This is a genomic window from Trinickia camelliae, from assembly GCF_053525655.1.
The window spans coordinates 282,520-338,486 of sequence record NZ_JBCHAA010000004.1; the positions used below are offsets into that span (position 1 = coordinate 282,520).

Here is a 55,967-nt window from a genome sequence, read left to right on the forward strand (position 1 = left end):
GCAGGCCACGCAGATGAAGGAAGACGACTGGATCGACACGCTCTTCATCGCGAACACGCACGACCATATCCTGTGCTTCTCGAACCGCGGTCGCGTCTATTGGGTGAAGGTCTACGAAGTGCCGCAGGGCTCGCGCAACGCGCGCGGCCGTCCGATCGTCAATATGTTCCCGCTGCAGGAAGGCGAGAAGATCAACGTCGTGCTGCCGATCAAGGAGTTCTCGGCAGACAAGTTCATCTTTATGGCGACCGCGTTGGGCACGGTCAAGAAGACGCCGCTCGAGGCTTTCAGCAGACCATTGCGCAAGGGTATTATTGCGGTCGGTCTCGACGAGGGCGATTACCTGATTGGCGCCGCGATCACCGACGGCGCGCACGACGTGATGCTGTTCTCGGATTCGGGCAAGGCAGTGCGCTTCGACGAGAACGATGTGCGCCCGATGGGCCGTGAGGCGCGCGGCGTGCGCGGCATGCAGCTTGATGAAGGGCAGCAGGTGATCGCGCTTCTGGTGGCGGGCAGCGAGCAGCAGTCGGTGCTGACGGCAACCGAAAACGGCTACGGCAAGCGCACCCCGATCACCGAGTACACGCGCCATGGGCGCGGCACGAAGGGCATGATCGCGATCCAGACGTCGGAGCGCAACGGCAAGGTCGTGGCGGCCACGCTCGTCGACCCCGAGGACCAGATCATGCTGATCACGACGACCGGCGTGCTGATCCGGACGCGCGTTTCGGAGATTCGCGAAATGGGCCGTGCGACGCAAGGTGTTACACTCATCAGCCTTGATGACGGCACCAAGCTTTCCGGCCTGCAGCAGATCGCCGAGGCGGATGGTGAAGGTGATGCCGAAGGTACGGCGGCGGATGACGAAAACGGCGAAGGTTGATCGGCACGCGAGTCGTGCATGACGGGCGTCGCGAACAAGTAACCGCAAGAAGAACCGCGCGAAGCGAAAGGCCTCGCAACAACGTGTTGCGCTACGCTTCGTGCCTCAAGCAATTCGACTATTTCTTTTAGGGAGTAATGATGCAACAACGATTCAAGCAATGGATGCTGCTGGCTGCTTTCGTGCCGACCTTCGCGATGGCGCAGGCGCTCCAGAATCAAGCGCCGACCGACACGACGGCAGCGGCACCGGCTGCAGCTCCGGTCGATCCCGCCAAGCAAGCCGCGATCAAGGAGTTGCTTGAGGCCATCGACGCGCAGAAGCTCGTCGGCGCAATTGGCAACAGCGCGCAAATGCAAGCGAAGCAGCTGGTCCCGGCGATCCTGTCGGACGCGCTGTCGGAAAACAAGACGCTGACGGACAAGCAAAAGCAAGCCTCCGTGCCGGCTCTGCAAAAGAACGCGGTGCCGAAGCTGGTTGACTCGGCGGGCCAAGTGTTCGCGACGGATTCGTTCCGCCAAGATGCGATGCAAGCTCAGTACGACGCGTACGCGAAGTACTACAGCACGCAGGAAATCAAGGACCTGACGACGTTCTACAAGAGCCCGACCGGCCGCAAGTTCATCCAAGTGCAAGACCAAGTGGGTCGCGATGTCGTGAACGGCTTGATGCAAAAGTACATGCCGCAATCGATCAAGGCGACGCGCGACCAGGCCGACAAGGAAGTCGCTGCGGTCAAGCCGGGCAAGTAATGAGCCGGTCGCAAGATCTGCCGAGGGCTCTTTAGCGGGCCCATCGTGGCGGATCGGCCGGGCCGGCACGGCGCCTTGGTTTGGCGGCTGACCGGTGACGGTGCGATAATGGCCGTTTGCGCGAGAGCGCAGACGGCCATTTTCTATTTAGGCGCGGTTTTTCGGACTTTCCTTTTGCCGCTGCGCCTTCTTTCGGGGTTCCCACGATGCGCGTCTTTAACTTCTCCGCCGGACCTGCGGCGCTGCCTGAAGAGGTGCTGCGCCAAGCTGCCGACGAGATGCTCGATTGGCGCGGCAGCGGCATGAGCGTGATGGAGATGAGCCATCGCGGCAAGGAATTCATCTCGATTCACGAAGAAGCGCTCGCCGACTTGCGCGAACTGCTCGACGTGCCGGCCAGCCACCGCATTCTGTTCCTGCAGGGTGGTGGGCTCGGGGAGAATGCGATCGTACCGATGAACATGCTCGGCGCGAAAAAGACCGCTGATTTTGTCCTGACGGGCTCGTGGTCGCAGAAGACCTTCAAGGAAGCGCACAAGTATTGCGCGCCGCACCTGGCCGCAAGCGGCCAGACCGCCGACGGCTTCACGCGCTCGCCGGCTCGCGCCGAATGGCAGCTGTCCGACGATCCTGCCTACGTGCACCTGTGCACGAACGAGACGATTCACGGCGTCGAAACCTTCGACATTCCCGATCTCGGCGACATCCCGCTCGTGGCGGACGTCTCGTCGCACATCCTGTCGCGCCCGCTCGATGTCGCGAAGTTCGGCGCCATTTACGGCGGCGCGCAGAAGAACATCGGCATGGCGGGTGTCACCGTGGTGATCGTGCGCGAGGACCTGCTCGACCGGGCGCTGCCGATCTGCCCATCGGCTTTCGAGTGGAAGACCGTCGCCGAGAACAACTCGATGTACAACACGCCGCCCACCTACGCGATCTACATCGCGGGCCTGGTGTTCAAGTGGTTGAAAAAGCTGGGCGGCTTGAAGGCGATCGAAGCGCGCAACATCGAGAAATCGAAGCTGCTGTACAACGCGATCGATTCGAGCGCTTTCTATGTCAACAAGGTTGAACGCGCGTCGCGTTCGCGGATGAACGTGCCGTTCTTCCTCGCGGACGAGTCGCGCAACGAAGATTTCCTCGCCGGCGCGAAGGCGCGCGGGCTGTTGCAGCTGAAGGGCCACAAGTCCGTCGGCGGAATGCGGGCGTCGATTTACAACGCGGTGCCGCTCGAAGGCGTCAAGGCGCTGGTCGAGTACATGAAGGAATTCGAACAGCGCCAGGCCTGATCGCTTCGATCTGACCAGCGGCGCGCTTACTTTCATACGGCCGTACTACGCATGGACGACGAACTCAATACCAAGCTCAAACCGCTGCGCGATCGCATTGACGCGATCGACGCACAGCTGATCGCGCTGCTCAATCAGCGCGCGGCGATCGCCCTTGAAGTGGGCGAGGTCAAGAAGCATTACAACGCCCCGGTGTTCCGGCCCGAACGCGAGCAGCAGGTCATCGCGCGCTTGCAGGACATGAGCGACGGGCCGCTCGCGGGCGATCACATCAGCGCGATCTGGCGCGAGATCATGGCCGCGAGCCGGGCGCTCGAGCAGCAGGTGCGGGCCGCTTTTCTGGGGCCGGTCGGCACCTATAGCGAGCAGGCCATGTACGAATACTTCGGTCATGCGATCGAAGGTATCGCGTGCCCGTCGATCGACGAAGTGTTTCGCTCGGTCGAGGCGGGCTCCGCCGAATTCGGCGTCGTGCCGGTCGAGAATTCGAGCGAAGGCGCGGTGTCGCGCACGCTCGATCTGCTGCTGCAGACGCAACTCGTGATCGGCGGCGAGCTCGCGTTGCCGATTCATCACAATCTGCTGACGCAGAGCGGCGGTCTCACGGGCGTGACGCGCGTCTGCGCGCATGCGCAGGCGCTCGCGCAATGTCAGCGCTGGCTCTCGACCAATGCGCCGCATCTGGAGCGCCAGGCGGTGTCGAGCAATGCGGAAGCCGCGCGCCTGGCAGCGGCGGACCCGAGTGTCGCCGCGATCGCCGGCGATCGCGCGGCTGCGCACTACGGCTTGCAGGTGGCGTATGGGCTGATCCAGGACGATCCGCACAACCGCACGCGCTTCGTGATGATCGGCAAGAATCCGGCGGGCGTCAGCGGGCGCGATCAGACTTCGCTGATCGTGTCCGTGAAGAACGAACCCGGCGCGGTGTTCAAGCTGCTCGAGCCGCTCGCGCGGCACGGCGTCTCGATGACGCGCTTCGAGTCGCGTCCGGCGCGCGTTGGCACGTGGGAGTACTACTTCTATATCGATGTCGAAGGGCATCGCGAAGATGCGCCGGTCGCCGCCGCGCTCGCCGAGTTGGAAAAGAAGGCCGCGTTCCTGAAGATTCTGGGCTCGTATCCGCGCGCGCGCTGAAGCGCCGCTTCTGGCTGCTTCCCGCTGCTTCGTGCGGGCCCCATCGCTTACGACCAGCAAGTCCGATCTGGAGACATACATGACGACGCAATACGGCCCTTCCTATGTGCGCGCGATCGCGCCTTACGTCGCCGGCAAGCCGATTTCGGAAGTTGCCCGCGAGTTCGGCCTCGACGAAGCGCACATCGTGAAGCTGGCATCGAACGAAAATCCGCTCGGCATGCCGGAGTCCGCCAAGGCTGCGATGGCGCAGGCCGCCGCCGATCTCGGCCGCTATCCGGATGCGAACGCGTTCGAGCTGAAGGCCGCACTGAGCGAGCACTACGGGGTGCCGGCCGATTGGATCACGCTCGGCAACGGCAGCAACGACATTCTTGAACTGGCCGCGCATGCGCTCGTCGAGAAGAGTCAGTCGATCGTCTACGCGCAATACTCGTTCGCCGTGTATGCACTCGCGACGCAAGGCATCGGTGCGCGTGCGATCGTCGTGCCCGCCGTGAAGCATGGGCACGATCTCGACGCAATGCTGAAGGCGATCGATGCCGACACGCGTCTCATGTTCGTCGCCAATCCGAACAACCCGACCGGCACCTTCATCGAAGGCCCGGCGCTCGAAGCGTTCCTCGAGAAGGTGCCGAAGAACGTGGTCGTGGTGCTCGACGAGGCGTACACCGAGTATCTCGCCGCGGACAAGCGCTACGACTCGATCGCCTGGACGCGCCGCTTTCCGAACCTGCTCGTATCGCGCACGTTCTCGAAGGCGTTCGGTCTCGCGGGATTGCGCGTCGGTTTCGCGATCGCCCAGCCGGAGCTGACCGATTTGCTGAACCGCTTGCGCCAGCCGTTCAACGTGAACACGCTCGCGCAAGCCGCGGCGATCGCGGCGCTGAACGACCGCGCGTTCCTCGAAAAGAGCGCGGCGCTCAACGCGGCGGGCTATCGTCGGCTGACCGAGGCGTTCGATAAGCTCGATCTCGAATTCGTGCCGTCGTACGGCAACTTCGTGCTGGTGCGCGTCGGTAATGACGACGGCGCCGGTGCGCGTGTGAATCTGGCGCTCTTGAAGCAGGGCGTGATCGTGCGGCCGGTCGGCAACTATGGCTTGCCGCAGTGGTTGCGCGTGACGATCGGCTTGCCGGAAGAAAACGAGGTGTTCATCGCCGCGCTCGAAAAGGCGCTCGCGCCTGCCTGACCGGCAGGCCGGGCGGTTGGTTTTCATTCCGCGCGCGCGTGCTTGGGCTCGTCGCGCGCTTTTTTAGTCTGTTCGTCGTGACCGCGTTCTCATTCAACAAACTGGTGATTTTCGGTGTCGGGCTGATCGGCGGATCGCTCGCGCGCGCGTTGCGTGAGCGCCAGCCGGAGCAGGCGGGGCAACGCGGCACGGTGATCGGCGTCGGCCGCTCGGCGTCGTCGGTCGAGCGGGCGCGCGAGCTGGGCGTCATCGACGGTTTTGCCGCGCTCGGCGACGACACGCAATTGCGCGACGCGCTGACCGGCGCCGATATTGTTCTGCTTGCGGCGCCGGTCGCGCAGACGCAGCCGCTGCTGACACGAATCGCGCCGTTTCTCGACGATGCGACCATCGTGACCGACGCGGGCAGCACCAAGTCCGATGTCGTCGCCGCCGCGCGCGCGGCGCTCGGGGCCCGCATCAACCAGTTCGTGCCGGGCCATCCGATCGCCGGACGCGAATCGAGCGGTGTCGAGGCGGCGCTTCCCGATCTGTACGTCGGGCGCAATGTCGTGCTGTGCCCGTTGCCCGAAAATTCGCCTGCCGACGTCGCGCGCGTCGAGGCGATGTGGCTCGCGGCCGGCGCCGTGGTCCGGCAGATGAGCGTGGAGCAGCACGATCGCGTCCTGGCATCGGTGAGCCATTTGCCGCACGTGCTGTCGTTTGCGCTCGTCGAGCAGATTCTCGAAGCGCCGGACGCCGATCTGAAGTTTTCGTTTGCCGCCGGCGGCTTCCGCGATTTCACGCGGATCGCCGCGTCGAGCCCGGAAATGTGGCGCGACATCTGCGTCGCCAACCGCGCAGCGTTGCTTGAAGAACTCGACGCCTACACGGCCGTGCTCGCGCGCTTGCGCGCGGCGATCGAAGCCGGCGACGGCGCGGCGCTCGAAGCCGCATTCGCGCGTTCGCGCAAGGCCCGCACTGAATGGCAGGAGCGCGGCGGCAAGGCCGCTGCCGGCGCCAGCCCCTCGAAATAACAGGACTGACCATGGAATATCTCGACCTCGGACCGTTCTCCCGCGCGTCCGGCACTGTCCGGCTACCCGGCTCGAAGAGCATCTCGAACCGCGTGCTGTTGCTCGCGGCGCTCGCGGAAGGCGAAACGACGATCACGAACCTGCTCGACTCGGACGACACGCGCGTCATGCTCGACGCGCTCGAAAAGCTCGGAGTGCAATTCAAGCGCGATGGCGACGTGTGCGTCGTGACGGGCACGCGCGGCGCGTTCGTCGCGCAAAAGGCCGATCTGTTCCTGGGCAATGCGGGTACGGCGATTCGTCCGCTGACTGCCGCGCTGGCCGTCAACGGCGGCGAATACCGCGTGCACGGCGTGCCGCGCATGCATGAGCGGCCGATCGGCGACCTCGTCGACGGGCTTCGTCAGATCGGCGCGAAGATCGACTACGAGCTGAACGAGGGCTACCCGCCGCTCAAGATCCACGCGGCGCCGGTCTCGGTCGATGCGCCGATCCGCGTGCGCGGCGACGTATCGAGCCAGTTCCTGACCGCGCTCCTGATGACGCTGCCGCTCGTGCGTTCGCAAAGCGGCTCGATCGTGATCGAGGTCGAAGGCGAGCTGATCTCGAAGCCGTACATCCAGATCACGATCAAGCTGATGGAACGCTTCGGCTTGACCGTCGAGCGTGAAGGCTGGCAACGCTTCACCGTGCCGGCCGGCGTGCGCTACCAGTCGCCGGGCACGATCATGGTCGAAGGCGATGCGTCGTCGGCGTCGTATTTCCTCGCGGCGGGCGCATTGGGCGGCGGGCCGATCCGCGTCGAGGGCGTGGGGCGCGCGAGCATCCAGGGCGACGTGGGCTTTGCGACCGCGCTAATGAAGATGGGCGCGAACGTGACAATGGGCGACGACTGGATCGAAGTGCGCGGCGTCGGTCACGACCACGGCAAGCTCGAAGCAATCGACATGGACTTCAATCTGATTCCGGATGCAGCCATGACGATCGCGGTCGCCGCGTTGTTCGCCGACGGCACGACAACGCTGCGCAACATCGCGAGCTGGCGCGTGAAGGAGACCGACCGCATCGCCGCGATGGCGACCGAACTGCGCAAGGTTGGCGCGACGATCGAAGAGGGCGCCGACTACCTGGTCGTGACGCCTCCGGCCCAGCTCACTCCGAACGCCGCCATCGACACCTACGACGACCACCGCATGGCGATGTGCTTCTCGCTCGTCGCGCTGGGTGGCGTGCCTGTGCGGATCAACGATCCGAAGTGCGTCGGCAAGACCTTCCCCGATTATTTCGAGCGCTTCAAAACGCTCGCCGCGACCTGACCGACGTTTTTATCGATGAAATCGACTCGCCCCTTTCACCAGACGCCCGTCATCACGATCGACGGCCCGACCGCCTCCGGCAAGGGCACGGTCGCCACGCTGCTCGCTGCCCATTTGGGCTTTCACCTGCTCGATAGCGGGGCGCTGTACCGGCTGGCGGCGCTGGCGAGCGTGCACTACAACGTGCCACCCGACGCGCCGGACGAGCTGGCGAAATTGGTCGGCGATCTGCATATCACGTTCCGCGAAGGCCTGGCGCAGCTCGACGGCGTCGACGTTTCGACCGAAATTCGCGCTGAGGCGATCGGCAACCGGGCATCGGCCATCGCCGTGCACGCGCCGGTGAGAGCCGCTCTGGTGGCGCGTCAGCGGGCGTTCCGCAAGGAGCCGGGGCTGGTGGCGGACGGCCGCGACATGGGTACCGTGATCTTCCCCGATGCGGGGCTGAAGGTGTTCCTGACGGCCAGCGTCGAGGCCCGTGCCGCGAGACGGCATAAGCAATTGATCCAAAAAGGATTTTCTGCTAACATAGATGACTTGCTTCGGGATTTGCGTGAACGCGACGAGCGCGACAGTCAGCGCGCGGCCGCGCCGCTCAAGCCTGCGGCAGATGCGAAGCTGCTGGATACCTCGGCTCTCTCGATCGACCAGGCGGTCGAACAAGTGGTGCAGTGGTACCAGGCGCTTCAACCGCGCGCGTGATCGGTATAGGTCGCGCGCCGCGGCTTGCAGTAGGTGTTCCGCGATTGGCGCGGGGCGTGTTTTAACCCTTAACCCCGTATGGCTTTCGCTGTAGCGCCGCAGTTCCCGGTCCTAATCGCCGGGCAGGCAATGCGAAAAACCATGCAAACTTCGATTTTTATGTCCGACCTGCAAACTTCCACCCCGAATACCGAATCCTTTGCGGCTCTGTTCGAAGAGTCGCTGACCAAGCAAGACATGCGCGCCGGCGAAGTGATTTCCGCCGAAGTCGTGCGCGTCGACCACAACTTCGTGGTCGTCAACGCTGGTCTCAAGTCCGAAGCCTACATCCCGCTCGAAGAGTTCCTGAATGACGCGGGCGAGGTAGAAGTGCAGGCGGGCGACTTCGTTTCCGTCGCGATCGACGCGCTGGAAAACGGCTACGGCGACACCATCCTGTCGCGCGACAAGGCGAAGCGTCTGGCTTCGTGGCTGTCGCTGGAAAAGGCCCTCGACAACAACGAACTCGTGACCGGCACGATCACGGGCAAGGTCAAGGGCGGCATGACCGTCATGGTCAACGGCATCCGCGCATTCCTGCCGGGTTCGCTCGTCGACACGCGTCCGGTCAAGGATACGACCCCGTACGAAGGCAAGACCCTCGAATTCCGCGTCATCAAGCTCGACCGCAAGCGTAACAACGTCGTGCTGTCGCGCCGCGCCGTGATCGAAGCGACCCAAGGCGAAGAGCGCGCGAAGCTGCTCGAGACGCTCAAGGAAGGCGCGATCGTCGAAGGCGTGGTCAAGAACATCACCGACTACGGCGCGTTCGTTGACCTCGGCGGCATCGACGGCCTGCTGCACATCACCGACATCGCATGGCGCCGCGTGCGTCACCCGAGCGAAGTCCTGTCGGTCGGCCAAGAAGTCACCGCCAAGATCCTCAAGTTCGACCAAGAGAAGAACCGCGTTTCGCTCGGCATCAAGCAACTGGGCGACGATCCGTGGGAAGGCATCTCGCGCCGTTACCCGTCGGGCACGCGCCTGTTCGGTAAGGTCACGAACATCACCGACTACGGCGCGTTCGTCGAAGTCGAATCGGGCATCGAAGGCCTGGTCCACGTGTCGGAAATGGACTGGACTAACAAGAACGTCGCACCGTCGAAGGTTGTCCAGCTGGGCGACGAAGTCGAAGTCATGGTTCTCGAAATCGACGAAGACCGCCGCCGTATCAGCCTCGGCATGAAGCAGTGCAAGCCGAATCCGTGGGATGACTTCAGCCGCAACTTCAAGAAGGGCGACAAGCTGCAAGGCGCGATCAAGTCGATCACCGACTTCGGCGTGTTCATCGGCCTGCCCGGCGGCATCGACGGTCTGGTTCACCTGTCGGACCTGTCGTGGAGCGAAACCGGCGAAGAAGCCGTCCGCAAGTACAAGAAGGGCGACGAAGTGGAAGCGGTCGTGCTCGGCATCGACGTCGAGAAGGAACGCATTTCGCTGGGTATCAAGCAGCTCGAAGGCGACCCGTTCAGCAACTTCGTTGCAATGAACGACAAGGGTTCGATCGTCGACGGCGTGATCAAGACGGTGGACGCGAAGGGCGCTGTGGTTGCGCTGTCCGCTGAAGTCGAAGGCTACCTGCGTGCTTCGGAAATCGCGCAAGACCGCGTGGAAGATGCTCGCAACGTGCTGAAGGAAGGCGACAAGGTCAATGCGATGATCATCAACATCGATCGCAAGTCGCGTGGCATCAACCTGTCGATCAAGGCGAAGGATTCGGCCGAGCAACAAGAAGCCATCCGCGGCCTGCAAGCCGACACGAGCTCTGCCGCCACCGGCACGACGAACCTCGGCGCGCTGCTGAAGGCCAAGCTCGACGGTCAGAACCAGTAAGCCTTAAGAGGTCTGCCGCAGTATGACCAAATCGGAATTGGTCGCCCAGCTGGCAACGCGATTTCCGCAACTTGTCCTCAAGGATGCGGATTTCGCGGTGAAGACGATGCTCGATGCGATGTCGGAGGCACTGGCCAATGGCCATCGCATCGAAATTCGTGGCTTTGGCAGCTTCGGCCTGAACCGGCGTCCGTCCCGTGTCGGGCGCAATCCGAAGTCCGGTGAAAAAGTGCTGGTGCCTGAAAAGCATGTGCCGCACTTCAAGCCTGGCAAGGAATTGCGCGAGCGAGTGGATGGTCGTGCGGGCGAGCCGATGAAAGCCGAAGAGCCCGACGACGATCTGTGATTTCCGCGGATAGCCGTCGATGGCTCTAGCCGGACCGGCAAAGACCAAAAAAAGCGCCTTCGGGCGCTTTTTTTTCACCCGTCGAAGACGCGGCGTGCAGAACGCGGTTTGCGAGCACCCATTTGGCCGATGTCACACCGCGCATTGCCGGTTTCGCCCGCCGCGTAAGGCTTCCTTTACAATACGGGTCACTTTTGCGCGGCAGCAAAGCGGCGTGATGCGCCGCCAAGCCCGTGTGGATAACGCAACCGCAGTCTAGAGAGCCTTTATGAGATTTATCGTCTGGTTGATCCGTGTGCTGGTGTTCGTGCTGCTGCTCGTGCTTGCGCTCGCCAACACGCAATCTGCAACGCTGAATTTCCTGGCCGGCTATGCGTGGCAGGCGCCGCTCATCCTGATTGGACTCGCTTTTTTTGGTGTCGGCTTGCTTGCCGGGCTCATCTCCTCATTTCCGGCGATGATCCGCTTGCGGCTCGAAAACGGGCGCCTGAAGCGCGATCTGCGCGTCGCGCGCGAAACGCCCCCGGTCGTCGAAGAGCCGCCGCTGCCGCCGCTGATCTGAACCGCCTTTGTGCCGCGCGCCACCCGGTGCGCGGATTTTGTGTTTCGCATTTCCGATCATTCGCATGGATCTCGATTTCTGGTGGCTGCTCATCATCCCGGTCGCATTCGCCTTCGGCTGGATCGCGGCTCGCTATGACCTGAAGACGCTGCTTTCCGAAAGCTCCAATCTTCCTCGCTCGTATTTCCGCGGCCTCAACTTCCTGCTGAACGAACAGCCCGATCAGGCGATCGACGCGTTCATCGAAGTCGTCAAGCTTGATCCCGAAACGATCGAATTGCATTTCGCGCTCGGCAATCTGTTCCGGCGTCGCGGCGAGACGGACCGTGCGATCCGCGTGCATCAAAACCTGCTCGGCCGCGCCGATCTGCCGGTCAGCGAGCGGGACCACGCGCTTTTCGAGCTCGGACAGGATTTTCTGAAGGCCGGCTTGCTGGACCGCGCCGAAGAGACGTTCGGCAGGCTCGAGTCCGGCGACTACGCGCTCGGTGCGCAGCGCGCGCTGCTGACCATTTACGAAATCGAGAAGGACTGGAACAAGTCGATCGAGACCGCAGGGCGGCTCGAAACGATGGGTGCGGAGCCGCTCGACAAGGAAATCGCGCATTTCCATTGCGAGCTCGCGCAGGAGGCGCTGCAACAGAAGAAGCCGGCCGAGGCGGCCGAGCAGCTCGAGCTCGCGCTGAAAGCGAATCCGCAGAATGTGCGCGCGACGATCCTCGCCGGCGACGTGAAGGCGGCAGGCGGCGATCACGCCGGGGCGATCGCCGAATGGCAGCGTGTCGAGGAGCAGAATGCGTCTTATCTGCCGCTCGTCGCCGAGAAGTTGATGAAGGCGTACGCCGCGCTGGGCCGCGCCGCGGAAGGGGCGGATCTGCTGACGAGCTACGTCGACCGCTATCCGTCAAACGACTTGCTCGACGTCGCCTATCAACACGTAGCCGACCTGCGGGGCAGCGAAGCCGCGCATACGCTTGCCCGTACGCAGATGCAGAAGTCGCCGAATCTGGCCGGCATGACGCGCTTGCTCGAAGCGCAGATCGCGGCGGCCGATGACCAGCGGCGCAGCGAGCTGGAGCTGATGCGCACACTGATCAAGCAGCGCACCAAAAATCTGCCACGGTACACGTGTCAGAATTGCGGTTTCCGGGCGCGCCTGTTCTATTGGCAGTGCCCGGGATGCAGCGGCTGGGAAACCTATGCGCCGCGCCGCGTCGAGCCGATTGCGGCATCAAATTGAGATCGCCGCCCCGTCGCGCCCCCGTGGTGCGTCACGGCGGGCGATTCGACCGAAGTAGAAGCGGCTGTAGGAACGCTGCCATTGATCGGCGGCACACCGGCAGCCAGTTAACGACCGGGATCAACCACCAGAACGCGTATGAAAATCACCATCATCGGCACAGGTTACGTTGGCCTCGTCACAGGCGCGTGTCTCGCTGAAATCGGCCATGACGTCTTTTGCCTCGACGTCGATCCGCGCAAGATCGAAATCCTCAACAACGGCGGCGTGCCGATCCACGAGCCGGGCTTGCTCGAGATCATTACGCGTACTCGCGCGGCCGGCCGCATCACGTTCTCGACCGATGTCAAGGCGAGCGTCGCGCACGGCGAAATCCAGTTCATCGCAGTCGGCACGCCGCCCGATGAAGACGGATCCGCCGATCTGCAATACGTGCTCGAAGCGGCGCGCAACATCGGCCGCTATTCGAACGGCTTCAAGGTGATCGTCGACAAGTCGACGGTGCCCGTCGGCACGGCGCAGAAGGTGAGCGCCGTCGTGGAAGCGGAACTCGCGGCGCGTGGCTTGTCGGGTAGCGCGCAGCACCGGTTCTCGGTCGTGTCGAACCCCGAATTCCTGAAAGAAGGCGCGGCGGTCGAAGACTGCATGCGGCCTGATCGCATCGTGATCGGCATCGACGACGACGAAGCCGGACAGCTCGCGCGCGAGAAGATGAAGCGGCTCTACATGCCGTTCAACCGCAATCACGAGCGCACGCTCTACATGGACGTGCGCTCTGCCGAGTTCACGAAGTACGCGGCCAACGCGATGCTCGCCACGCGCATCTCGTTCATGAACGAGATGTCGAATCTGGCTGACCGCGTCGGCGCCGATATTGAGGCGGTGCGTCGTGGCATCGGCTCCGATCCGCGCATCGGCTATCACTTCCTGTATGCCGGCGTCGGCTACGGCGGCTCGTGCTTTCCGAAGGACGTGCAGGCGCTGATCCGCACTGGCGGCGAGAACGAGCAGCAGCTGCGCATTCTCGAAGCGGTCGAAGAGGTGAACCACGAGCAGAAAGCAGTGCTCGTGCGCAAGATCACGTCGACGCTCGGCGAAGACCTGACGGGCCGCACCTTTGCCGTCTGGGGCCTCGCATTCAAGCCGAACACCGACGACATGCGCGAAGCCCCTAGCCGCCGCCTGATTGCGGCGCTGCTCGCGCGCGGCGCGAGCGTGCGCGCGTACGACCCGGTCGCGCTGCACGAAGCGCGCCGCGTGTTCGCGCTGGACCTGCACGACGTTCCCGAGCAGCTCGCGCGGCTGCACTTCACGAACACCCAGGACGAAACGCTCTCCGGCGCCGATGCACTCGTGATCGTGACCGAATGGAAGGAGTTCAGGAGCCCGGACTTCAATCACATGAAGTCGGTGCTCAAGTCGCCTGTCATCTTCGACGGCCGCAACCTGTATGAACCCGATGCGATGGCCGAACTCGGCATCGACTATTACGCAATCGGACGTCCCCGTGTCGAACTCACCGCTGAAGCCAATGCACGCGCCTGAATCCAACGTCTCGCTCGTGCCTGAAGCGGGTGTCGTGCCGCGTGCGCGTCTTGCCGCGGCGCGGGTTTTGGTGGTCGGCGATGTGATGCTCGACCGCTACTGGTTCGGCGACGTGAACCGGATTTCGCCGGAAGCGCCGGTGCCGGTCGTCCATGTGCAGAAGCAGGAGGATCGCCTGGGCGGTGCGGCGAACGTCGCGCGCAACGCGGCTGCGCTGGGCGCGCAGGCTGGACTCCTGTGCGTGGTCGGGCACGATGAGCCCGGTGAGCGAATCGTCGAGTTGCTCAAGGACAGCGGTGTCGTGCCGCACCTCGAGCGCGATCCCGATCTGCTGACCACCATCAAGCTGCGCGTGCTGTCGCGCCAGCAGCAACTGCTGCGCGTGGACTTCGAGAACACGCCCGCGCACGAAGCGCTGCTCGCCGGTCTTGCGCGTTTCGACGACCAGTTGTCGAAACACGACGTGATCCTGCTGTCCGACTACGCGAAGGGCGGCCTCACGCACGTGACAAAAATGATCGCGAAGGCGCGTGCATCAGGCAAACCTGTGCTCGTCGATCCGAAAGGCGATGACTGGGAACGCTATCGCGGCGCGACGCTGATTACGCCGAATCGCGCCGAGCTGCGCGAGGTGGTCGGTCAGTGGAAGTCGGAGGACGATCTGCTCGCGCGCGTGACGGCGCTGCGCACCTCGCTCGACATCGACGCGTTGCTGCTCACGCGCTCGGAGGAGGGCATGTCGCTCTTCACAGCCGACGGCAGCGTGCACCACGCTCCGGCCGTGGCACGTGAAGTGTATGATGTGTCGGGCGCGGGAGACACCGTGATCGCGACGCTCGCCGTCATGCTGGGCGCGGGTTTGCCGCTCATCGAAGCGGTCTCGCTCGCGAATCGCGCGGCCGGCATCGTCGTCGGCAAGCTCGGCACGGCCACCGTCGACTACGACGAACTCTTTCCATGATTCGAATCCGCGCGGGGCATGCCGCGTTGAGCGTATTGCCGCGCGGCGCACTTCGGCTCGGCGCACATTCCCGCCATTCACCTCATATCGCAGGACGACCATGACCATCATCGTCACCGGCGCCGCCGGCTTTATCGGCGCCAATCTCGTCAAGGCGCTCAACGATCGCGGCGAAACACGCATCGTCGCCGTCGACAACCTGACGCGCGCGGACAAATTCAAGAACCTCGTCGACTGCGAGATCGACGACTATCTCGACAAGACCGAATTCGTCGAGCGTTTCGCGCGCGGCGATTTCGGCAAGGTGCGTGCGGTGTTCCATGAAGGTGCGTGCTCGGACACGATGGAGCACAACGGCCGCTACATGATGGACAACAACTTCCGCTACAGCCGTGCGGTGCTCGACGCGTGTCTCGCGCAGGGCGCGCAGTTCCTGTACGCGTCGTCGGCGGCGATCTACGGCGGGTCGAGCCGCTTCGTGGAAGACCGCGAGGTGGAAGCGCCGCTCAACGTCTACGGCTATTCGAAGTTCCTGTTCGACCAGATCATCCGCCGTGTACTGCCGCAAGCGAAGAGCCAGATCGCGGGCTTTCGCTATTTCAACGTCTACGGCGAGCGTGAGACGCACAAGGGGCGCATGGCGTCGGTGGCGTTCCACAACTTCAACCAATTCCGCGGCGAGGGCAAGGTCAAGCTCTTCGGCGAGTACAACGGCTATGCGGCGGGCGAGCAGACGCGCGATTTCGTGTCGGTCGAGGACGTCGTGAAAGTCAACCTGTTCTTCTTCGATCATCCGGAGAAGTCGGGCATCTTCAATCTCGGCACAGGCCGCGCGCAACCGTTCAACGATATCGCGACGTCGGTCGTCAACACGCTGCGCGCGCTCGACAACCAGCCGGCGCTTTCGCTCGCCGAGCAGGTGCAGCGCGGGCTCATCGAATACGTGCCGTTCCCCGATGCGCTGCGCGGCAAGTACCAGTGCTACACGCAGGCCGATCTCACGCGCCTGCGCGCGGCCGGCTACGACGCGCCGTTCCTGACGGTGCAGGAAGGCGTCGATCGCTACGTGCGTTGGCTGTTCGGCCAGGTGTAAATCGTTCGGACACCTCTTTAGACTGGGGTCTCCCGGTCGGCGATCGTTGCCGGCCTCTTTCACGGAGACCCCTATGTTCAAGACATTTCTCGCCAAGTTTTTCGCCGCGGCAGCGTTCGTTGCCGTGTTCAGTCACGCCTTCGCCGCTGTCGACGTCAACACCGCCAACGAGGACGCGCTGCGCGGCATCAAGGGCATTGGCCCCGCGAAGGCCAAGGCGATTCTCGACGAACGCACGGCACATGGCCCATTCAAGGACGCGTCGGATCTTTCGAAGCGCGTCAAGGGCCTCGGCGGCCATACGGTCGAAAAGCTGCAAGGCGAGGGGCTCGCGATCGGGCCTGCCAAGACCGATGCCGCCAGCGCCCAGGCCAAGGCGGCGCCCGCGGCAACAGGTGCGCAGAAGAACGGCGCCGCGGTGGTCGTAAAGAAATAACCGCAGCGATATAGACATTGCTTGTCTCCTTCAGCCGTCTTGCAGATGACTGGCTGCCCCGCGGTCTTCCCCTCCCGCGGGTTTTTTGCGTGAACAGGCCCTAGGCCGGGCCTCGCTCCCTATGCCCGATAGGGTCGCTCAGCGGGTCGATTCCGCGTGCATTACAATCGATAGATCCCTGGCATCGCTTACACCAAACCGCAGGGCCGCCGCAGGTTGCTCTGTTTCTCACGGGACAGTCGCGAAGCGGCAGGCCGGATGCTCTTCCCTCATCACGCAACGCTCATGGCTTACAAGACTATTGAAGACACGATCGGCAATACGCCTCTCGTGCAACTCGTCCGCCTGCCGGACGACGAAATCATCAGCCGGAACAATGTGATTCTCGGCAAGCTGGAAGGCAACAACCCGGCGGGCTCGGTGAAGGACCGGCCGGCGCTGTCGATGATCAAGAAAGCCGAAGCGCGCGGCCGTATCAAACCGGGCGATACGCTGATCGAGGCGACGAGCGGTAATACCGGCATCGCGCTCGCGATGGCCGCGGCGATCCGCGGATACAAGATGGTGCTGATCATGCCGGAGGATCTGTCGGTGGAGCGCCGTCAAAGCATGGCCGCCTACGGCGCGGAAATCATGCTCACGCCCGTGAAGGGCGGCATGGAGTACGCGCGCGATCTCGCGGATCAGATGCAGCGCGACGGCAAGGGCATCATCCTAGATCAGTTCGCGAACCCCGACAATCCGCTTGCCCACTATGAGGCGACAGGTCCCGAAATCTGGCGCGACACCGAAGGCCGCATCACGCACTTCGTGTCGGCGATGGGCACGACGGGCACGATCATGGGCGTGTCCCAATACCTGAAAGAGCAGAACAGCGCGATCGAGATCATCGGCGCGCAGCCCGAAGAGGGCTCGCGCATTCCAGGCATTCGCAAATGGCCGGAAGCGTATATGCCGAAGATCTTCGATCGAAGCCGAGTCGATCGAACCGAGAACGTCTCGCAAGCGGCGTCTGAAGCGATGGCCCGTCGCTTGGCGGCCGTCGAGGGCATCTTCTGCGGGATTTCGTCGGCTGGCGCTTGTGAAGTGGCGATGCGTGTTGCGCGGCAGGTCGAGAACGCGACGATCGTGTTCGTGGTCTGCGACCGCGGGGACCGGTATCTGTCGACCGGTGTCTTTCCTGCCTGATCAGCGGGAGATCAACCGAAAAAAAAAGCGCCGTATATCGGCGCTTTTTTTCATTGTTGCTAGCCGCTCGGCGGCGGCTTGATCGTGCGATTACGTCATTGCGATGCGGGGCTCGGCACGCCCGCGCCGCCTGAGCCAGGAGCGACCGTGCCTGAACCGCCCGCGTCGGCCGCACCCGCGCCGGTAGCACCTGGGCCGGCCGCACCTGAGCCGGCCGCATTGAAATCCTCCACGGCCATCCGCGCCTTCACTCCTTCGCCAAGCTGATACACGGCAAGCGCGTAAAAGAAGCTGCGGTTATAGCGCGTCAGCACGTAGAAATTCTTGAGGCCAAGTACGTACTCGGTCGGCAGCCCGGGGCTCGGCAGATCGACGATCGTCACCGGCGTGCCGCCTTCGGTCGCCATGTCGAGACCGGGTTCGTCAAGCAGCATCCCCGCGCGCAACAGTTGCGAAAGCGGCCAATGCGGTTCCGGCTGGCCGTCGGCGGCTGCTTGCGCAATACCCAGGGTGCCCGGGTCCTGCGCGATCTTCCAGACCACCGGCCGGCCGTTTTCCCAGCCGTTTTCCTTCAGATAGTTCGCAACGCTGCCGATCGCATCGGCCTGGCTCGAGCGCAAGTCGATGTGCTTGTCGCCTTCATAGTCGACCGCATACTGCATGATGCTGCTCGGCAGGAACTGCGGAATGCCGATTGCGCCAGTATAGGAGCCGAGCACCGTGGTCGGATCGATCTGCGTATCGCGCGTCCAGACCAGATAGTCTTCGAGATTCTTGCGGAACGTCGCCATCCGGTCTGCGCGGTTGGGCGTATTCGGATAGTCGAACGTGAGCGTCGTCAGCGCATCGAGCACGCGGAAGTTGCCCATGTAGCGGCCGTAGATCGTCTCGACGCCGATGATGCCGACGATGGTCTCCGGTGGCACGCCGAACTCTTCATACGCGCGCTGCAGCGTCGCCCGGTTCTGCTTCCAGAAGCGCACGCCCGCGTTGATGCGCACGGGGTCCAGGAAGCGCGACTGATAGACCTTCCAGTTCTTGATCGATGGCGACGGTGACGGCGTCACGAGCTTCACCGCGGTCGCCGAATAGTTCACGCTAGCGAAGAGCGTATGAAGCGTTGCCGGGTCGAAATCGTAGCGCGCGACCATGTCGTTGATGAACGCATCGACGTTCGGATTGTTCGCGTAGCGCTGCGGGATGATCTCTTCTTCGAACGTCTGGCCCGTGGGCGCCGGCTGTTGCGGCTGACCTTGCGCGAGGACGGGGGGGCGCTTGGCGGGCGCGGTTTGCGCCGCCGCCGTCGAGCTGCCGAAGGAGATGCCGAGCGAGAGAGAGACTGCGATTGCCACGGTAGTGGCGCGAAGCCGGTTTCCTGCGGACGGAGCAACTTGGACGGTCATGGCGGACAAAACAGACGAGAGAGGGCGGTGCAAAAAGGACTCGGCGCAGTATAACCGACGCTCCCGGCCAAACCGCCGTTCGATCCGATCAATGCGGCAAAGCATGCCGCACGCGGGCGGGGCCCGAGTTCGGGGATCGATTCGATGTGGTAACGTAGTCTGATCAACTCCCGGCGCAACGCGCTTTGCGCCCAGACCGAACATACCGAAGGAGACCTGCCGCGCGCCGTCCGATGCCGCGCGGCAGAAGCGAATCACTATGGCGACAGGCTTTTATTCGCACGCCGATTGTCTGCTGCATGAGATGGGACAGTGGCATCCGGAATGCCCGGCGCGCCTCCAGGCGATCGAGGATCAGCTCATCGCGAGCCGTATCGATCCGCTAATCGAGCGCGAGTCGGCGCCTCTCGCCGAGATGTCCGCGCTGGCGCGCGTGCACACGCAAGCCCATATCGACTTCATCAAGAGCCAGTCGCCGACCGAAGGCTACGCGCAGATCGATCCCGACACCTCGATGAATCCGCATACCTGGCAGGCGGCGTTGCGCTCGGCGGGTGCGGCGGTCGCGGCGACCGACGCTGTGATCGCGGGCCGCTACGACAACGCGTTTTGCAGCGTGCGTCCGCCGGGGCATCACGCCGAGCCCGCGCGCGCGATGGGCTTTTGCTTCTTCAACAATGTCGCGATCGCCGCGCGTCACGCGCTGGAAGTGCACGGGCTCGCGCGCGTGGCGATCGTCGATTTCGACGTCCACCACGGCAACGGCACCGAAGCGGCGTTCGCCGGCGACGAGCGCGTGCTGATGTGCAGCTTCTTCCAGCACCCGTTCTATCCGTACAGCGGCGCGGAAAATGCGGCGCCGAACATGGTCAACGTGCCGGTGGCCGCGCGCACCAAGGGCATGGCGATCCGCGAGCTGGTGGACATGATGTGGCTGCCGCGGCTCCACGAATTCAAGCCGGAAATGATCTTCGTGTCGGCGGGCTTCGACGCGCATCGCGAGGACGATCTCGGCAACATGGGCCTCGTCGAAGACGACTACGCGTGGATGACCGAGCAGATCCGCGATATCGCCAAGCGCTACGCGGGCGGCCGCATCGTCAGTTGTCTGGAGGGCGGCTATAACTTGTCGGCGCTTGGACGCAGCGTCGTCGCGCACGTGCGCGTGCTCGCGGAGCTATGACGTCGGCGTCCCGGCATTCCTGCAGGAGTGGTCATGGACTCGAACGCTTCACTTCAGTCTGAGCAAGCCGGAGCGGATTTGCTCGAAATCGAGCGCGACGCGTATGGCGTGCGCGGCGTCGTGCGCGTCACGCTGAATCGGCCCGATGCGTTCAATGCGCTATCGGAGGCGCTGCTCGACGAGCTGCACAAGACGCTGACGGCGATTGCGCAATCGGAGGCGCGCGTCGTCGTGATCGGCGGGGCGGGACGCGCGTTTTGCGCGGGACACGACTTGAAGGAAATGCGCGCGGCGCCGTCGCTCGATTACTACAAGACGTTGTTCGCGCGCTGTACGCGATTGATGATGACGATCCAGCACATGCCGCAGCCGGTGATCGCGCGCGTGCATGGCCTGGCGACGGCGGCCGGGTGCCAGCTCGTCGCGATGTGCGATCTCGCGGTCGCCGCCGATGTCGCGAAATTTGCGGTGTCGGGCGTCAATCTCGGCCTCTTCTGCGCGACGCCGAGCGTGCCGCTGTCGCGCAATTTGTCGCGCAAGGCCGCGCTCGAAATGCTGCTGACCGGCGATTTCATCGATGCGACCAAGGCGCGTCAGCTTGGGCTCGTCAATCGCGTCGCGCCGCTCGATGCGATCGACAAGGAAATCGCCGAGCTGGCGTCGAGCATCTGCGCGAAACCGGTGGAAGCGGTGAGCGCCGGCAAGGCGCTGTTTTACCGGCAGCTCGAGATGGGTGTCGAAGCGGCGTACCAGCTTGCGGGCCAGACGATGGCCTGCAACATGATGGAGGAATCGGCGCTCGAGGGCGTGCAGGCGTTCATTGAGAAGCGCGCGCCGAACTGGCCGCGCTGAAGGTGCCGAAGACGCTCAGAGCGTGACCGCTTCACGTCCCGCCCGAGCCGTGCCGGGCGGCGCGCGCTAGACGAACCCATTGCGCCTCAGACGTGCGTATCGATCCAGTCAATCAATGCCCCGATGACGTGCTCGCGGTCGAGATCGTTCATCGTCTCGTGGTAGCTGCCTTCGTAAAGCGTCAGCGTGCGGTCGACCGAGCCGACATGCGCAGCGAAATCACGGCTGCCGTCGGGCTCGGTGAGCTTGTCCACCGTTCCATGAAAGACGAGCACGGGGACCGAGAGTGTCGAGCGGCATTTCTCGATACGCGTCATCGCCTCGAGTATTTCCGCACCGGTGCGCGCCGGAACTGACCCGTGATGCACGAGCGTATCGGCGCGATTGGCCGCGACGACGGCCGGGTCGCGCGCGAGCAGGGCGGCGTCGATCTTCATCGCCGGAAAGCGCGGCCAGACGCGGCTCATGAAACGGCTCGCGGCGATCATCCAGCGCGGCACGTCGCGGCCCGGGGCGAGCGCGGGGCTCGACAGGATCAAACCCGTAAGCGCACGCCCGTCCGGCCGCTGACGCTCGAGCGCGTGCAGCGCGGCAATCGTGCCGCCCATGCTGTGCCCCATCAGGAAGAACGGCGTGTGCTCGCGTGCGGCCAGTTCGACGAGCGCGTCCGCATCGAGCAGATAGCGATCGAAGCGTTCGACCCAGGCGCGCTCGCCCGGCGAGCGGCCGTGTCCGCGCAGATCGACCGCCACGACTTCGATTCCCGCGGCGTTGAGGCAGGCGGCCAGCGCCTGATAGCGGCCCGCATGCTCGGCGAGCCCATGGACCAGCGCGACGGTCGCGCGCGGCTTGCCGCCGGAGGGCCAGCGGTAGGTCACGAGGTCGATGCCATCGTGGGTGACGACGGTGTCGATGAGCGGCGGGCGCGTCATCTTCGGTATCGGCTCCTTGGTTCGGACAGATAGGTTCGTCGCCATCGTCGCATTGTCTCCATGCTGTTTTTGCCGGGTTCGGTCCGCTCGATCATAGACGCAGTCGTCCGTCGGTCATAAATGCGCGCGAGCGTTACCGACCTCTAATTCCATTTCGTTATTAAGCGTTCGACATCAATTGGTAGGTCCCCATTACGCGATGCTGTAAAATCGGCCACCTAATTCAAAAGAGCAACGGCGGGCAACTGTTGATACAGCGGAGACACGCGCGTCAACAGCCATCCGCCGTTTTCGTTTTCATGATCGAAATACGCAACTTATCGCAGCGCTTCGAGAGCCCACGGGGCTGGGTCGAAGCGCTGCACAACGTCAATTTGACGATTCCGGCGGGGGAAGTTTTCGGCATTATCGGGCGCAGCGGGGCGGGCAAGAGCACGCTCGTGCGCACGATCAATCTGCTGACGCGGCCGACCGAAGGCAATGTCGTCGTCGGCGGACGGGACCTGACGGCGTTGTCCGCGCCCGAGCTGCGCGAAGCGCGCCGCGAGATCGGGATGATCTTCCAGCATTTCAACCTCTTGAGTTCGCGCACGGTGTTCGACAACGTCGCGCTGCCGCTCGAGCTTGCGGGCATGAAGCGCGCCGAGATCGAAGCGGCTGTGCTGCCGCTGCTCGATCTCGTCGGGTTGTCCGCGCAAAAAGACCGCTATCCGTCGCAGATCAGCGGCGGGCAGAAGCAGCGCGTCGGCATTGCGCGCGCGCTCGCGAGCAAGCCGAAGGTGCTGCTCTCCGACGAAGCGACCTCCGCGCTCGATCCCGAAACCACGCGCGCGATTCTGGATTTGCTCAAGCGCATCAATCGCGAACTCGGGCTCACGATCGTATTGATCACGCACCAGATGGAAGTCATCAAGCAGGTGTGCGACCGCGTCGCGGTGCTCGACGCAGGGCGTGTCGTCGAGTCGGGCAAGGTCATCGACGTCTTCCTGCAGCCGCATCACGAAGTGACGCGCGCGATGATCGGCGACGTGATCGCACAGGAACTGCCGCCCGCGATGAAGGCGCGCGTCGCAGAGCGCCTGAAGACGGGCAGCGGCCATCTGCTGCGGCTCGCGTTCACCGGCTCGGGCGTCGACCAGCCGATTCTCTCGGAGACGATCCGCCGCTACGAGCTGGACTTCAACATCCTGCACGGCCAGATCGACGAGATACAGGGGCAGGCGTTTGGTTCGCTCGCGGTGCTGGCGGGCGGCGAGCCCGCAAAGGTTGCTGACGCGATGGCGTACCTGCGTACTCAAGGCGTCGTCGTGGAGGAGCTGTCGTATGTTGAGTGAAATGTTCGATATGTTCGTTCAGTCGTTCTGGGAGACGCTCATCATGGTGGGCATCTCGGGCGCGGTCGGCGCGCTGATCGGGCTGCCGCTCGGCGTGCTGCTGTATCTGACCGACCGCCAAGGCGTGCTGCAGAACGTCGCCGTGAATCGCGTCATCGGGACGATCGTCAATGCCGTGCGCTCGACGCCGTTCATCATCCTGCTCGTGCTCGTGATTCCGTTCACGCGGCTCATCGTGGGGTCGTCGATCGGCACCGCTGCGGCGGTCGTGCCGCTCACGCTCGCCTCGGCGCCGTTCATCGCGCGGCTCGTCGAGACGGCGCTGCGCGAAGTCGACCGCGGTCTCATCGAGGCCGCGCAGGCGATGGGCGCCACGACGGGGCAGATCGTCTTCAAGGTGCTGCTGCCGGAAGCGCTGCCGGGCGTGGTCGCGGGGCTCACGATCACGTTCGTGTCGCTGGTCGGCTATTCGGCGATGGCCGGTGCGATCGGCGGCGGCGGGCTCGGCGACCTCGGCATCCGCTACGGATATCAGCGTTACGAGCCGACGGTGATGTGGGTGGTCGTCGCAATCCTGATCGTGTTCGTGCAACTCGCGCAATCGTTCGGCGATTGGCTGGTGCGGCGCTTGAGCCACAGGTGATAGTCACGCGCGGCGGACCTTGAGTCGGCCGCTTAACACGCTACAACAAGGCGGATCATGCAACGTCGTTTCATTCTCAAGCTCGTGGCTGTGTTCGGGGCCGCGTCGATTTTCAGCGCAGCAGCCCATGCCGACGACACGATCAAAGTCGGCGTCACTGGCGGTCCGCACGCCCAAGTGATGGAGGTCGTGAAGCAAGTCGCCGCGAAGAACGGCTTGAACATCAAGATCGTCGAGTTCGCCGACTACGTGCAGCCGAACGCCGCGCTCGCCTCCGGCGACCTCGACGCGAACAGCTATCAGCACGACCCGTATCTGCAGGCGCAGGTGAAGGATCGCGGCTACAAGATCATCCGCGTCGCGGACACGGTCACCTTCCCGATGGGCATCTATTCGAAGAAGATCAAGTCGCTCGGCGACTTGAAGACGGGCGCGCGCATCGCGGTGCCGAACGATCCGACCAACGGCGGTCGCGCGCTGTTGCTGCTGCAGAAGCAAGGCATCTTGAAGCTGCGCGCGAACGTGGGGCTGAAGGCGACGCCGCTCGACATCGTCGAGAACCCGAAGAAGCTGAAGATCGTCGAACTCGACGCCGCGCAGATTCCGCGCTCGCTCGACGACGTCGACGCCGCGGCGATCAACACGAACTATGCGATGGAAGCGGGTTTGAAGCCAAAGCAGGACGCGATCGCGATCGAAGATCCGAAAGGGCCCTACGTGAACATCCTGGCGATTCGTGAGGCGGACAAGAACAAGCCGTGGGTCGCGAAGCTCATCGCGGCCTATCACTCGCCGGAAGTGAAGCAGTACATCGAGGCGAAATACGGCGGCGCGGTGGTTGCGGCGTGGTGATCGCGCCGATTTAGGGCATGAACCCGAGCGTTTAGAGTGGGTTATCGAAAACCCGGACTTGGCGTCCGGGTTTTTTTGCGATTAAAATAGCACGACCGTTCGTTAATTCCGGTGCGCAGCCCGGAGCGAAATACTCGATACATGCAACCTGGTTCGGCTGGCGCGTTAGCTATCGCTATAATGGCCGCTGGGTTGACGTATTCGTAACTTTGGAGCGTGTGCATGAAAATCTTGGTGCCAGTCAAGCGCGTAGTCGACTACAACGTGAAGGTCCGTGTGAAGTCGGACAACACGGGTGTGGACATCGCGAATGTGAAGATGTCGATGAATCCGTTCGACGAAATCGCGGTGGAAGAGGCGGTGCGCCTGAAGGAAGCGGGCGTGGCGACGGAAGTGATCGCGGTGTCGGCGGGCGTCGCGCAATGTCAGGAAACGCTGCGCACGGCGCTGGCGATCGGCGCGGACCGCGCGATCCTGATCGAATCGAACGAAGACCTGCAGCCGCTGGCTGTGGCGAAGCTGCTCAAGGCGGTGGTCGATAAGGAGCAGCCGCAGCTGGTGATCCTCGGCAAGCAAGCGATCGACGACGACAGCAACCAGACCGGCCAGATGCTCGCCGCGCTGGCGAACCTGCCGCAAGCGACGTTTGCCTCGAAGGTCGTCGTCGCCGACGGTAAAGCCACGGTGACGCGTGAAGTCGACGGCGGTGCGGAAACGCTGTCGTTGAAGCTCCCCGCAGTGGTGACCACGGATCTGCGCTTGAACGAGCCGCGCTACGTGACGCTGCCGAACATCATGAAGGCGAAGAAGAAGCCGCTCGAAACGTTGAAGCCCGAAGACCTTGGGGTGGACGTCGCGTCGCGCCTGAAAACGCTGAAAGTCACGGAGCCGCCCAAGCGCAGCGCCGGCGTGATGGTGCCGGACGTGAAGACGCTGGTCGAGAAGCTGAAGACCGAAGCCAAGGTACTGTAAGACGGACGCGGAGACGATAGAGATGACGATTCTGGTTATTGCCGAACACGACAATGCGTCGATCAAGGGCGCGACGCTGAACACGGTCGCGGCCGCACAGAAAATTGGCGGCGACATTCACCTGCTGGTGGCGGGCCACAACGCGCAAGCTGCGGCGGACGCTGCTTCGAAGATCGCGGGTGTCAGCAAAGTGCTGCTGGCCGACGCGCCGCAACTGGCCGAGGGCCTGGCGGAAAACGTCGAAGCGACGGTGCTGAACATCGCGAAGGACTACTCGCACATCCTGGCGCCGGCGACGGCCTACGGCAAGAACATCGCGCCGCGCGTGGCAGCGAAGCTCGACGTGGCGCAGATCAGCGAAATCACCGCAGTTGATTCGGCCGACACGTTCGAGCGCCCGATCTATGCGGGCAATGCGATCGCGATCGTGCAATCGAGCGATCCGGTCAAGGTGATCACGGTGCGTGCGACAGGTTTTGACGCCGTCGCAGCGGAAGGCGGCAGCGCCGCGGTTGAGAAGATCGAAGCCGCAGCCGACTCAGGCGTTTCGCAGTTCGTGAACCGTGAAGTGATGAAGCTGGACCGTCCGGAACTGACTAGTGCGAACATCGTGGTGTCGGGCGGCCGTGGCTTGGGCAGCGGCGAGAACTACACGAAGGTGCTCGAGCCGCTGGCGGACAAGCTGAACGCGGCGCTGGGCGCCTCGCGCGCGGCGGTCGACGCGGGTTACGTGCCGAACGACTACCAAGTGGGCCAGACGGGCAAGATCGTCGCACCGCAGCTGTACGTGGCGGTCGGCATCTCGGGCGCGATCCAGCACTTGGCCGGCATGAAGGACTCGAAGGTGATCGTCGCGATCAACAAGGACCCGGAAGCACCGATTTTCAGCGTCGCCGATTACGGCCTCGTTGGCGATCTGTTCACGCTCGTGCCGGAACTGGTCAGCGAACTCGGCTGATCGAGGTCAAAGCCGCTCCCGGCGGCGTCCGGCAATATTAAAAACTAAGGCAAGCGAAGGGGCGCATTAGGCGCCCCTTTCTATATCCACTGGAGGACACAATGAGCTACACCGCGCCCATCAAGGACATGCTGTTCGTGATGAAGGAACTGGCGGGCCTCGATGACGTCGCAGCGTTGCCGGGTTTCGAGGACGCCACATCGGAGACGGCTCAAGCCGTGCTGGACGAAGCCGCGAAGCTGTGCGGCGAAGTGCTGGCGCCGCTGAACGTCGAAGGCGACCGCAACCCGAGCAGCTGGAAGGACGGCGTGGTGACGGCGTCGCCCGGCTTCAAGGACGCGTTCCGCCAGTTCGCCGAAGGCGGCTGGCAGGGCGTGCAGCACCCGGCGGAATACGAGGGGCAGGGCTTGCCGAAGCTGATCGGGACGCCGTGCGTCGAGATGCTCAACGCGTCGAACTTGTCGTTCGCGCTGTGTCCGCTTCTGACCGACGGCGCGATCGAAGCGCTGTTGACCGCCGGCACTGAAGAACAAAAGCAGCGCTACGTACCGAAGCTGATCTCCGGCGAGTGGACCGGCACGATGAACCTCACGGAACCGCAAGCCGGTTCCGATCTCGCGCTGGTGCGCACGCGCGCCGAGCCGCAAGGCGATGGCACGTACCGCGTCTTCGGCACGAAGATCTTCATCACGTGGGGCGAGCACGACATGGCGGACAACATCGTCCACCTCGTTCTCGCGCGCCTGCCGGATGCGCCTGAAGGCGTGAAGGGCATTTCGCTCTTCATCGTCCCGAAGTTCATGATCAACGACGACGACACGCTCGGCGCGCGCAACGACGTGCATTGCGTGTCGATCGAGCACAAGCTCGGCATCAAGGCGAGCCCGACCGCGGTCCTGCAGTTCGGAGACCATGGCGGCGCGATCGGCTATCTCGTCGGCGAGGAAAATCGCGGCCTAGAGTACATGTTCATCATGATGAACGCGGCGCGTTTCGCCGTCGGCATGCAGGGCGTCGGCGTCGCGGATCGCGCTTATCAGAAGGCCGTGGCCTATGCGAAGGAGCGTGTGCAAAGCCGTCCGGTCGACGGTACGGCTAAGCAATCGGTCACGATCATCCATCACCCCGACGTGCGCCGCATGCTCGCGTCGATGCGTGCGCTGACCGAAGGCGCTCGCGCGCTCGCCTATGTGGCCGCAGCGCATTGCGATATCGCGCATCGCCACGCCGACGAGGCGGTGCGCGCCGAGCATCAGGCGATCTACGAATATCTCGTGCCGGTCGTGAAGGGATGGAGCACGGAGATGTCGATCGATGTCGCGAGTCTCGGTGTGCAGGTGCACGGCGGGATGGGCTTCATCGAAGAGACGGGCGCGGCGCAGTTCTATCGCGACGCGCGCATCCTGACAATCTATGAAGGCACGACCGCGATTCAGGCCAACGATCTGATCGGCCGCAAGACGCTGCGCGATGGCGGTGCGATCGCGAAGACGCTGCTCGCGGACGTTGCGCAGACTATCGAAGCGCTCGCGGCTCACCCGGGCGCGGCATTCGCTTCGATGCGCGAGCAGCTCGCGAACGGGCATCGTGCACTGGGTGCGGCCGTGGACTACGTGGTCGCCAACGCGAAGAGCGATCCGAATGCGGTCTTTGCGGGCAGCGTGCCGTATCTGAAGCTCGCAGGCGTCGTGCTGTGCGGCTGGCAGATGGCGCGCGCGCTCCTGGCGGCCGCAGCCAACGAGGCGAGCGACCCGTCGTTCTATAGCGCGAAGATGGCAACTGCGCGTTTCTATGCCGAGCATGTGCTGCCGCAAGCGGGGGCGTTCGAGGCGTCGATCGTCAGCGCGAAGGGCGGGGAAGGCGTGCTTGCGCTGACTGAGGATCAGTTCTGACGGTAAGCATAACGTAGTCACGTAGCGAGCCCAAAGCAAAGGGCGCCTGATCGTCGGATCAGGCGCCCTTTGTGTTTTCATGCCGTCGAGCCAGCACCCTTGTCGCCGCTAGTAGGGAAATTCGCTGGTTAAAGCCGCATCAAGCGTAAGCCGGACGACCCGTGCCGCCCGTGTCGCCGAGATAGCGATGCACCGACAGATCGCCCGATTGAATCGCCGGCTGCTTGCCCGAGATCAAGTCGGCGAGCAGTTGGCCCGAGCCACAGGACATCGTCCATCCGAGCGTGCCGTGGCCCGTGTTCGTGAACAAGTTCGACACCGGCGTGCGGCCGACGATCGGCGTGCCGTCCGGCGTCATCGGACGCAGGCCGGTCCAGAACGTGGCCTTCGTCGTGTCGCCGCCGCCCGGGAACAGGTCGTTCACGCACATTTCGAGCGTTTCGCGGCGCGCCTCGCGCAGTTCCTTGTCGAAGCCGACGATCTCCGCCATGCCGCCGACGCGAATCCGGTCGTCAAAGCGCGTGATCGCGATCTTGTACGTTTCGTCGAGCACCGTCGACACCGGCGCCGCCGACGCATCGACGATCGGCGCCGTGATCGAATAGCCCTTCAACGGGTACACCGGAATCTTCACGATGTCCGACAGGAACTGGGTCGAATACGAGCCGAGTGCGACGACGTAGGCGTCGGCGCGGACCATTTCGGGACCGCACTGCACGCCGGAGATTCGGTCGCCGGACATCGCGAGTGCGTCGATCGGCGTGTTGAAGCGAAACTTGACGCCGAGTTGTTCGGCGAGCGCAGCGAGGCGCGTCGTGAACAGCTGGCAGTCGCCGGTTTCGTCGCCGGGCAGACGCAGGCCGCCGGTCAGCTTGTGCGACGTGGCCGCAAGCGCCGGCTCGGCGCGGGCCAGCTCGCTCGGGCTCAGCAGCTCGAACGGGACGTTCGCGTCCTTCAGCACGGCGATGTCCTTCGCGGCGCCGTCGAGCTGTTGCTGCGTGCGGAAAAGCTGGAGCGTGCCGCCGGTGCGGCCTTCATACTGAATGCCGGTGTCGGCGCGCAGCACTTGGAGGCAGTCGCGGCTGTACTCGGCGAGCCGGACCATGCGGCCCTTGTTGACGGCATAGCGCTCGGCGGTGCAGTTCTGCAGCATCTGCCACATCCAGCGCAGTTGGAATTGCGTGCCGTCGAGCCGGATGGCGAGCGGCGCGTGCTTCTGGAACATCCACTTGACGGCCTTGAGCGGGACGCCCGGCGCGGCCCACGGTGCAGCGTAGCCCGGCGAGATCTGGCCGGCATTGGCAAAGCTGGTTTCGAGCGCCGGGCCGGCCTCGCGGTCGATCACGGTGACCTCGTGCCCCGCACGCGCCAGATAATAAGCAGTCGTCGTCCCGACGACCCCGCTGCCCAAAACGACGACTCGCATAGCTGCTCCCAGTAGGTTTTTCTGCTATTCGGGCCGAGGCGTTCAATAACCTCAATATGCCCGCTTGGTCCAGTGTTAGCCGCTATACTATTGAGCCAGGTCTAGTTTTTGTTATCGTATTTTTTACGTTTTTGGTAAAAGCCCATGAGAACGCAACGCCACCCGGTCCGTGCACTCGATAAGCTCGATCACAAGATACTGAAATTACTTCAGGCGGATGGCCGGATGGCCATGAAGGACTTGGCGGAGCAGGTCGGGCTGACCGTGACGCCGTGTATCGAGAGGGTGAAGCGCATGGAGCGCGATGGCGTGATCACGGGCTACTACGCGCGCGTCAATCCGGTGGAGCTCGGGGCGGCGCTGCTCGTGTTCGTCGAGATCACGCTCGATCACAAGAGCGGCAACATGTTCGACCAGTTTCGCCGCGAGGTGCAGAAGATTCCCGAGGTGCTGGAATGCCACCTCGTGTCGGGCGATTTCGACTATCTGATCAAGGCGCGCATCGGCGAAATGGCCGACTACCGCAAGCTGCTCGGCGACATCCTGCTGCAGTTGCCGGGCGCCGTGCAGTCGAAGAGCTATGTCGTGATGGAGGAGATCAAGGAGTCGCTGACGATCGCTGTCGGCGAATAGCGAGGCCGGGGCCGGTAGACGTACGCGGCCTCGCAAATCCGGCGAGCAGCTTGGCGTTATGCGAAGCGATACTGTATATTTATACAGTATACGCCGCTGCCAAGTTCGAGCCATGGACGATTCCGAATTTCCGATTGCCTTGCCCGTGCCTCGCAAAGGGCGCGGGGCCGTCACGAATCTGCAGGGCCGCTATGAAGTCGACCAGCGCGAGAAGGTCGATGACGGCTGGGTGAGATCCGAGGATGACGAAAGCGAAGCGCCCGCCCTGCGCACGCAGGTGTTCGAGGAGCGAGCGAAAAGCATCCTGACGCGCAACACCTCGCCCGATATTCCGTTCAGCGTTTCCCTGAATCCGTATCGCGGCTGCGAGCACGGCTGCATCTATTGTTTTGCCAGGCCGACGCACAGCTATCTCGGTTTGTCGCCAGGGCTCGATTTCGAAAGCCGCATTTACGCCAAAGTGAACGCCGCGGAGTTGCTCGAACGCGAGTTGTCGAAGAAGACCTATGTGCCGGAGCCGATCGCGCTAGGCGTCAACACGGATGCCTATCAGCCCGTGGAGCGCGAATTGCGCATCACGCGGCGCGTGATCGAGGTGTTGCACGAGCGCGGTCATCCTTTTGCGGCCATTACAAAGTCGTCGCTGATCGAGCGCGATATCGATCTGCTTGCGCCGATGGCGGCGCGCAATCAATTCATGGCCGCGGTGACCGTCACGACGCTCGACGCCGATATCGCCCGCACGCTCGAACCGCGCGCCGCGACGCCGTCGCGCCGGCTGCGCACGATCCGCGCCTTGAGCCAGGCGGGCATTCCAGTTGGCGTGAGCATCGCGCCCGTGATCCCGTTCGTCACCGAGCAGGACATGGAGCGCGTGCTCGAGGCATGCGCCGAAGCGGGGGCGTCGAGCGCGAGCTACATCATCCTGCGTTTGCCGTGGGAGGTGGCGCCGCTGTTCAAGGATTGGCTCGCCGCGCATTTCCCCGACCGTGCGGAGCGCGTGATGGCGCGAGTGCGTGACATGAGGGGCGGCAAGGACTATGACTCGTCGTTCGCGCAGCGTATGAAGGGGGAGGGCTTGTGGGCGGAGCTGCTCAAGCAGCGCTTTCACAACGCGGTGCGCCGGCTGGGTCTCAATGAGCGCAGGCGCGGAATTCTCGATATCTCGCAGTTCCGCACACAGTTAGCTGGAACGCGGCCGTCCGAGCCGCCCCAAGACAACCCGCAGTTGAGCCTCTTCTGACGGGCCGGCACATCCGGGTGCGCTAACACCTGCGGCTGTTTTTATTGCGAAAGCGACTTCGCCGCTTCGACTTGCGACTCGAAGTAGGTTTGGAATGAAAGCGCGAGCCCGCTCATCAACAGGAAAGCGCCGAAAAACAGCGAAAAGATCACGACGAAGATGACCGTCCAGCCGGAGCGGCTGTGCTTACCGGTGTGCGCGTTGAATTGCGCATCCCATTTCTGGTCGGGACGCAGTCCGTAGACGATCGCGGCGAGGAACGCCGCAAAGAGCGAAACCGCGCCGGGAACCGCGAGCCACCAGCCGATCGTGGCGGCGCGCTGGGTGGCGACGAGCAGCAGGACGCCCGGAATGCCGATGATCGTGCCAACCAGATGCGCCCAGCCGAACACGTCACGAAAGCCATACAGATAGAAGCGATGTGCGCCTAGGCTACCGAAAAAGAAAGCGAGCGCGGCAGTGAGGGTCTTCGAGCGAAAGCGGGGTGAGGCTGACGAAGCGTTGGCGGACATAGACGTCTTGCAAGGAGGCGGTCGACGGAACGAATGGCGGGCGGCGACGCAAAACGAGGCGCGCCACAGCAGACCGCGCATTCTACGCCGAGCCCGCGTGCGGGAGCATGTGGCGAGCCGCAGCGTGAGGAGAGGCGTGAAGACATGGCGGGCTCTTGCGGCTGTGTCGATAGGCGAGTGCCCGGGATGGGTCCGGTTCTGTCGCAGGTAGTTCGCACCGTTTGATAGGAGGAAAGCGAGCTTTTACGCGCCTCTCGGCGCGATTTGCAGGCCGTTTCCCAGCTTGCTGATCAGGTGGTGTGTCGGTATCGCACCACCCGTGCTTCCAGTTTTTCAGGTAAGTGTTTGTTATGGCTTCGGTTTCCCGCTATAATCGACTGTTTCTGTGGTTCCGAACCCCGGTTTTCAAGGATTCTAGTATGGTCATCATCCGCTTGGCTCGTGGCGGCTCGAAGAAGCGCCCGTTCTACAACATCGTCGCAACCGATTCGCGTAACCGTCGTGACGGCCGCTTCATCGAACGCGTTGGCTTTTACAACCCGGTCGCTACGAAGGGTGAGTCGCTGCGCATCGCTCAAGACCGCCTCACGTACTGGCAAGGCGTTGGCGCACAACTGTCGCCGACCGTCGAGCGTCTCGTGAAGCAAGCGCAAAAGGCGCAGCCGGCTGCTTAATGGCAGTTGGGGCCACACGGCCTGTGTTGTTCGGCTTCGGCTACTCAATGCGCGCATCTGCCATGCGTCAGAGCACATCGCTCGGCATGCCAGATGCGCTGCTTTCGTTTGAGCGAGTGGTTGGCGTTGTCGCCGTTCGCGAGGTTGATTGATGTCCGATCGTGAATCTGGCGGTTCCGGCCGCGCGAAAGGCGCGGCTCGCACGCAAGCATCGTTTGGTGCGTTCGTGCGACAGCCGTCCGCCCGCAAGCCGTCCGTCCGTACGCCTGCCGCAAGCAGTGTGTCCGGCGCGGAATCCGAAGCGGCGCAGATGCGCGTCGAATCGGCGGAAGCCTGGCCTGACGACGCGGTCGAAGTCGGCGCGATCGTCGACGCGTACGGTCTGAAGGGTTGGGTCAAGGTGGCCGCGCATGCGGACGCCGGGCGGGGCGGCGATGCGCTGTTGAGCGCGAAGCGCTGGTGGCTCGTGAAGGGCCGCGAGCGCAAATCGGCCGCGGTACTGCAGTCGAAGACGCACGGCGACAGCATCGTCGCGCATTTGGGCGGCCCTGCCGATCGCGATGCCGCATTCGCGCTGCGCGGCTACAGCGTTCATGTACGGCGCAGCGATTTTCCGGCGCTGGGAGACGACGAGTATTACTGGGTCGATTTGCTCGGCCTGAATGTCGTCAACGAGGCAGGCGTGGCGCTTGGCCAAGTTGTCGGCATGATCGACAACAGCGCGCATTCGGTTTTGCGCATCGAGTATCCGATGACGGCGAAGGACGGCCGCGAGGTCAAGGGCGAACGCCTGATTCCGTTCGTCGGTGTGTACGTCAAAACGGTGGATCGGGCGGCGAAGCAAATCGTCGTCGACTGGGAAGCCGATTATTGAACATGATCGAACCAACGGAGAGAGCGGTGCAGTTCGATGTCGTTTCGCTCTTTCCTGACATGTTTCGCGCGCTGACCGACTGGGGTATCACGAGCCGCGCAGCGAAGCAGGGACGTTTCGGGTTGCGTACGTGGAATCCGCGCGATTTCACGACCGACAACTATCGTACGGTCGACGATCGCCCGTACGGCGGCGGTCCGGGTATGGTGATGCTGGCCAAGCCCCTCGAAGCGGCGATCGGTGCCGCGAAGGCGGCGCAGGCGGAGCAGGGCATCGCCGGTACGCGTGTCGTCATGATGTCGCCGCAGGGCGCGCGGCTCGATCACGATCGGGTGATGCGTTTTGCGCAAGAACCCGGACTGGTGTTGCTGTGCGGGCGCTATGAGGCGATCGACCAGCGGTTGCTCGATCGTTGTGTCGATGAGGAAGTGAGTCTCGGCGACTTCGTGCTGTCGGGCGGCGAGCTGCCCGCAATGGCGCTGATGGATGCTGTTGTGAGGCAGTTGCCTGGCGTGCTCAACGATGCGCAATCGGCGGTGCAAGACAGCTTTGTCGACGGCTTGCTCGATTGTCCGCACTATACGCGGCCCGAGGAATACGACGGCGTGCGCGTACCCGATGTGCTGCTTGGCGGCCATCACGCGGAGATCGAACAGTGGCGCCGGCGCGAGGCGCTCAGAAATACGTTTGCCAAGCGGCCCGATTTGATCGAGCGCGCGAGGCGCAACAAGATGTTGAGCCGTGCCGATGAGGCATGGCTCGCAAGTCTGGCGAAAGAAACACCGAAGGCTTGACCCCTTCGGCATTCGTTCGCAGGACATAGGCGGTGCCGCACATGCGTGTACGGCGCCAGATGTGAACCCATCCTCTATCGGGGCCATGCCGCAAGGCAGGTACGAACGCCGACAAGATGGCATTAGGAGTCAGTGATGAATCTGATTGAAAAACTCGAGCAGGAAGAAATCGAGCGTTCGCTCGCAGGCAAGACCATCCCCGAATTCGCCCCTGGCGATACGGTGATCGTGAACGTGAACGTGGTTGAAGGTACCCGCAAGCGCGTTCAGGCTTACGAAGGCGTCGTGATCGCGAAGCGTAATCGTGGTCTCAACTCGTCGTTCATCGTCCGCAAGATTTCGTCGGGCGAAGGCGTCGAGCGTACGTTCCAGACGTACTCGCCGCTGTTGGCAAGCATCGTTGTGAAGCGTCGCGGCGACGTTCGTCGCGCGAAGCTGTACTACCTGCGCGAGCGTTCGGGCAAGTCGGCCCGGATCAAGGAAAAGCTGGTGTCGAAAGACCGCGAAGCGTCTTGAGCGTAAAAGCTGTAAGAAAAAGCACCCGTCCCGGGTGCTTTTTTTCTTGGTGGGTCACAATAGCCCCTATCGCACACGATCGTCACGAGACTGCTGTTGATCCGCCCACGCCCCATTTTCGACCCCGAAGCCCAGTCCATTGAATCCACCGGCTCCGATTTGCCGGCTCTCGCGCCTGAGCGCCTGACCGCGGACTGGCTGCGCTCACGCTTTCATGCGCCCCTTGCCTGGGATCCGGAACCGAGAGAAGTGCGTTGGCTGCCGGAAGACGGCGACCCGCGCGAAGCGGCGGTGCTCGTGCCTATCGTCGTGCGCGAATCGGGGCTGACCGTGCTGCTTACGCAGCGGGCCGATCATCTCAACGATCATGCGGGGCAGGTGAGCTTTCCGGGTGGCCGGCGCGAGCCGGAGGACCCAAGCGCCGCGGCCACTGCGTTGCGCGAAGCGCAGGAAGAAGTGGGGCTGGCGCCCGAGCGAGTCGAGGTGCTGGGCGCACTGCCCGACTACCTGACGGGTACCGGGTTTAGCGTGACGCCCGTTGTCGGGCTCGTGCATATGCCGTTCACCTTGCATCCGGATACTTTCGAAGTCGCCGATATCTTCGAGGTGCCGCTCGCGTTCCTGATGAACCCTGGCCATCACCAAGTGCGCGTGGTGCGCTGGGATGGCGGTGAGCGTCGTTTTTTTGCAATGCCTTATCCGCGCGGCGACGTGGGCGGGGACTATTTCATTTGGGGAGCAACTGCCGGCATGTTGCGCAATTTCTATCGGTTTCTCGCCGCTTGAGTCGACTCGTGCCGGCCGTATTCGCCAGGGCTCCGCGGCAGCGTTCGTTCCAATGCTCTGACCCTGTGATATCGTTACGCGACAACCGCAAAAACCCGAAATAGCACGGCGCTTCGCATGACTTTTTTCTCCGTATTGCTGGCTCTAATAATCGAACAGATGCGTGCGCTGTCGCCGAACAATCCGGTGTTCGCGCTGCTTCAATATCATGCGGAGTCGGCGGCGCACGGCTTCGACGCCGGCAAGAAAAAGCATGGGATTCTGGCGTGGCTCGTCGTCGTGCTGCCGTGGACGCTTGCCGTCGCGCTCGTCTATTACGTCCTTTATCACATCAATTTCGTCCTGGCGTTTCTCTGGAACGTCGTGATCGTTTATTTCACGCTCGGGTTTCGGCAATTCAGCCATTACTTCACCGATATTCACCTCGCGTTAAATAACGACGACGTGCCGCGAGCACGGGAAATTCTCAACGAGTGGACCGGAATAGATACCGTCGATATGCCGGTCGGCGAAATTGTCCGGCATACGCTGATTCATGCGGTCGTCGCATCGCACCGGCACGTGTTCGGCGTGTTCTTCTGGTTTTTGGTGCCGATCGGGCCGGCGGGCGCCGTGCTGTACCGGATCGCTGAATATCTCGCGCGTTCGTGGTCGGCGCCGACGGACGAGCGGACCGTGGCGTTTTCGAACTTCGCCCAGCGTGCGTTCTTTGTGATCGATTGGGTGCCGGCGCGGCTCACTTCGCTCGGCTTTGCGATCGTCGGCAATTTCGAAGACGCGATTTACGCGTGGCGCAATCATTCGCGCCAGTGGCCCGATGTGAACGACGGCGTGCTGCTTGCTGCCGGCAGCGGTGCGCTCGGCGCGCGGCTCGCCGGACCGCTTGCGGAGCCGTCGAGCCTCGATGCGCTGGCGGTCGGCGATGGTGGCCCGATGCCGGTCGGCGACGATTGCACGCCGCGCACGCTGCAATCGGCCGTCGGTCTCGTGTGGCGTGCGGTCATCCTGTGGATGATTTTGTTGTTGATGCTGACGATCGCCGTCTGGGTGTCGTAAGCCGGCGAGCAAGCTCCGTCACGAAGTGCCGGCCAAGAGGGGACGGCACTTCGTTTCTCACTCATCACGCGGATCGCGTGTTGCTCCACACTGCCAGCACTGTGTGAATTGCGCTTCAAGCGTCTCGCCGCACGCGTGGCATCGCCAAGCCGCCGCACCTGCCGGCGGCCCGCTCAAAGCCGCTTCGATCAGCCTTCTTGCCAGCGCCTCGTCACGCTCATCGACGAGCCACAATTCCGGCGCGCACTGATCCGCCGGGATCTCGCCCATGGCGCCGTTCAGATACCGGTTGTGCAATTCGCACGGAATTCCCGCGGCCGCCAGCACGTTGACCCAGTGCTGGCCGATGACCGGGTTGGGGGCGTGCATCAATCGCAGCATGGTGGGTTATGGTCTATGGCCTTGTCGAAGCGCTGGGGAAGCGAAGCGGCGGGCGCTTATATGTGGACTCAGCGAACGATCTGGCTCGCCTCGTGCACCAGTTGCGCATAGAGCGCATGCCGCTCGGGCGAGACGCGGCCGTCCGCGACAGCTTCCAGTATCGCGCAACCCGGTTCTTGCAGGTGGTGGCAGTTGTAGAAGCGGCAGTGCGCGAGGAGCGGCCGAAACTCGGGAAACGCGCGCTCCAGGCGGCCTTCGGTCAGGTGGTAAAGGCCGAATTCCTGAAAGCCCGGCGAATCGATCAGCGCGCCGCCAGTGGGCATAGGGTAGAGGCGGGTGAAGGTCGTGGTGTGGCGGCCGCTGTTGAGCGCGGTCGAAATTTCGCGCGTTGCCACATCGGCGTCGGGCACGAGCAGGTTCACGAGCGTCGACTTGCCCATGCCCGATTGGCCGAGCAGCAGCGTCGCATGATCGTGCAGATGGTCGGCCAGGATTTCGCGGGCGGCGTCGGGCTGGGTCTTGATCGACAGTTCCAGCACCTCGTAGCCGAGCGCGCGATACGGCTCGAGCCGTGCGCGCGCCGCCGGCAGGGCCGCCTCGACATCGGTCTTGTTCAGCACGATCAAGGGCTTCAGTGTATTGGCCTCGGCGGCGATCAGCGCGCGGCCGAGCAGGTCTTCGCTGAAATGCGGCTCGGTGGCGAGCACGATCAGCAACTGATCGAGGTTCGCGGCGAAGAGCTTCGACTTGAATTGATCCGAGCGATACAGCAGGTTGCGCCTCTCGCCGATCTCGACGATCACGCCTTGATCCACCGACGTCAACTCGTAGACGACGCGATCGCCGACCGCCACCTCGCTTTTCTTGCCGCGCGGGAAGCATTGCAGAAGCGCGCCGTCGCCATTGGGTGCGACGACGTAGTGGCGTCCGTGTGCGGCGATGACGAGCCCTTCGGCGCGCGCAGCGGCGTTAGTCTTGCGCGCGGTTTTCGCGGGGCGGCCGCTCATGCGTGCCGCAACAGTCGGTCGATCCGCTGCGAGGCCGGCGGATGCGAATAGTAGAACGCGGTGTAGAGCGGGTCGGGCGTGAGCGTCGACGCGTTGTCTTCGTACAGCTTGACGAGCGCATTGACGAGGTCTTGCGCGCCGGTCTGGCTTGCCGCGAACGCATCCGCCTCGAATTCGTGCTTGCGCGAGCTCAGGCTCCCAAGCGGCGTCACGAAGAACATGAACACCGGCAGCGCGAGGAAGAACAGCACGAGGGCAAGGCCGCTGTTGCTGCCCGTCATCGACGGCTGCACGCCGAGCCCTTCGTAGAACCACACGCGCTGGGTGAGCCAGCCGAGCAGCGCGAGCATCGCGAGGCTGATCGCGAACGTGACGATCATGCGCTTGATCACGTGGCGGCGCTTGAAGTGGCCGAGCTCATGCGCGAGCACCGCTTCGATCTCGCTGCCGGACAGCCGCGCAAGCAGCGTATCGAAGAACACGATTCGCTTGGCGGCGCCGAAGCCCGTGAAGTACGCGTTGCCGTGCGCCGAGCGGCGGCTGCCGTCCATCACGAAGAGACCCTTCGCAGCGAAGCCGCAGCGCTTCATGAGCGCTTCGATGCGGCTTTTCAGGGCATCGTCGGTCAGCGGTTCGAACTTGTTGAAGAGCGGGGCGATAAACGTCGGATAGAGCACGAGCACGAGCATCTGGAACGCGACGAGCACGACCCACGCCCACAGCCACCACAGGCTGCCCGCCTGATTCATGAGCCACAGCAGGACGAAGAGCAGCGGCAGGCCGAGCGCCGCGCCAAGCGCGATGCCCTTGACGAGATCGGTGAAGAAAATGCGCTTCGTCATCCGATTGAAGCCGAAGCGCTCCTCGACGACGAACTGGCGGTAGTAGTCGAACGGCAGGTCGATCGCGCTCGTAATCGCAATGACGACCGCGACGAGTCCGATCTCCCCCAGGTAACTCTCGCCGAGCCAGTTCGAAACCAAGCCGTTGATCGCCGCGACGCCGCCGAGCAGCGTGAGCGCGATCAGCACAGCGGCGCTGACGATCACTTCGAGCATCGTCAGCCGCGTGCGCTCGATCGTGTAGTCGGCGGCGCGCTGGTGCGCGGCAAGTGCGATCGTGCCGGCAAATTGCTCGGGGACCTGGCCGCGGTGCGCCGCGACGAAGCGGATCTGGCGCGATGCGAGCCAGAGCTTCGTGCCAACCATGGCCAGTATGGCGGCTATGAACAGGACGGTGAAGGCGAGAGTGGACATCGAGGGAACCAGTTGTATCTATGCGAGAATTATAGGGGCTCGCCGATCCGGCGAGCGCTTTTGCACCCGAATCGCGGCAGGCCCGCGGTTCGCGGACATCGGCCGGCGCGGGTCACGCGTTGATCTGTCGCCGCGACAGCGCTTCATCAAACAAGGTTGCAATTCATGACTGACATTCTCGAATCCGTCGGCGAGCCGACGCTCGTTCGCAGCGAGATGAACCTCGTCTGGCTCGACATGGAAATGACGGGTCTCGAGCCCGACACCGACCGCATCATCGAGATCGCCGTGGTCGTGACGAATTCGACGCTCGACGTGGCCATCGAAGGCCCGGTGCTTGCCATCCACCAGAGCGACGAGACGCTCGACAAAATGGACGAGTGGAACAAGAACACGCACGGCCGCTCGGGTCTCATCGAGCGCGTGCGCGCGTCCACGGTGACCGAGGACGACGCGGCCGAGCAGATCCGCGCGTTTCTCGGCGCGGTCGTGCCGCCCGGCAAGTCGCCGATGTGCGGCAATTCGATTTGCCAGGACCGCCGCTTCATGGCGCGCTGGATGCCGGAACTCGAGCGCTTCTTCCATTACCGCAACCTCGACGTGAGCACGCTCAAGGAACTGTGCCGCCGCTGGCAGCCGGCGATTTACAAGGGCTTTCAGAAGCGGGCGATGCATACGGCCCTCGCCGATATCCACGAGTCGATCGACGAGCTCAAGTATTACCGCGAGCACTTCCTGATTCCGGCAGCGAGCGCGTCGAGCGCGCAGTCTGAAGGGGCGTAAGAGGCCATTCGATTGGAAAAGGCGGGAACGGCGGGCTGCTCGGAAGAACGGCGGCCCGCCGGTTACTTCGCTTCGCGCCGCGCGCTTTTCGGGCGGAACGCGGCCACGACATCGTCATTCGTTTCGACGTACGGGCCGCCGATCAAATCGATGCAATAGGGCACCGCGGCGAAGATGCCCGGCACCTTCACCGCGCCCGACGCGTCGCGCAACCCTTCCAGCGTTTCCTGAATCGATTTCGGCTGACCCGGCAGGTTCACGATCAGCGCCGCGTGATCCGGCGTTTCGCGAATCACCGCGACCTGCCGCGAGAGGATCGCGGTGGGCACGAAATTCAGGCTGATCTGGCGCATTTGTTCGCCGAAACCGGGCATTTCCTTCGTTCCCGCCGCCAGCGTGGCCTCAGGCGTGACGTCGCGCCGCGCGGGGCCGGTGCCGCCGGTCGTGAGCACGAGGTCGCACCCTTGCTCGTCGACGAGTTCGATCAGGGTGGCGGTGATCGTGGCGGCGTCGTCCTGGATCAGGCGGGTTTCTACGCGCCACGGCGACTTGAGCGCGGTCGCTAGCCACGTTTCCAGCGACGGAATGCCCTTGTCCTCGTAGACGCCGCTCGACGCCCGGTCGCTGATCGACACGAGGCCGATCAGGATTTCGTCGGGGTGCTGACGCTCCTGATTACGCACGGGGTTACGCGCGGAAGTCGTCATCGTCGTCCTCGGCGGCAGTGTCGTCGATGTCGTCGTCAGCGGCGTCGCCATCCGCGGCGCTGACCGTCTTGATCCATTGGAACAGTTCGCGGAAATAGCGCGGCGGCTTGCCTTGCTGCGCCTCCTTGCGTGCGTTGCGGATCAGCGTGCGGCCTTCCTGGGCATCCGCGGCCGGGTGCTGCTTCAGGAACGCGGTCAACGCGTCGTCGCTTGCGATGAGTGCGTCGCGTGTGCGCTCGATCCAGTGCAGCTTCGCTGTTTCGGCCTTGTTGACGCCGTTGTAGGTGTCGAGCGCCTGGCGCAGGGCCGCGATTTCGTCTTCGAGCAGCGTGCGCATCACGCGGCCGACGTACTGGATCTGCCGGCGCCTGCCTTCGTGATCGGTGATGCGGCGCGCTTCGAGCACGGCGTCGGCGAGGTTTTCCGGCATCGGCATGCGCTTGAGCGCGTCTTTGGGAAGCTCGACGAGCGCCAAGCCCAGCTCCTGCAGCGCGTGCATTTCGCGCTTGAGCTGGGATTTGCTGGGGCGGTCGTAGCCGTTGTCATCCGCGACGTCGGCGTCGCCGGATTGCATGGGTTGAATGCGGGTTTTGCGTGTCATCCCCGCATTGTAACGTGCCGCGCGGCGTCTTTTACCCGTCGACCTGCGGCCGGACCGCGGCGTCGGCCATTTGGCCAAGACCCCGCCCGCCGCCGCGAACCGGGTTTACCGCTCTATTGAATCGCAGGTGAACCGGCGCGGACCTTGCTATGATCGCGGGATGCGTGACGTACCGCGCAACGCAACACCGATGGGCGCAGCGGCAGCCCCTTTCGAGGCCCGGCGGCACCGCCCAGCGATAGCTCAATGAGAGCTCAATACGCAGCTCAATACCGGACGGCTACAACGATGGCAGCAGACATGGACGCCAAGCAGCGCTTTTTTCCGCACACCCAGGACGAACTGAAAGAGATCGCGTCGGACATTCTTCGTCACGCGAAGTCGCTCGGCGCGTCGGACGCCGCGACCGAAATCTCCGAAGGCGATGGCTTGTCGGTGTCGGTGCGGCGCGGCGAAGTCGAGACGATCGAGCACAACCGCGACAAGATGGTCGGCGTGACCGTTTTCATCGGCGCGAAGCGCGGCAACGCGAGCACCTCGGACTTTTCGCCGGAAGCGCTGCGCGACACGGTCGCGGCGGCCTACAACATCGCGCGCTTCACCGCCGAGGACAACTGTGCGGGCCTCGCCGAAACTGAGCTGCTGGAAACGGCGCCGCGCGATCTCGATTTGTATCATCCGTGGCATTTGACGGCCGATGACGCGGTCGAGCTGGCCCGCCGCGCCGAAGACGCCGCCTTCGCGACCAATCCGCAGATCCGCAACTCGGAAGGCGCGAGCGTCTCCGCGCAGCATTCGCAGTTCGTGCTCGCGACGACGCGCGGCTTCCTGCACGGCTATCCGTACTCGCGCCACTACGTGGCGTGCGCGCCGATCGCGGGCAGCGGGCGCAACATGCAGCGCGACGACTGGTATTCGTCCAAGCGCAGCGCAGCCGAACTCGCCGCGCCGGAGGCAGTGGGACGTTACGCGGCCGAGCGCGCGCTCGCGCGCATGGGCGCGAAGGGTCTCGATACGCGCAAGGTGCCGGTGCTGTTCGAAGCGCCGCTCGCCGCCGGCCTCCTTGGCGCGTTCGTGCAGGCGACGAGCGGCGGCGCGCTCTACCGCAAGACGTCGTTTCTCGTCGACAGCCTCGGCAAGCCGGTATTCGCGCCGCATGTGCAGATCGTCGAAGACCCGCACGTGCCGCGCGCGATGGGCAGCGCGCCGTTCGACGAAGAAGGCGTGCGCACGAAGGAGCGCGCGGTGGTGAAGGACGGCGTGGTCGAAGGCTATTTCCTGTCGACGTACTCGGCGCGCAAGCTCGGCATGCAAACGACGGGCAACGCGGGCGGCTCGCATAACCTCTCGCTCCTGAGCTCGCAAACGCGCCCCGGAGACGATTTCGAAGCGATGCTCAAGAAGCTTGGCACCGGCTTGTTGCTGACCGAGCTGATGGGGCAGGGCGTCAACTACGTGACGGGCGATTATTCGCGCGGCGCGTCGGGCTTCTGGGTCGAGAACGGCAAGATCCAGTATCCGGTCGAGGAGATCACGGTCGCGAGCACGCTGCAGGAGATGTTCCGGCATATCGTCGCGATCGGTGCCGACACGATCGTGCGCGGCACCAAGCAGACCGGTTCGGTGCTGATCGAGCGGATGACGGTGGCGGGGCAGTAAGCGCGCCGCGGACTGAAAACAAAAAGACGGCTCACTAAGAGCCGTCTTTTTTATTGAGCGTGACTTTTACGCCTGATCCTTACGCTGATAAACGACGAACGCGTAATCGAAGTCATTCGGCGCATTGGCGTGATGCACTTCGCGCGAGACTTCGTTCCACTCATTCGGGTCGAGCTCCGGAAACGTCGCGTCGCCCTCGAAGTCCGCCATGATCTCAGTGACGATCAGCTTGTCCGCCAAGGCCATGGCTTCGGCGTAGAGCTGGGCGCCGCCGATCAGGAACGCCTCGGGCGCCTGGTCTTGCGCCGCGAGCGCGAGCGCCGCCGGCAAATCCGTGACCGTATCGCAACCGTTGAAGCGCCGCGACGCGTCGCGCGTCACGACGACGTTGCGACGCCCCGGCAGCGGCCTGCCGATCGATTCGTGCGTCTTGCGGCCCATGACGATGGGCGCGCCCATCGTCGTCTGCTTGAAGTGCTTGAGGTCTTCGGGCAAATGCCAGGGCAACTGGTTGTCGCGGCCGATCACGCCGTTGCTGGCGCGAGCGACGATCAGGGTGAGTGTCGTCATCGTGAAGAGAGGGAGCGGCAATCCTGCCGATTCTACCCGAGCCCAGGCGGGGGCCGGTCCCGCCTGGCGCAGGTTTAGGCAGGGCGGGCTGTGGCTCCCTCGCGCTTCACTTCAACCCTTGACCGTTGGGCTCGCCGCTCTCGCCATCGGCGTCGCTTGCGGCGAGCGGCTTGTCGTCCGACGCCGTCACTTCGCGCAGCCCATGCGCGCCCATCAGCCGGTACAGCGTGACGCGCGAGATGCCGAGATCCTGCGCCGCCTCGTTGAGCCGGTGCCGGTGCCGCAACAGCGCCGCTTCGATCGCGCGTTTCTCGGCGGCTTCGCGCGCTTGCGCGAGCGTCAGCGACTCTTGCGCGGTGAAGTGCTCGAGGTCGAGGTCCTCGGCCGAGATCAGCTTGCTCTCCGCCATCACGATCGCGCGCCGCACGCGGTTGATCAGCTCGCGCACGTTGCCGGGCCAGTTGTAGTTGTGCATCGCCTCGATTGCCGAGGGCGTGAAGCCGCGGATCTTGCGGGAGCTGTCCGTCTTGAACTTGTGCAGGATGTGATGCGCGAGGATTTCGATGTCCTTGCCGCGCGCGCGCAGCGGCGGCTCGTCGACGCGCAGCACGCACAGGCGGTGGAATAGGTCCGCGCGAAAGCGCCCCTCGCGCATGGCGACATCGAGGTCGACGTGCGTCGCCGAGATCACGCGCACGTCCACGGAAATCGATTCGCGGCCGCCGAGGCGCTCGATCTTGCCTTCCTGCAGGAAACGCAGCAGGCTCGCCTGGCTTTCGAGCGGCAGGTCGCCGATTTCGTCGAGAAAGAGCGTGCCGCCGTCGGCGGATTCGACGCGCCCGATCTTGCGCTGGTTTGCGCCCGTGAACGCGCCGCGCTCGTAGCCGAACAACTCCGATTGCAGCAGGTGGTGCGGAATCGCGCCGCAATTGATCGGCACGAACGGGGCTTTGCGCCTCGGCGAGCGCTCGTGAATCGCGACCGCGGTCAGTTCCTTGCCGGTGCCCGATTCGCCGGAGATGAACACCGTCGCATCGGTATTCGCGACCTTGCGAATCGTGCGGAAGAGCTGCTGCATCGCCTCGCAGGTGCCGACCATCTCGTCATCGCCCGCTGCCGCCACGCCGGCGACGAAGTCGAGATCGCACAGCGTCACCATGCCCCAGGCATGGCCGACGAGGTAGTCGATCGTTTGGCTCGCGGCCGGCAGCTTCACGTAGTCGAAGCAGTAGTGGCGGATGATGCGGCGCACCTCGGGGTCGTCGATCTGTTCGGGGCTCGCGAGCGCGATCCAGCCGATCTGCTGCTGTCGCAGGCTCGTTTCGAGGCATGCGAGCTCGCGGGCAGCAAAGCGCGTGATGTCGACGATCCCCGCATAGGGCGTGTCCGGGCGAATCAGGCGCACCGCGTCGGCGGCCGTGCGCGCCACCGATACATGCCAGCCGCGCGTCTTCATATGCTCGACGAGCGCCTCGTCGGGCACGCGCGCCACGTAGATCAGCGCCCGCTCGGTTTGCCCATGCACGCCTGGAACATCCTTGGGATGCGCGATCGTCAGGTGAGCGGCTGCTCCCGCGAATGGCGCGACCGATGTCAAATGTGGTGATTCACGCACGATGACCCCGTATTCGTCAGACATCAAAATGTGTAGGGGAACCGCACGCCGACCACGAAGTTGGGTGCGTCGGGCGTGAGGCCCACGGACACCGATCCTTCGATCGTCAGGTGCTTGTTCACCACGTGGTTCAAACCGAAATTCAATGCCGCTGCGACAGTCTCGCTGCCCGGCACCTTCTGCCATCCTTGGCCCGGCGCCTGCGTCTCGCTCTCGGGCTCCAATGCCATGGTGTACGAGATGCTCGCCGAGTCCTTGTCGGAGAAGGCGATCGCGACGCCGCCGCCCCACTGGATGATGTCGCCGAGCTTCACCTTCGCGGGCTCGACCTGGCCTTCCACGGCCGAGATGTCGGAGAACGAGCGCGCGACGTTATACGTGTATGACAGGCTGCCGAACAGCACGACCGGATCGTAGGTCTTCAACACCGACACGCCGGCCGTGACGTTCCAGAAGCCGGTGCCGGTCGGCAGCTTGGAGGGCACGACGAGGCTCGTGTTGTTCGGGTCGACTTGCTCGAGCTTGATGCCGAACGGCGAGCTGCCCGTCGGCGCCTTCACGCGCAAGCTGCCGACCACATCCGGAAGGCTGTTGGTCTCCTTCAGGAACTGATAATAGATGCCGAAATTGACATCTCCGATATCGCTCGAATTCGCCGATGCATCAGACAATTGGCTCGCCGCGCCGCCCGCGCCGCCGACGATGAAATTGCTGTGACGGTAGATGTATGGCACGTCGACGTCGACGCTCATGCGGTCGGTGAGGCCGTAGCGCGTGTCGAGGTCGGCCATCACCTGATGCGCCTTCGTCTCGCCGAGATTGATGTTGCCGAGGAAGATCGCGTCGAGCGCCAGGAAACCCGACAACTGCAGCTGGCGGCGGTCGTAGTAGGTGTCGCTGATGCCCCAGTCCATCGTGAGCTTGTGGTCGAAGAGCGGCGCGTGCTCGCGCTGCACGACGGCGTTCTCCGCCTCGGTGCGCTGCGGTTCCGCGGCCTTCTGCGTGGTGCCGATGGTGCCGGGCGCCGAAGCACCCTGGTCGCTTCCGGGCGAGCCGCCCGATTGCGGCACGGGCGGATTGGGTTGCACGCCGGTCGCGGTGCTCGTGCCGCCGGTTGGCCCCGGCGCGCCGGGCGTCGTCTGAGCGAGCTGCGTCAGCGGCGGCAGCGGCACGGGCAAGTTGTCCGTGCCGGGCGGCTGAGCCACGGCGGCGTTCTCGTTTGCGGCGCCGCCCGTAAGGCCGCGTCCCCGTTGCGACATTTCCAATTCGGTCACCTGTTTTTCTAGCGACTGGATCTGCCGTTGTTGCTCGTCGACGACACGCATCAGCGTGTTGAGCCGATCATCGAGCGACTGCTTGGCAAGCTCCTGTCCCTGTGCGCCTTGCGAGAGTGCAAGCAGCAGCACTGCGGCCGGTATCGCCGCGAGCGCAGACAACGGCGCCCCCCTTGCTGTATTCCTGGTCATTTGTGTTTCCCCCGGTCCCCGCGGCGGCGCGCCGCTTTGTCTCCTCCCGTACGCGCCACCGCATTTAGCTTCTTGTTGCCGTACTGCCCGGTCCTGCGGTCGGTCCTGCCGTCGGTCCTGCTTTGGGTCCTTGCTGCTGCCCGGTCCTTACTTCGCTGCAAGTGGCGGGTCGCGGCCCGCCGTGTGATGTCATCGACCCGGCATGCCGCCGCGGTTCTGCATGGCTTGCATCACGCCGAGCTGGCGCAGCAAGTTGCCCGATAGCTGCTGGGTCTGCAGATGCAGTTGCAGCTGATTGGTGACGGCTTGGTTGTTGCCCGCGATCTGCAGCAGTTGCGCGATCGCCCCGGCTTGTTGTGTATTGTTCGGGGCGATGCTCTGGGTGGCGAGACCGGCCGGCGTCTGCAGCGCAACCGTCACGCCGCCGTTGCCGAACGCGATGCCGGCCTTGATGCTGCCCGATGCGTTGCTCGCGCTTGCGGTTGGCGAGTTCGTGCTGCCCGGCGTCGACGGAATCGATGCGTTACTGAAATCGATGGTCGTCGAGTTCGAGCCGACGTTGCCGTTGCCTGCCACTTGAGTCACCTGCGAAACGCCGTTGACCGAGATGTTCTGGCCGCCGGTCGCGATCGCATTGGGATTGGCGCCGTCCGATCGATCTTTCTTCTTGTCGAAGACTCGAGCCGACGTGCTCACTTGCGTCGACATCTGCCCGTTGCCGTTCGTGGTGACGGCGAGCGAGCCTTGCGCGACTGCCGCCGCGCCGTTTGGCAATTGCCATTTGGAAAGCAGGTCCAGGACGAACCCGGAAATCATCGAGTCGCCGGCATGTTTGCCGGTCTGGTCTGCGAGCACGTCGTCGCCGACCGCTTGCCATTTCACGGCATGCGTTGCGGCTGCGCCCGTCGTAAGAAAGCCTGGCGCCGCGGATGTGACGACCTCGGCGGTGTTCTCCGATGCCATCGCACCGCTTGCGAGGCCGCACGCCGTCAGGCAAAGCGCGAGGCTGAGAGGCGAAAGTGGGAGCTTCATGGTCATTCAGAACCAGTCTGCCTTGGACAATCCGTAATCGACAAAAGGAGTCGCGGCCGTGCCGGTGTCAAGTGCGCGCTCGCGCAGCTTCAAAGCCAGCGACTCGTTGCCCTGCAACAGCGGGGAGTCCTCCCTGAACGGTTTGCCGAGGACCGCGAACACGAGCCCGTTCCAGCTCTTCACGAAGTCCTCTTCCATGACGATGCGGTTGCCGAGCGCGGGGTCCGCGATGAAGATGCGGCCTTCCTCGGCATGCTTGACGATCACGAAATGTTCGTAGCCGTCGATGTTCATCAGCACCATGACGGGAATCTGCAAGTGATACAGCGCATCGGAGTTGACCCGGAAACCGCGCCCGCGCAGCCCGATCGTCTCGACGAACTTCTTCATGTCGAGCATCGAGAAACCGTTCTTCACGACGACTTCGGGCTTCGAAAACGCCATCATGCGGCGGATCAATTCGGTCTCCGGAATATCGATTCCATAGCCGTACTTGAGCAGCGTCGCAAGCGCAGCCGCGCCGCAGCTGAAGTCGAACTGCTGGCTGACGATATGGCTGTAACGAATCTCCCGCATCGAGCGCACCGTCTTGGTAAAGGGCACCCCTGCAAGATTAGTCGTATCGATGGTGGACTGTGCGTGGCTTGCCGCACACACTGTGCCGCAAGCGAACGTCACGGTGAGCCGCCATGCCGAGAACCGGTCAAACCCGGGCATGCTGGGTCTCCTGTGTGCGCCGGCCCTCACAACGAAGGCCGGCGCGAACTCCCGTGTCGGCTGGGGCAGACGCTTTAGCGTCTGCCCCAGCCCCATGCTTATTTCACTGCTTACTTCCGTGCTGGCCGTGTGCGACTTAGTGGCCGATGCTCGATGCGGCGATGGCGAGTCCGTTGTGCTGGACGTTGCCGACGCCACCGGCGATGTTCACGCCGATGTTGCCTTGCGAGCCTTGCAGCGAGCCGGCGCCGAGCATCGCCGTGCCGTTCATCGAGCCGTGGAAGCTCATGTTGGCGCTTTGGTCGTTGTCGTCGGACGCGACCATGGCGACTGCCGAAGCGCTACCCGGGCTCACGAGCGAGGTCGATGCGGCGAGGCTGTTGTTCTGCGCGTTGCCCACGCCCGAAGCCACGTTCACACCCACGTTGCCCGACACTTGACCCAGCGAGTGGTCGCCGATCGATGCGTTGAACGTGTAGTTCTTCACGTGAGCGTCGCCACCGCTGCTCTGGTTGTTGAAGATCTGTGCGTTGCCGAACACATTGCCTGCATCGACGGAAGCGAGCGACACGTCGTTGCTTTGCGCGTTGTCGACGCCTTCGGTGATGTTGATGCCGACGTTGCCCGAGATGCCGCTGCCTGCGTTCGAGCCGGTGGTGGCGTCCATCACGGTCGGCTTCTGCGTGTCGATGTGCGTCGTGATCGACCCGTAGGTGGAGACATCCGTCTTGTCGACGTTCGCGCTGAAGCTCCACTTCGAGCCTTCGCTCGACTTCGACGCGGAGGCTTCGACCTTATAGCCGGAGGATTCCTCGCCAAACGCACGGCTGCCCGAGCCGCTTTCGCTGTTGGAGCTCCACTTCGCGCCTTGTCCGGAGCCTTCGTCGGCGCTGAACTTGCCGTCGAGGCCCGACGAGTTCTGATAGCTCGACTCCTTGTAGCCGGCCGAGAGGCCGCCTTGAGCGTGGAAGCTGTCATAGCCATGATGGCGATCGTTGTCGGACGAGTAAGAGACGCTGCCGCCGATCGAGCCGCCTGCCGAGATATGGCCACCCGAGCTTTGCTGGTCATGCTGGAACCAGCCGCCGACCGACGCGCTTTGGTTGCTGTACTCGTAGCCGCCGCTCGAAGACGACTTGTTCTTCTCCGAGTAGGCGTAAGCGGACGCGCTTTGGTAGCCCTGAGCCATGGCCGACGCGGAGACACTGCTGCTCCACGACGACTTGGACTGCGAGCCGCTGCCGGTGATCGAGAACTTGCTGTTGTCGATCTTGGTCGTGACCGTGCCCGTCGTATAGGTGCCCGGCATCGGGTCGAGATCGGCCTTGGCCCAGACGTTCTGATTGTTCTGCACGACGGCGCCCGCGCTGCTCGACACCTGCACGCAGCCGAACAGCGTGACCCAGCCGCGTACGCCGACCTGCTCGCCTACCGCGGTGTAGTTGAAGATGAACGAGTCTTTGTCACGATCATGCGCGAATGCGCTGCTCGATACGGCGGCAAGGACTGCGACTGCAATGAGAGTGCGCTTCATGATTACGCTCCGATACGACTAAGTTAAAAAAAAGTGCCCGCCGGGGGACGGAGCACAAAACTGTTCGCCGTGGCATTACCTGCGCCGGCCGTCTGGTTCACTTGCGCGACCCCGTTGACGTTCTTGAAGGCGTCGTTACTGATGACCGCCTGACGTGCGTCATGGGCTCCCGCTTGTTGCCCCAGACCTCCCTGCTTGGGGGCCGTCGCGGATAGTTCGCTATCCGAGACGGTCTCCACCCCTGTCACCGCAGCGCCTAGGCCGACGCTGTTGCGCTGGAGATTCGCTGCGCCCGCAGACTGGTTCACCATCACCGCTCCGGACGTATTCGAAAATGCATTGCCTTCGATGCTGGCGCTCGCGCTCGGCACGCGCGCCATCGCGCTCGCGCTTTGCGAGCCGCTGGTGTAGGCGGCGCCGTTGGCCGTGCCGCTCACGATCGCCGCTTGATTGCTTTGCACGTTGTTCAGGCCCGCGGTCTCGTTGACCGTGAGCGCGCCATTCGAGCCGTTGAGCGCGCCGGTCGCGATCGTCGCGTTGCCGGTGACCACGGCTTGTTGTGCGAAGACGCTGCCGGGCGCGGCGAGGGCGAGCATCGTCATCGTCAGGCCCGCGAAAGCGGTGAGCGCGCGGAGCGGGCGTTGTGCGTGAAGTGGCGAGTTCATTTCAGCGCTCCCAGTGCGGAGCCGAGCGGCGCGAGCGCGCCTGTCACCGACATCGAGATTTGGCCGCCCACGCCCACCCCTTGCTGCGGCAGGGCGTTCGCGCCCACGGCGACGTTGTTGCCCGTCGTCGAGCCCGAAAGAATCTTCGTGACGGCCTGCAATCCGGCTGCGCTGCCGTTGCTCATGCCGGCCGACGACACGCCGCTCGAGCCGTGCGCGTTGGTCAGGTCGAGATCGGAGACGACCGAGGCCATCGTCGGATTGAACGTGGTGGCCGGGAACGTCGTGGCGCTGACCGCGACGGGGTCCGCGCTCTTGGGCACGGGGTTGAACGCATCGCGCGGCGTGACCGTGCTCTCGACGATGATGTTGCCGGGGTTGCCGTTTTGCTGGGCATTAGCGCTGCTGGCCGCGCTTAGGACGGCCGCGCCGATCATCAGCGCGCCGGCGAAAGCCGGGGTCAGCGCGAGCGCATGCAGCGCGCGCTTGGGCGAAAGTGTGGCGGTCATCGAAGTTCCCCCGCGAAAGACCGACCTTCCCGGCGTTGCCCCGCGTTGCATGGCTGCCGTTGAAAAATCGGTCCCGCGAATTCGTTTGGTTACTTTCCGTCTCTTGCTTACAGCGGCTTTCTGCGCTTACTTACTGTCGTGTGTAGCTCGCGACGTTGCCTTGCGCGGCGCGTCCCGAGTCGACGGGGACGGGCAGCGGGGCGGGCGGTGCGATTTCGTCCCACAGCGTGACGGCGTTGCCGCCTTTCATGAGCTGCGGCGTCGCGGCGAGCATCACCATGCCCTCACGTCCGCCGCGCTGGCGCGACAGCACCTGATCGTCGAGCGGCGGTGCGTTGACGGGCAAGGCGTTGTCGCTGGCGTCGAGCGCGTCGCTGCCGGCTGCCGGCGCCGTGTTGAACTCCAGCACGGCGGGCGTAGCGGCAAGGCTTTGCGGCAGCGGCGCGAGCGTCGGCCAGGCTTCGGCGACGACGAGATTCGCCATCTGTTGCGGGTTCGCATCAACGGCTTCCTGCGCACTGGCAGCGGCCGGCAGCGCAATCGCTATTAGTGCGGCGAATAGCGTGGCCAGGAGCGGGCGCTTGCGCGAAGGAGAAAAGGAAGCGAGTGACATGACGTTGTCTCCGGTGTGCCGGATATTTAGCGAGAGCCATGCCATCGCCCGGAAACCATTACCGCAATTGGTCGGCTCGAAAATGTCGCAATGCGGAATGCAAGAAAACCGGGGAAAGTGTTTCAGCGCTGAAACGGGGGTCGAAATGCGGTGGAATTTCGTTTTGGAACGGGCTTTCAAAATCGCTTCAGCGGACTCCGAAATACCGGCAAAAAATGCTTTTATTAGTTGTATGAAGAATGAAGGGTTTTATGCGAAGGCCCTTATGGCAGGCTGTTTCCGATTATTTTCTTCGCATAATTGTGTTCGCAGACCCGGCGGTATAGTACGATCTCAAAACAGCTTCAGCCTTCAAAATAAGACCGCTGTCACGGTCATAAGCGTTTCATACGCCGCATATCGGGGATCCGCTGTCCACACGGAATGGAATGGCCGTTCGGTAATCGTATTTGATATACGAATACCGAGTTGATCCAGCGGGCTCGCCACAGGTGATTCGAGCGCGTCGTCATCCTTGGCGTTTGTTGACGAGAGGATCTGAAGAATGGAATCCGCAATGCGGCAATTGATTTACGTTACTCGGGAACCCAGCGCACAGCTGAATACAGAGTTCCATCAACGCGGCTGGCATGTCGATGTCGTCGGGTGTGCGCGCGACGTTCGCCGCGCTGTCAAAAGCGATATGGCGGCGGGCGGTCTGCTCGATCTGTCGAGTCATTTTCAGCAACACGAAATCGTGGCGTTCGAGTCGTGTCTCACGATGCCGAACGTCGGCTGGGTCGCGACCACGTCGCCCGGCCAGTTGCAGGACGCCGCGGTGCGCCGTCTGATACGCGACTACTGTTTCGATTACGTGACCATGCCCTATGCGGAGACCCGCATCGTCGACTCAGTCGGCCACGCGTACGGCATGGTGTCGCTCGACGATTCCGATGCGGCGTCCAATGAAAGCGCGCATGTCGGCGAGGGCGAGATGGTCGGATCGTGCGACGCGATGATGGCGCTGTTCCGCTCGATCCGCAAAGTCGCGATGACTGAAGCGCCGGTGTTCATCTCGGGCGAATCCGGCACGGGCAAGGAGCTGACCGCGGTCGCGATTCACGAGCGCTCGTCGCGGCGCGATGCACAGTTCGTCGCGATCAACTGCGGCGCGATCCCGCCGCACCTCTTGCAATCGGAACTCTTCGGCTACGAACGCGGCGCGTTTACCGGCGCGAATCAGCGCAAGATCGGGCGCGTCGAAGCGGCTAACGGCGGCACGCTGTTTCTCGACGAAATCGGCGATTTGCCGCTCGAAAGCCAGGCGAGCCTGTTGCGCTTCCTGCAGGAGCGCACGATCGAACGGCTCGGCGGTCACGCGGCGGTGCCGGTCGATGTGCGCATCATTTCGGCGACCCACGTCGACATGCATCAGGCGATGCTCGAAGGGCGTTTCCGCGCGGACCTCTATCACCGCCTGTGCGTGCTGCAGATCGACGAGCCGCCGCTGCGCGCGCGCGGCAAGGATATCGAGCTGCTCGCGCGGCATATGCTCGACCGCTTCAAGAAAGACGCGGGCCGGCGTTTGCGCGGCTTCTCGCCCGACGCGATCGCGGCGCTCCACAACTACGGCTGGCCCGGCAATGTGCGCGAACTCATCAATCGCGTGCGGCGCGCGATCGTGATGTCGGAAGGACGTTCGATCTCGGCGCGTGATCTGGAGCTCGCGGAGTATGTCGAGATCGTCCCGGTCTCGCTCGCGCAGGCGCGCGAAGCGGCGGAGCGGCAGGCGATCGAGCTCGCGCTGTTGCGTCATCGCGGACGGCTCGGCGATGCGGCGCAGGAGCTCGGCATTTCGCGCGTGACGCTGTATCGCTTGCTGTGCGCGCATGGCATGCGTCACATGGAAGCCGAGACGGCCTCGGGCCGCTGACGTGCGTAGGAAGCGGGGATGACAGGTGCGCCTGGCGTGTCGCCGGGCGCTCACCGTGAGCGGTGCAACGCCGCTTGCTAGAATCGGGGTTATCGCTAAAAAGCTGCGGCGCACTTCCGCCGCAGACCGCCACCTCCGCGGCTTCCCGCCGCGCCGAAGGAAACCCCGAATGAAACAGTACCTGGACCTCGTCCGCACGATCCTCGATACCGGCACCTGGCAGGAAAACCGCACCGGCATCCGCACCATCAGCATCCCGGGCGCCATGATGCGCTTCGACCTGCAGCAGGGCTTTCCGGCTGTGACGACGAAGAAGCTCGCGTTCAAATCGGCGATCGGCGAGTTGGTCGGCTTTCTGCGCGCGTCGAGGAGCGCGGCCGATTTCCGCGATCTCGGTTGCAAAGTGTGGGACGCGAACGCGAACGACAACCCGCAGTGGCTTGCCAATCCCTACCGCGAAGGCCCCGACGACCTCGGCGACGTGTATGGCGTGCAGTGGCGCAAATGGCCCGCGTACAAGCTGCTGAACGCGGATGCGTCCGCGCAAATCGCCGATGCAACGGGGCGCGGCTATCGCATCGTCACGCAGTTCGACGAAGACGGGCAAGGCAAGGTCCTGCTCTACAAGGCGGTCGATCAGTTGCGCCAGTGCCTCGACACGATCATGCAAAACCCGAGCGACCGCCGTATTTTGTTTCACGGCTGGAATCCGGCGCTGCTCGATCAGATCGCGCTGCCCGCGTGCCATCTGCTGTATCAGTTCCTGCCGAATGCGACGCGCCGCGAGATCTCGCTGTGCCTCTATATCCGCAGCAACGACGTCGGTCTCGGCACGCCGTTCAATCTGACCGAAGGCGCGGCGCTGCTGTCGCTCGTCGGGCGGCTGACGGGCTATACGCCGCGCTGGTTCACGTATTTCATCGGCGACGCGCACATCTACGAGAATCAGCTCGACATGCTCAAGAAGCAGCTCGAGCGCGAGCCGTACGAGAGCCCGGTGCTCACGATTTCCGAGCGCGTGCCGAGCTATGCGGAAACGGGCGTCTACGAGCCTGAATGGCTGGAGAAGGTCGAACCGGCCGATTTTTCGCTGACTGGCTACCGGCACCACGATCCGTTGACGGCGCCGATGGCGGTTTGACGGCGGACGTCAGACGCCGTACCACGGTCCTGCTGTCATTGGGGATTCACAGGACGTAAAAAAGCCCGCGGACCGTGCCGCGGGCTTTGTCGTTTACAGCGTTCCGGTTATTCCTTCTTGTGCTCGTTTTGACCGCCGCCGCTGTGCTGCTCGGCGTGCTGTTCCGGGTGCGGCTGTGGTTGCGGTTGAGGGCGTGCCGGCTCCGGACGCGGCTCAGCGTGGGCTTGCGGCTGCGGCTGAGGTTGCGGACGCGGTTCAGCGTGGGCCTGCGGTTGCGGACGCGGCTCCGCGCGTGCCTGCGGTTGTGGCTGCGGACGCGGCTCTTGACGCACCTGCGGTTGCGGCTGCGGCTGCGGACGCGGCTCGGCGCGCTGAACCGGTTGCGGCTGCGGGCGTACCGGCTCGGGGCGTGCCTGCGGCTGCTGCTCGGCGTGTTGCTCAGGACGCGGCTGTCCGCCCTGTGGTGCTTGCGGTACGCGGGCTTCCTGACGCGGCTCAGCGCCCTGCGGTGCTTGCGGCATGCGGGCTTCCTGACGCGGCTGTCCGCCTTGTGGTGCTTGCGGCATACGGGCGTCCTGATGCGGCTGTCCGCCTTGTGGTGCTTGCGGCATGCGAGCCTCTTGACGCGGCTCGCCACCTTGCGGCGCCTGAGGATGCGGCACTTGCGGCTGCGCCTCGCGGCCCGGAGCGGTGCCCGGCTCACCGCGCTGCTGCGCCATCGGCTGACGTTGCTC

General features: G+C 63.8%; 56 protein-coding genes (2 of these 56 only partly in view). 37 read left to right on the forward strand and 19 right to left on the reverse strand.

The window, feature by feature from the left end; translation table 11 throughout:
- The 17 genes from gyrA to cysM all read left to right on the forward strand — a co-directional run.
- A protein-coding gene (gene gyrA, locus AAHK20_RS09610; protein ID WP_449181220.1) for a DNA gyrase subunit A crosses the window boundary here: on the forward strand, window positions 1–886 show its 3' portion. It extends 1,727 nt beyond the left edge of the window; 886 of the gene's 2,613 nt are visible here — the last part of the coding sequence; its start codon lies off the left edge, out of view; its stop codon occupies window positions 884–886.
- 140 nt (window positions 887–1,026) lie between these two features.
- A complete protein-coding gene (locus AAHK20_RS09615; protein ID WP_449181221.1) occupies window positions 1,027–1,638 on the forward strand; it encodes a DUF2059 domain-containing protein in 612 nt (203 codons plus the stop codon).
- 206 nt (window positions 1,639–1,844) lie between these two features.
- A complete protein-coding gene (gene serC, locus AAHK20_RS09620; RefSeq protein ID WP_449181222.1) occupies window positions 1,845–2,927 on the forward strand; it encodes a 3-phosphoserine/phosphohydroxythreonine transaminase in 1,083 nt (360 codons plus the stop codon).
- A gap of 51 nt (window positions 2,928–2,978) precedes the next feature.
- Window positions 2,979–4,061 (forward strand): prephenate dehydratase, encoded by a 1,083-nt coding sequence (pheA, locus tag AAHK20_RS09625; RefSeq protein WP_449181223.1) that lies wholly within the window; start codon window positions 2,979–2,981, stop codon window positions 4,059–4,061.
- 79 nt (window positions 4,062–4,140) lie between these two features.
- A complete protein-coding gene (hisC, locus tag AAHK20_RS09630) occupies window positions 4,141–5,253 on the forward strand; it encodes a histidinol-phosphate transaminase (RefSeq protein ID WP_449181224.1) in 1,113 nt (370 codons plus the stop codon).
- 38 nt (window positions 5,254–5,291) lie between these two features.
- Window positions 5,292–6,269, forward strand: coding sequence for a prephenate dehydrogenase (locus tag AAHK20_RS09635; RefSeq protein WP_449181225.1), 978 nt, complete (start codon window positions 5,292–5,294; stop codon window positions 6,267–6,269).
- 11 nt (window positions 6,270–6,280) lie between these two features.
- Entirely contained in the window at window positions 6,281–7,585 is a 1,305-nt protein-coding gene (gene aroA, locus AAHK20_RS09640) for a 3-phosphoshikimate 1-carboxyvinyltransferase (protein WP_449181226.1), read from the forward strand.
- 15 nt (window positions 7,586–7,600) lie between these two features.
- Window positions 7,601–8,287 (forward strand): (d)CMP kinase, encoded by a 687-nt coding sequence (gene cmk, locus AAHK20_RS09645; RefSeq protein ID WP_449181227.1) that lies wholly within the window; start codon window positions 7,601–7,603, stop codon window positions 8,285–8,287.
- A 141-nt stretch (window positions 8,288–8,428) separates the two neighbouring features.
- On the forward strand, window positions 8,429–10,159 hold the full coding sequence (gene rpsA, locus AAHK20_RS09650) for a 30S ribosomal protein S1 (RefSeq protein WP_449181228.1): 1,731 nt from the start codon (window positions 8,429–8,431) through the stop codon (window positions 10,157–10,159).
- A gap of 22 nt (window positions 10,160–10,181) precedes the next feature.
- Entirely contained in the window at window positions 10,182–10,505 is a 324-nt protein-coding gene (locus tag AAHK20_RS09655) for an integration host factor subunit beta (RefSeq protein WP_137333375.1), read from the forward strand.
- A 268-nt stretch (window positions 10,506–10,773) separates the two neighbouring features.
- The gene (locus tag AAHK20_RS09660) at window positions 10,774–11,067 is read left to right on the forward strand and encodes a LapA family protein (protein ID WP_137333374.1); all 294 of its coding nucleotides are present in this window, start codon (window positions 10,774–10,776) and stop codon (window positions 11,065–11,067) included.
- Window positions 11,068–11,131: 64 nt separating this feature from the next.
- Window positions 11,132–12,307 (forward strand): lipopolysaccharide assembly protein LapB, encoded by a 1,176-nt coding sequence (gene lapB / locus AAHK20_RS09665; protein ID WP_449181229.1) that lies wholly within the window; start codon window positions 11,132–11,134, stop codon window positions 12,305–12,307.
- 138 nt (window positions 12,308–12,445) lie between these two features.
- A complete protein-coding gene (locus AAHK20_RS09670) occupies window positions 12,446–13,852 on the forward strand; it encodes a UDP-glucose dehydrogenase family protein (RefSeq protein ID WP_449181230.1) in 1,407 nt (468 codons plus the stop codon).
- Window positions 13,839–14,813 (forward strand): D-glycero-beta-D-manno-heptose-7-phosphate kinase, encoded by a 975-nt coding sequence (gene rfaE1 / locus AAHK20_RS09675; protein WP_449181346.1) that lies wholly within the window; start codon window positions 13,839–13,841, stop codon window positions 14,811–14,813. The genes AAHK20_RS09670 and rfaE1 overlap by 14 nt, the downstream gene beginning before the upstream one ends.
- Before the next feature lie 100 nt (window positions 14,814–14,913).
- Complete coding sequence (rfaD, locus tag AAHK20_RS09680; protein ID WP_449181231.1) at window positions 14,914–15,906, forward strand: ADP-glyceromanno-heptose 6-epimerase; 993 nt, start codon at window positions 14,914–14,916, stop codon at window positions 15,904–15,906.
- A 73-nt stretch (window positions 15,907–15,979) separates the two neighbouring features.
- A complete protein-coding gene (locus tag AAHK20_RS09685) occupies window positions 15,980–16,342 on the forward strand; it encodes a ComEA family DNA-binding protein (protein WP_449181232.1) in 363 nt (120 codons plus the stop codon).
- 285 nt (window positions 16,343–16,627) lie between these two features.
- Window positions 16,628–17,530, forward strand: a complete 903-nt coding sequence (gene cysM / locus AAHK20_RS09690; RefSeq protein WP_449181233.1) for a cysteine synthase CysM — start codon at window positions 16,628–16,630, stop codon at window positions 17,528–17,530.
- Window positions 17,531–17,625: 95 nt separating this feature from the next.
- Here the strand turns inward: cysM and mltB are convergent, their stop codons facing one another.
- A complete protein-coding gene (mltB, locus tag AAHK20_RS09695) occupies window positions 17,626–18,933 on the reverse strand; it encodes a lytic murein transglycosylase B (RefSeq protein WP_449181234.1) in 1,308 nt (435 codons plus the stop codon).
- A gap of 259 nt (window positions 18,934–19,192) precedes the next feature.
- Between mltB and AAHK20_RS09700 the strand changes: the two genes are divergently transcribed.
- Window positions 19,193–20,116 carry a histone deacetylase family protein gene (locus AAHK20_RS09700; protein ID WP_449181235.1) on the forward strand — a complete coding sequence of 308 codons (924 nt, stop codon included), beginning with the start codon at window positions 19,193–19,195 and terminating at the stop codon, window positions 20,114–20,116.
- A 33-nt stretch (window positions 20,117–20,149) separates the two neighbouring features.
- Entirely contained in the window at window positions 20,150–20,968 is an 819-nt protein-coding gene (locus AAHK20_RS09705) for an enoyl-CoA hydratase (RefSeq protein WP_449181236.1), read from the forward strand.
- Window positions 20,969–21,054: 86 nt separating this feature from the next.
- Here AAHK20_RS09705 and AAHK20_RS09710 read toward each other — a convergent pair whose 3' ends face one another.
- On the reverse strand, window positions 21,055–21,900 hold the full coding sequence (locus AAHK20_RS09710) for an alpha/beta hydrolase (protein WP_449181347.1): 846 nt from the start codon (window positions 21,898–21,900) through the stop codon (window positions 21,055–21,057).
- Window positions 21,901–22,199: 299 nt separating this feature from the next.
- Here AAHK20_RS09710 and AAHK20_RS09715 point away from each other — a divergent pair, with 299 nt between their 5' ends.
- From AAHK20_RS09715 to AAHK20_RS09740, 6 genes are all read left to right on the forward strand, one after another.
- The gene (locus AAHK20_RS09715) at window positions 22,200–23,234 is read left to right on the forward strand and encodes a methionine ABC transporter ATP-binding protein (RefSeq protein ID WP_449181237.1); all 1,035 of its coding nucleotides are present in this window, start codon (window positions 22,200–22,202) and stop codon (window positions 23,232–23,234) included.
- Window positions 23,224–23,877 carry a methionine ABC transporter permease gene (locus tag AAHK20_RS09720; protein ID WP_449181238.1) on the forward strand — a complete coding sequence of 218 codons (654 nt, stop codon included), beginning with the start codon at window positions 23,224–23,226 and terminating at the stop codon, window positions 23,875–23,877. The genes AAHK20_RS09715 and AAHK20_RS09720 overlap by 11 nt, the downstream gene beginning before the upstream one ends.
- 57 nt (window positions 23,878–23,934) lie before the next feature.
- A complete protein-coding gene (locus tag AAHK20_RS09725) occupies window positions 23,935–24,729 on the forward strand; it encodes a MetQ/NlpA family ABC transporter substrate-binding protein (RefSeq protein WP_449181239.1) in 795 nt (264 codons plus the stop codon).
- A 222-nt stretch (window positions 24,730–24,951) separates the two neighbouring features.
- Window positions 24,952–25,701: an electron transfer flavoprotein subunit beta/FixA family protein gene (locus tag AAHK20_RS09730; RefSeq protein WP_449181240.1), complete on the forward strand. Its 750-nt coding sequence runs from the start codon at window positions 24,952–24,954 to the stop codon at window positions 25,699–25,701.
- A 22-nt stretch (window positions 25,702–25,723) separates the two neighbouring features.
- The gene (locus tag AAHK20_RS09735) at window positions 25,724–26,659 is read left to right on the forward strand and encodes an electron transfer flavoprotein subunit alpha/FixB family protein (RefSeq protein ID WP_449181241.1); all 936 of its coding nucleotides are present in this window, start codon (window positions 25,724–25,726) and stop codon (window positions 26,657–26,659) included.
- A gap of 101 nt (window positions 26,660–26,760) precedes the next feature.
- A complete protein-coding gene (locus AAHK20_RS09740) occupies window positions 26,761–28,551 on the forward strand; it encodes an acyl-CoA dehydrogenase (RefSeq protein ID WP_449181242.1) in 1,791 nt (596 codons plus the stop codon).
- Window positions 28,552–28,690: 139 nt separating this feature from the next.
- Here the strand turns inward: AAHK20_RS09740 and AAHK20_RS09745 are convergent, their stop codons facing one another.
- Window positions 28,691–29,977 carry a D-amino acid dehydrogenase gene (locus AAHK20_RS09745; RefSeq protein WP_449181243.1) on the reverse strand — a complete coding sequence of 429 codons (1,287 nt, stop codon included), beginning with the start codon at window positions 29,975–29,977 and terminating at the stop codon, window positions 28,691–28,693.
- 144 nt (window positions 29,978–30,121) lie between these two features.
- Here AAHK20_RS09745 and AAHK20_RS09750 point away from each other — a divergent pair, with 144 nt between their 5' ends.
- Both AAHK20_RS09750 and AAHK20_RS09755 read left to right on the forward strand, forming a co-directional pair.
- Window positions 30,122–30,610 (forward strand): Lrp/AsnC ligand binding domain-containing protein, encoded by a 489-nt coding sequence (locus AAHK20_RS09750; protein ID WP_449181244.1) that lies wholly within the window; start codon window positions 30,122–30,124, stop codon window positions 30,608–30,610.
- A 112-nt stretch (window positions 30,611–30,722) separates the two neighbouring features.
- Entirely contained in the window at window positions 30,723–31,853 is a 1,131-nt protein-coding gene (locus AAHK20_RS09755; RefSeq protein WP_449181245.1) for a PA0069 family radical SAM protein, read from the forward strand.
- Between the two features lie 41 nt (window positions 31,854–31,894).
- On the opposite strand, the gene AAHK20_RS09760 is transcribed toward AAHK20_RS09755, so the two are convergent.
- Complete coding sequence (locus AAHK20_RS09760; protein WP_449181246.1) at window positions 31,895–32,365, reverse strand: NINE protein; 471 nt, start codon at window positions 32,363–32,365, stop codon at window positions 31,895–31,897.
- 419 nt (window positions 32,366–32,784) lie between these two features.
- On the opposite strand from AAHK20_RS09760, the gene rpsP reads away from it, so the two are divergent.
- The 6 genes from rpsP to AAHK20_RS09790 all read left to right on the forward strand — a co-directional run bounded on the left by rpsP (window position 32,785) and on the right by AAHK20_RS09790 (window position 37,065).
- Window positions 32,785–33,039 (forward strand): 30S ribosomal protein S16, encoded by a 255-nt coding sequence (gene rpsP, locus AAHK20_RS09765; protein WP_010091769.1) that lies wholly within the window; start codon window positions 32,785–32,787, stop codon window positions 33,037–33,039.
- Between the two features lie 151 nt (window positions 33,040–33,190).
- Window positions 33,191–33,913, forward strand: a complete 723-nt coding sequence (rimM, locus tag AAHK20_RS09770) for a ribosome maturation factor RimM (protein ID WP_449181247.1) — start codon at window positions 33,191–33,193, stop codon at window positions 33,911–33,913.
- Between the two features lie 2 nt (window positions 33,914–33,915).
- A complete protein-coding gene (trmD, locus tag AAHK20_RS09775; protein ID WP_449181248.1) occupies window positions 33,916–34,707 on the forward strand; it encodes a tRNA (guanosine(37)-N1)-methyltransferase TrmD in 792 nt (263 codons plus the stop codon).
- 135 nt (window positions 34,708–34,842) lie between these two features.
- Entirely contained in the window at window positions 34,843–35,223 is a 381-nt protein-coding gene (gene rplS, locus AAHK20_RS09780) for a 50S ribosomal protein L19 (RefSeq protein ID WP_449181249.1), read from the forward strand.
- A 96-nt stretch (window positions 35,224–35,319) separates the two neighbouring features.
- The gene (locus AAHK20_RS09785; RefSeq protein ID WP_449181250.1) at window positions 35,320–36,009 is read left to right on the forward strand and encodes a CoA pyrophosphatase; all 690 of its coding nucleotides are present in this window, start codon (window positions 35,320–35,322) and stop codon (window positions 36,007–36,009) included.
- Between the two features lie 117 nt (window positions 36,010–36,126).
- Complete coding sequence (locus tag AAHK20_RS09790; protein ID WP_449181251.1) at window positions 36,127–37,065, forward strand: CobD/CbiB family protein; 939 nt, start codon at window positions 36,127–36,129, stop codon at window positions 37,063–37,065.
- A gap of 57 nt (window positions 37,066–37,122) precedes the next feature.
- Here AAHK20_RS09790 and AAHK20_RS09795 read toward each other — a convergent pair whose 3' ends face one another.
- From AAHK20_RS09795 to AAHK20_RS09805, 3 genes are all read right to left on the reverse strand, one after another.
- Entirely contained in the window at window positions 37,123–37,443 is a 321-nt protein-coding gene (locus AAHK20_RS09795; protein ID WP_449181348.1) for a putative signal transducing protein, read from the reverse strand.
- Window positions 37,444–37,514: 71 nt separating this feature from the next.
- Entirely contained in the window at window positions 37,515–38,453 is a 939-nt protein-coding gene (rsgA, locus tag AAHK20_RS09800; protein WP_449181252.1) for a ribosome small subunit-dependent GTPase A, read from the reverse strand.
- Window positions 38,450–39,709, reverse strand: a complete 1,260-nt coding sequence (locus AAHK20_RS09805; protein ID WP_449181253.1) for a M48 family metallopeptidase — start codon at window positions 39,707–39,709, stop codon at window positions 38,450–38,452. Before AAHK20_RS09805 ends, rsgA begins: the two co-directional genes overlap by 4 nt.
- A gap of 165 nt (window positions 39,710–39,874) precedes the next feature.
- Between AAHK20_RS09805 and orn the strand changes: the two genes are divergently transcribed.
- Window positions 39,875–40,492 carry an oligoribonuclease gene (gene orn, locus AAHK20_RS09810; protein WP_449181254.1) on the forward strand — a complete coding sequence of 206 codons (618 nt, stop codon included), beginning with the start codon at window positions 39,875–39,877 and terminating at the stop codon, window positions 40,490–40,492.
- A 62-nt stretch (window positions 40,493–40,554) separates the two neighbouring features.
- Here orn and mog read toward each other — a convergent pair whose 3' ends face one another.
- Together mog and yjgA are read right to left on the reverse strand one after the other, a co-directional pair.
- On the reverse strand, window positions 40,555–41,199 hold the full coding sequence (gene mog / locus AAHK20_RS09815) for a molybdopterin adenylyltransferase (RefSeq protein ID WP_449181255.1): 645 nt from the start codon (window positions 41,197–41,199) through the stop codon (window positions 40,555–40,557).
- Window positions 41,180–41,800, reverse strand: a complete 621-nt coding sequence (gene yjgA, locus AAHK20_RS09820) for a ribosome biogenesis factor YjgA (protein ID WP_449181256.1) — start codon at window positions 41,798–41,800, stop codon at window positions 41,180–41,182. The genes mog and yjgA overlap by 20 nt, the downstream gene beginning before the upstream one ends.
- Window positions 41,801–42,088: 288 nt before the next feature.
- Between yjgA and pmbA the strand changes: the two genes are divergently transcribed.
- Window positions 42,089–43,459 (forward strand): metalloprotease PmbA, encoded by a 1,371-nt coding sequence (pmbA, locus tag AAHK20_RS09825; protein WP_449181257.1) that lies wholly within the window; start codon window positions 42,089–42,091, stop codon window positions 43,457–43,459.
- A gap of 66 nt (window positions 43,460–43,525) precedes the next feature.
- Here the strand turns inward: pmbA and AAHK20_RS09830 are convergent, their stop codons facing one another.
- The 9 genes from AAHK20_RS09830 to AAHK20_RS09870 all read right to left on the reverse strand — a co-directional run bounded on the left by AAHK20_RS09830 (window position 43,526) and on the right by AAHK20_RS09870 (window position 52,180).
- Window positions 43,526–44,029: a dihydrofolate reductase gene (locus tag AAHK20_RS09830; protein WP_449181258.1), complete on the reverse strand. Its 504-nt coding sequence runs from the start codon at window positions 44,027–44,029 to the stop codon at window positions 43,526–43,528.
- Window positions 44,030–44,135: 106 nt separating this feature from the next.
- Window positions 44,136–45,644 carry a sigma-54 dependent transcriptional regulator gene (locus AAHK20_RS09835; RefSeq protein WP_449181259.1) on the reverse strand — a complete coding sequence of 503 codons (1,509 nt, stop codon included), beginning with the start codon at window positions 45,642–45,644 and terminating at the stop codon, window positions 44,136–44,138.
- Window positions 45,645–45,667: 23 nt separating this feature from the next.
- The gene (locus AAHK20_RS09840; protein ID WP_449181260.1) at window positions 45,668–47,110 is read right to left on the reverse strand and encodes a hypothetical protein; all 1,443 of its coding nucleotides are present in this window, start codon (window positions 47,108–47,110) and stop codon (window positions 45,668–45,670) included.
- A 189-nt stretch (window positions 47,111–47,299) separates the two neighbouring features.
- The gene (locus AAHK20_RS09845; RefSeq protein WP_449181261.1) at window positions 47,300–48,142 is read right to left on the reverse strand and encodes a peptidase C39; all 843 of its coding nucleotides are present in this window, start codon (window positions 48,140–48,142) and stop codon (window positions 47,300–47,302) included.
- Between the two features lie 6 nt (window positions 48,143–48,148).
- On the reverse strand, window positions 48,149–48,859 hold the full coding sequence (locus AAHK20_RS09850) for a C39 family peptidase (protein ID WP_449181262.1): 711 nt from the start codon (window positions 48,857–48,859) through the stop codon (window positions 48,149–48,151).
- A gap of 136 nt (window positions 48,860–48,995) precedes the next feature.
- The gene (locus AAHK20_RS09855; protein WP_449181263.1) at window positions 48,996–50,393 is read right to left on the reverse strand and encodes a FapB/FapC family functional amyloid domain-containing protein; all 1,398 of its coding nucleotides are present in this window, start codon (window positions 50,391–50,393) and stop codon (window positions 48,996–48,998) included.
- 23 nt (window positions 50,394–50,416) lie between these two features.
- The gene (locus tag AAHK20_RS09860; RefSeq protein ID WP_449181264.1) at window positions 50,417–51,058 is read right to left on the reverse strand and encodes a FapB/FapC family functional amyloid domain-containing protein; all 642 of its coding nucleotides are present in this window, start codon (window positions 51,056–51,058) and stop codon (window positions 50,417–50,419) included.
- Window positions 51,055–51,567 (reverse strand): FapA family amyloid fibril periplasmic chaperone, encoded by a 513-nt coding sequence (locus AAHK20_RS09865; protein WP_449181265.1) that lies wholly within the window; start codon window positions 51,565–51,567, stop codon window positions 51,055–51,057. The genes AAHK20_RS09860 and AAHK20_RS09865 overlap by 4 nt, the downstream gene beginning before the upstream one ends.
- Window positions 51,568–51,697: 130 nt before the next feature.
- Entirely contained in the window at window positions 51,698–52,180 is a 483-nt protein-coding gene (locus tag AAHK20_RS09870) for a hypothetical protein (RefSeq protein ID WP_449181266.1), read from the reverse strand.
- 544 nt (window positions 52,181–52,724) lie between these two features.
- Between AAHK20_RS09870 and AAHK20_RS09875 the strand changes: the two genes are divergently transcribed.
- Together AAHK20_RS09875 and AAHK20_RS09880 are read left to right on the forward strand one after the other, a co-directional pair.
- Window positions 52,725–54,092: a sigma-54 dependent transcriptional regulator gene (locus AAHK20_RS09875; protein ID WP_449181267.1), complete on the forward strand. Its 1,368-nt coding sequence runs from the start codon at window positions 52,725–52,727 to the stop codon at window positions 54,090–54,092.
- A gap of 169 nt (window positions 54,093–54,261) precedes the next feature.
- A complete protein-coding gene (locus tag AAHK20_RS09880) occupies window positions 54,262–55,233 on the forward strand; it encodes a thymidylate synthase (protein WP_449181268.1) in 972 nt (323 codons plus the stop codon).
- A 107-nt stretch (window positions 55,234–55,340) separates the two neighbouring features.
- Here AAHK20_RS09880 and AAHK20_RS09885 read toward each other — a convergent pair whose 3' ends face one another.
- Window positions 55,341–55,967: the 3' end of a DUF6600 domain-containing protein gene (locus AAHK20_RS09885; RefSeq protein WP_449181269.1), read on the reverse strand. Its footprint extends 1,896 nt past the window's final position; 627 of the gene's 2,523 nt are visible here — the last part of the coding sequence; its start codon lies beyond the right edge, outside the window; the stop codon is at window positions 55,341–55,343.

Bases quoted from the DNA above. Each gene is read 5' to 3' on its own strand.
- AAHK20_RS09615 (WP_449181221.1), top strand. From the start codon at position 1,027: ATGCAACAACGATTCAAGCAATGGATGCTGCTGGCTGCTTTCGTGCCG.
- serC (WP_449181222.1), top strand. From the start codon at position 1,845: ATGCGCGTCTTTAACTTCTCCGCCGGACCTGCGGCGCTGCCTGAAGAG.
- pheA (WP_449181223.1), top strand. From the start codon at position 2,979: ATGGACGACGAACTCAATACCAAGCTCAAACCGCTGCGCGATCGCATT.
- hisC (WP_449181224.1), top strand. From the start codon at position 4,141: ATGACGACGCAATACGGCCCTTCCTATGTGCGCGCGATCGCGCCTTAC.
- aroA (WP_449181226.1), top strand. From the start codon at position 6,281: ATGGAATATCTCGACCTCGGACCGTTCTCCCGCGCGTCCGGCACTGTC.
- cmk (WP_449181227.1), top strand. From the start codon at position 7,601: ATGAAATCGACTCGCCCCTTTCACCAGACGCCCGTCATCACGATCGAC.
- rpsA (WP_449181228.1), top strand. From the start codon at position 8,429: ATGCAAACTTCGATTTTTATGTCCGACCTGCAAACTTCCACCCCGAAT.
- AAHK20_RS09655 (WP_137333375.1), top strand. From the start codon at position 10,182: ATGACCAAATCGGAATTGGTCGCCCAGCTGGCAACGCGATTTCCGCAA.
- AAHK20_RS09660 (WP_137333374.1), top strand. From the start codon at position 10,774: ATGAGATTTATCGTCTGGTTGATCCGTGTGCTGGTGTTCGTGCTGCTG.
- lapB (WP_449181229.1), top strand. From the start codon at position 11,132: ATGGATCTCGATTTCTGGTGGCTGCTCATCATCCCGGTCGCATTCGCC.
- AAHK20_RS09670 (WP_449181230.1), top strand. From the start codon at position 12,446: ATGAAAATCACCATCATCGGCACAGGTTACGTTGGCCTCGTCACAGGC.
- rfaE1 (WP_449181346.1), top strand. From the start codon at position 13,839: ATGCACGCGCCTGAATCCAACGTCTCGCTCGTGCCTGAAGCGGGTGTC.
- rfaD (WP_449181231.1), top strand. From the start codon at position 14,914: ATGACCATCATCGTCACCGGCGCCGCCGGCTTTATCGGCGCCAATCTC.
- AAHK20_RS09685 (WP_449181232.1), top strand. From the start codon at position 15,980: ATGTTCAAGACATTTCTCGCCAAGTTTTTCGCCGCGGCAGCGTTCGTT.
- cysM (WP_449181233.1), top strand. From the start codon at position 16,628: ATGGCTTACAAGACTATTGAAGACACGATCGGCAATACGCCTCTCGTG.
- mltB (WP_449181234.1), bottom strand. From the start codon at position 18,933: ATGACCGTCCAAGTTGCTCCGTCCGCAGGAAACCGGCTTCGCGCCACT.
- AAHK20_RS09700 (WP_449181235.1), top strand. From the start codon at position 19,193: ATGGCGACAGGCTTTTATTCGCACGCCGATTGTCTGCTGCATGAGATG.
- AAHK20_RS09705 (WP_449181236.1), top strand. From the start codon at position 20,150: ATGGACTCGAACGCTTCACTTCAGTCTGAGCAAGCCGGAGCGGATTTG.
- AAHK20_RS09710 (WP_449181347.1), bottom strand. From the start codon at position 21,900: ATGACGCGCCCGCCGCTCATCGACACCGTCGTCACCCACGATGGCATC.
- AAHK20_RS09715 (WP_449181237.1), top strand. From the start codon at position 22,200: ATGATCGAAATACGCAACTTATCGCAGCGCTTCGAGAGCCCACGGGGC.
- AAHK20_RS09720 (WP_449181238.1), top strand. From the start codon at position 23,224: ATGTTGAGTGAAATGTTCGATATGTTCGTTCAGTCGTTCTGGGAGACG.
- AAHK20_RS09725 (WP_449181239.1), top strand. From the start codon at position 23,935: ATGCAACGTCGTTTCATTCTCAAGCTCGTGGCTGTGTTCGGGGCCGCG.
- AAHK20_RS09730 (WP_449181240.1), top strand. From the start codon at position 24,952: ATGAAAATCTTGGTGCCAGTCAAGCGCGTAGTCGACTACAACGTGAAG.
- AAHK20_RS09735 (WP_449181241.1), top strand. From the start codon at position 25,724: ATGACGATTCTGGTTATTGCCGAACACGACAATGCGTCGATCAAGGGC.
- AAHK20_RS09740 (WP_449181242.1), top strand. From the start codon at position 26,761: ATGAGCTACACCGCGCCCATCAAGGACATGCTGTTCGTGATGAAGGAA.
- AAHK20_RS09745 (WP_449181243.1), bottom strand. From the start codon at position 29,977: ATGCGAGTCGTCGTTTTGGGCAGCGGGGTCGTCGGGACGACGACTGCT.
- AAHK20_RS09750 (WP_449181244.1), top strand. From the start codon at position 30,122: ATGAGAACGCAACGCCACCCGGTCCGTGCACTCGATAAGCTCGATCAC.
- AAHK20_RS09755 (WP_449181245.1), top strand. From the start codon at position 30,723: ATGGACGATTCCGAATTTCCGATTGCCTTGCCCGTGCCTCGCAAAGGG.
- AAHK20_RS09760 (WP_449181246.1), bottom strand. From the start codon at position 32,365: ATGTCCGCCAACGCTTCGTCAGCCTCACCCCGCTTTCGCTCGAAGACC.
- rpsP (WP_010091769.1), top strand. From the start codon at position 32,785: ATGGTCATCATCCGCTTGGCTCGTGGCGGCTCGAAGAAGCGCCCGTTC.
- rimM (WP_449181247.1), top strand. From the start codon at position 33,191: ATGTCCGATCGTGAATCTGGCGGTTCCGGCCGCGCGAAAGGCGCGGCT.
- trmD (WP_449181248.1), top strand. From the start codon at position 33,916: ATGATCGAACCAACGGAGAGAGCGGTGCAGTTCGATGTCGTTTCGCTC.
- rplS (WP_449181249.1), top strand. From the start codon at position 34,843: ATGAATCTGATTGAAAAACTCGAGCAGGAAGAAATCGAGCGTTCGCTC.
- AAHK20_RS09790 (WP_449181251.1), top strand. From the start codon at position 36,127: ATGACTTTTTTCTCCGTATTGCTGGCTCTAATAATCGAACAGATGCGT.
- rsgA (WP_449181252.1), bottom strand. From the start codon at position 38,453: ATGAGCGGCCGCCCCGCGAAAACCGCGCGCAAGACTAACGCCGCTGCG.
- AAHK20_RS09805 (WP_449181253.1), bottom strand. From the start codon at position 39,709: ATGTCCACTCTCGCCTTCACCGTCCTGTTCATAGCCGCCATACTGGCC.
- orn (WP_449181254.1), top strand. From the start codon at position 39,875: ATGACTGACATTCTCGAATCCGTCGGCGAGCCGACGCTCGTTCGCAGC.
- mog (WP_449181255.1), bottom strand. From the start codon at position 41,199: ATGACGACTTCCGCGCGTAACCCCGTGCGTAATCAGGAGCGTCAGCAC.
- yjgA (WP_449181256.1), bottom strand. From the start codon at position 41,800: ATGACACGCAAAACCCGCATTCAACCCATGCAATCCGGCGACGCCGAC.
- pmbA (WP_449181257.1), top strand. From the start codon at position 42,089: ATGGCAGCAGACATGGACGCCAAGCAGCGCTTTTTTCCGCACACCCAG.
- AAHK20_RS09830 (WP_449181258.1), bottom strand. From the start codon at position 44,029: ATGACGACACTCACCCTGATCGTCGCTCGCGCCAGCAACGGCGTGATC.
- AAHK20_RS09840 (WP_449181260.1), bottom strand. From the start codon at position 47,110: ATGACCAGGAATACAGCAAGGGGGGCGCCGTTGTCTGCGCTCGCGGCG.
- AAHK20_RS09845 (WP_449181261.1), bottom strand. From the start codon at position 48,142: ATGAAGCTCCCACTTTCGCCTCTCAGCCTCGCGCTTTGCCTGACGGCG.
- AAHK20_RS09850 (WP_449181262.1), bottom strand. From the start codon at position 48,859: ATGCCCGGGTTTGACCGGTTCTCGGCATGGCGGCTCACCGTGACGTTC.
- AAHK20_RS09855 (WP_449181263.1), bottom strand. From the start codon at position 50,393: ATGAAGCGCACTCTCATTGCAGTCGCAGTCCTTGCCGCCGTATCGAGC.
- AAHK20_RS09860 (WP_449181264.1), bottom strand. From the start codon at position 51,058: ATGAACTCGCCACTTCACGCACAACGCCCGCTCCGCGCGCTCACCGCT.
- AAHK20_RS09865 (WP_449181265.1), bottom strand. From the start codon at position 51,567: ATGACCGCCACACTTTCGCCCAAGCGCGCGCTGCATGCGCTCGCGCTG.
- AAHK20_RS09870 (WP_449181266.1), bottom strand. From the start codon at position 52,180: ATGTCACTCGCTTCCTTTTCTCCTTCGCGCAAGCGCCCGCTCCTGGCC.
- AAHK20_RS09875 (WP_449181267.1), top strand. From the start codon at position 52,725: ATGGAATCCGCAATGCGGCAATTGATTTACGTTACTCGGGAACCCAGC.
- AAHK20_RS09880 (WP_449181268.1), top strand. From the start codon at position 54,262: ATGAAACAGTACCTGGACCTCGTCCGCACGATCCTCGATACCGGCACC.